Here is a 57,284-nt window from a genome sequence, read left to right on the forward strand (position 1 = left end):
CGGTGGTCCCACCTGACCCCATGCCGAACTCAGAAGTGAAACGCCGTAGCGCCGATGGTAGTGTGGGGTCTCCCCATGTGAGAGTAGGGAACTGCCAGGCATCAAATAAGTAGAAAGGCCATCCGCAAGGATGGCCTTTTTGCGTTTAAGCATCACAGAGATTTGTAGGCCGGATAAGGCAAAGCTGCCACCCGGCAAGTCAGATCGCACTCCACTCCACAATAAACTCCGCAATCCCATCCACATCATTTAAATCCAGCATCGGAACTTCAAGCGGCAATACAACATCACTGGCCACCGCAATCACATGCTCATCCAGCGTTAATTCGCTGAAATCATGCCCGGCATCGCTTCTGAACAGCAGGATCTTAGGCACGGCCTCATGCTTAAATCCCTCGACCAGCACCAGATCCAGCGTGGCGTGATCCATCCGGCTGACCAGATAAGCGAGATCCAGCGGTGCCTCATCCGGCGTTTCTGTCATCAGCGCCCAGCGTTGAGTACTTGCCACCATCGTTTGCGCTGCACCCGCTTTACGCAACGCATAGCTATCTTTGCCCGGTTTATCGACATCCATATTATGGTGGGTATGTTTAATCAATCCTGGACGGATACCTCTGGCACAAAGCGCAGGAATGAGCTTTTTCAGCAGAGTGGTTTTTCCGGTCCCACTCCAGGCAGAAATGGCGACAACAGGTATCATCTTTTCTCCTGCATCATCTGCAAATCGTCAGGCGTATTCACATTCACAAATGCTGATTTTAAATCGCTAAAATCAACGGGATGACCGCCAGACTCGCGCATAAAAGCCATCACCCTGCGCTCTCCCGCAGCCAGATAGTACTGCAGGGCTGGCGCCAGGGATCGGTGCATCAATGCGATAGCAGGATGATCACGCTCGCCGTCATGTACCCAAACCACAGGAGCCGTACCCCGAAGCAGCAACAAACGTTCGACAAGACAGGACGGAATAAACGGGGTATCGCAGGGACAGAAGATGAACCACTCTCCGTGAGACTGTTGCATGACCGAAAGCATGCCGGCCAGCGGTCCCGGGTAATCCTCAAGGATATCCTGATAAACGGCATACCCGCTGAGCTGGTAAGTGTCGATATGCCGGTTAGCACTGATGGCCATTGTCGACACCTGGCCTGCGAGCGTATCAGCGACACATTGCCACAAGGGTTTGCCGTTCAGGCGTTGAAGCCCCTTATCTTTTCCCCCCATTCGCGTCGCTCTGCCACCTGCCAGAACGACCCCAATGATTTCCTGGCTAAGATTCACGAATATCGCCTCTTTTATTGTGGGATTGACCCTGCTAACGTGTCACTCTAAATGAAAGGAGCACCACCATGAAATGTAAACGTCTGAATGAAGTTATTGAACTCCTCCAGCCCGCCTGGCAAAAAGAGCCAGAGCTAAATCTGATGCAATTTTTACAGAAACTGGCGAAAGAGTCAGGTTTTGACGGCGATCTGGCAGACCTTTCTGACGACATCCTGATCTATCACCTTAAAATGCGTGACTCTGCCAAAGATGCTGTTATTCCTGGTATTCAGAAAGATTATGAGGAAGATTTTAAGACCGCATTACTGCGCGCCCGAGGCGTAATTAAAGAGTAAAAGCTTGTAAGCGGCGGCACCGAAATCGCCACAAGATGATATCCTGAATCATTCGTATAATTTCCGGATGATCGGATGAACGACCAGGCTTTTACTTTCCAGACATTACACCCGGACACCATTATGGATGCCCTGTTTGAACAGGGTATTCGGGTGGATTCCGGGCTAACACCGTTAAACAGCTACGAAAACCGCGTCTATCAGTTTCAGGATGAGGATCGTCAGCGCTTCGTCGTAAAATTCTATCGTCCTGAACGCTGGTCCGCAGAACAAATTCAGGAAGAGCATCAGTTTGCTCACGATTTGCTGGATGACGATGTTCCCGTTGCCGCACCGCTAAAATTCAATAACCAAACGCTCCTCACGCACGAAGGGTTTTACTACGCTGTATTCCCGAGCCTGGGTGGCCGCCAGTTTGAAGCGGATAATATTGATCAGATGGAGTGGGTTGCCCGCTATCTTGGGCGCATACACCAGACGGGACGCAAAAAAGCCTTTATTGCCCGCCCGACTATCGGGATTCAGGAATACCTTCTTGAGCCACGCGGAATATTCGAAACGTCTGCCATGATCCCCACTGCGTTAAAGGATGATTTCCTCAACGCCACTGATAAGCTCATTGCTGCTGTTAAAACCTGCTGGCGCGACGATATTTCCGTCCTGCGCCTGCATGGCGATTGTCATGCCGGAAATATCCTCTGGCGTGATGGCCCGCTGTTTGTCGATCTCGATGATGCGCGTATGGGGCCCGCGGTTCAGGACCTGTGGATGTTGCTCAATGGCGACAAAGCCGAGCAACGCATGCAGCTTGAAACCATTATTGAAGCATATGAAGAATTTAGCCCGTTTAATTCAGACGAAATTGCCCTGATTGAGCCTTTACGTGCGATGCGTTTTGTTTATTATCTCGCATGGTTAATCAGGCGTTGGGACGATCCCGCATTTCCCCGGAATTTCCCGTGGCTTACCGGAGAGGATTACTGGCGTAGCCAGATATCTACATTTACTGAGCAGGTCAAGGTTCTTCAGGAACCCCCTCTGCAATTAACGCCGATGTATTAATTGGACACACCCAGGAGAGAGTTAATCATGAAAAAAATTTGGCTGGCGCTGGCAGGTATGATTCTGGCATTTAGCGCTTCTGCTGCGCAGTTTACCGACGGCAAACAGTTCATCACGCTGGACAAACCGGTTGCTGGCGAGCCACAGGTTCTGGAGTTCTTCTCGTTCTATTGCCCACACTGCTATCAGTTCGAGCAGGTTCTGCATGTTTCTGACAACGTGAAGAAAAAGCTGCCAGAAGGCACCAAAATGACCAAGTACCACGTCGAGTTCCTGGGCCCATTGGGTAAAGACCTGACCCAGGCGTGGGCGGTTGCGATGGCACTGGGCGTGGAAGATAAGATCACTGCGCCAATGTTTGAAGCCGTACAGAAAACCCAGACCGTTCAGACCACTGCGGATATCCGTAAAGTGTTCGTTGATGCCGGCGTGAAAGGGGAAGAGTATGACGCAGCATGGAACAGCTTTGTGGTGAAATCTCTGGTTGCTCAGCAGGAAAAAGCGGCTGCTGACCTCCAGCTTCAGGGCGTTCCGGCGATGTTTGTTAACGGCAAATACCAGCTGAACATGCAGGGCATGGACACCAGCAGCATGGATATCTTCGTACAGCAGTATGCTGATACCGTGAAATACCTGGTTGAGAAGAAGTAATTTCGCGGATGTAAAAACGCCGGTCACTGACCGGCGTTTTTGTATGAAGATTTAATATTGTCTATCTGTTCGTCTTTCTCTTTCCAGAGCGTATTAAGCCACTGCTGGAAACGACGCTTGAAATTCTTATCGTTAACGTAATCACCGTGCAGCCCGGCATCTATCGGAACCAGATCGACACGCACAACAATGCGCGTCAGTTTGCCGCTGAGCATATCGTAGAACGGCGTCTTATTGTTTTCCGGATAGCAGAGCGTGACGTTCAGGAGTTTATCGAACTGTGATCCCAGCACGTTAAGCGCCATCGCAATACCCGCAGCCTTTGGCGGCAGCAAGTGCTGGTAAGGGGAGCGAGTTTGTTGATGCTTCTCTTCCGTAAACCGGGAGCCTTCAACAAAGTTCACGATGGTCGTAGGATGCGCGCGAAACTTTTCGCAGGAACGGCGCGTGGTATCCACATCTTTGCCGCGACGCTCGGGATGACGAATCAAATAGCTGCGCGAATAGCGTTTCATAAACGGCATATCAAGTGCCCAGCAGGCCAGCCCGATAAAAGGCACCCAGGCGAGCTGCTGTTTCAGAAAGTATTTGTTCATCGGGATGTGTTTGCGAAAAAGTACGCATAACACCACGATGTCCGCCCAGCTGTGGTGATTGCAGATCAGCAGATACCAGTTCTTCTTGTTAAGACTCTCCAGCCCTTTGATATCCCACTTTAGATGTGGGTTCAGGCACAGCAGGATCGCCAGTCCTTCGCACCAGCAGTACATCATGAAGTTACAAAATGCGGACACGGCTCGCCACACCATGGGAACAGGCAGCAGCAGTTTAACGATCCCGGCGATAATGATCGGCACAGAGCAGGCGACAGTCACAAGGATAGTTAAAATGATGCTTAACAGTAATGTTATTGCTGCGAGCAATCTCGGCATGATGAGCTTTTTCAGGTAGTTAGCTGTAAGTGAGCGGTCGGCTATGCAACGCCGGGCGCTGATTTTACCAGAAAACAGACAAATTAATGGCGCTTTGACGTGATGATTTGGCCGCTTTTACTCTGTCGCAGACGATTTCTCTGTGATTGCGCGCTTAACAAGGCTTATATCCACATAGACTAAATTGCCATCAGTTGACCATATAGATAAGATCTAATGCTATAACAGCATGATAATTAAGATCTAAAAATTAACGCATATGTATTTTTTACGTCTGTTATTCATATGAAGTGAAAATATGCACAAACTTATCCACAGTTTGATTTTTGCGAGCGATCCTCACGATCGCAAAATCTTTTCCTGTATCTGGCGCTAATACCTGATGTTTTCATCCTTCTGTGGCATCCTTTACCCATAAATTGATTAAAGGCACGGACATTATGGTTCAGATCCCAGAAAACCCTCTTATTCTCGTCGATGGCTCTTCTTACCTGTATCGGGCATATCATGCGTTTCCTCCTCTGACCAATAGCGCAGGGGAACCCACCGGCGCAATGTACGGCGTGCTGAACATGCTGCGCAGCCTGATCCTTCAGTATCAGCCGACCCATGCGGCCGTGGTCTTTGATGCGAAAGGTAAAACGTTCCGCGACGAGCTGTTTGAGCATTACAAATCTCACCGTCCGCCAATGCCTGACGATCTGCGCGCGCAGATTGAGCCGCTGCATACCATGGTAAAAGCGATGGGGCTACCGCTGCTGGCCGTCTCAGGCGTTGAAGCCGATGACGTCATCGGCACGCTGGCGCGTGAAGCAGAAAAGATGGGGCGTCCTGTGCTGATCAGCACCGGTGATAAAGATATGGCGCAGCTGGTGACGCCAGGTATCACCCTGATTAACACCATGACCAACACCATTCTGGGGCCTGAAGAAGTTGTCGCAAAGTACGGCGTGCCGCCTGAGCTGATTATCGACTTCCTCGCGTTGATGGGCGACTCCTCGGATAACATCCCGGGTGTCCCTGGCGTCGGTGAAAAAACCGCGCAGGCGCTGCTCCAGGGGCTGGGTGGTCTGGATACGCTCTACGCGGAGCCAGACAAAATCGCCGGGCTCTCCTTCCGTGGCGCAAAAACCATGGCCGGAAAACTGGAAGAGAACAAAGAGGTGGCTTATCTCTCCTATAAGCTGGCCACAATCAAAACCGATGTCGAACTGGAGCTGGGCTGTGAGCAGCTTGAAGTGCAACAGCCTTCCGCTGACGATCTGCTGAGCCTGTTTAAGAAATACGAATTCAAGCGCTGGACGGCTGACGTGGAAGCCGGTAAATGGCTGCAGGCGAAAGGGGCCAAACCTGCTGCAAAGCCGAAGGAGACGATCGTCGTTGACGCAGAAGAGCAGGCGGAAGAAGAAGCCGTGGCGCTTTCCTTCGACAACTACGAAACCATTCTTGAAGAGTCACAGCTAATCGCCTGGATCGAGAAACTGAAAAAGGCGCCCGTCTTTGCCTTTGATACCGAAACCGACAGCCTCGATAACATCTCTGCCAATATGATTGGTCTGTCATTTGCGACAGAGCCTGGTATTGCCGCCTACGTCCCTGTGGCGCACGATTACCTGGATGCGCCGGAGCAGATCTCCCGTGAACGCGTGCTTGAGCTGCTGAAGCCGATCCTGGAAGACGAAAAGGCGCTCAAGGTTGGACAAAACCTCAAGTACGACCGCGGCATTCTGCAAAACTACGGCATTGAACTGCGCGGGATTGCCTTCGACACCATGCTTGAATCCTACATTCTGGACAGCGTCGCGGGCCGCCATGATATGGATTCCTTATCTGACCGCTGGCTCAAGCACAAAACGATCACCTTTGAAGAGATTGCCGGTAAAGGGAAAAATCAGCTCACCTTTAACCAGATTGCTCTGGAAGAAGCGGGGCGCTACGCGGCGGAAGACGCAGATGTCACGCTACAGCTGCACCTGAAGATGTGGCCAAAACTGCAGAAGCATGAAGGTCCGCTGAACGTGTTCCAGCATATCGAGATGCCGCTGGTGCCCGTGCTGTCCCGCATTGAACGCAACGGCGTGAAAATCGACCCAACGGTGCTGCATAACCACTCCGGGGAGCTGGCGCAGCGTCTGACCGAGCTCGAGCAAAAAGCGCATGAGCTTGCAGGCGAGCCGTTTAACCTCTCTTCGCCGAAGCAGCTGCAAACCATTCTGTTTGAAAAGCAGGGCATCAAGCCGCTGAAGAAAACTCCTGGCGGCGCGCCGTCAACCTCTGAAGAGGTGCTGGAAGAGCTGGCGCTGGATTACCCGCTGCCAAAAGTGATTCTGCAGTACCGTGGCCTCGCGAAGCTGAAGTCTACCTACACCGACAAGCTCCCGCTGATGATCAACCCGAAAACGGGCCGCGTGCACACGTCGTACCATCAGGCTGTCGCGGCGACTGGTCGTCTCTCATCAACCGATCCCAACCTGCAGAACATCCCGGTACGTAACGAAGAAGGCCGCCGTATTCGCCAGGCTTTCATCGCACCAGAGGATTATCTGATTGTCTCTGCTGACTACTCGCAAATTGAGCTGCGCATTATGGCGCATCTGTCCCGCGACAAAGGCCTACTGACCGCGTTTGCTGAAGGGAAGGATATCCACCGGGCAACTGCGGCGGAAGTCTTCGGCTTGCCGCTGGACAGCGTGACCAACGAGCAGCGCCGCAGTGCTAAGGCGATCAACTTCGGTCTGATTTACGGCATGAGCGCATTTGGTCTTTCGCGCCAGCTCAATATTCCGCGCAAAGAGTCGCAGAAGTATATGGATCTCTACTTCGAGCGTTATCCGGGCGTGCTGGAATACATGGAACGCACCCGCGCGCAGGCGAAGGAAAAAGGTTACGTCGAAACCCTGGATGGCCGTCGTCTCTACTTACCGGACATCAAATCCAGCAACGCGGCGCGTCGCGCTGGCGCAGAGCGTGCGGCGATCAACGCCCCGATGCAGGGTACCGCGGCGGACATTATTAAGCGTGCAATGATCGCCGTTGATGCCTGGCTGGAAAAAGAGAAGCCTCGCGTGAAAATGATCATGCAGGTACACGATGAACTGGTATTTGAAGTGCACAAAGACGACCTCGACGCCGTGTCGAAGAAGATCCACGAACTGATGGAAAGCAGCATGACGCTTGACGTGCCGTTGCTGGTGGAAGTGGGAAGTGGCGAAAACTGGGATCAGGCTCACTAAGGGTTCTTCGCATAACGCGCTTTTTATGTAAGTTTGCAACATAACAACGCGCGTTTTGTGACAATCATTAGAATTCCCTATGTAAAGAATGAAAAAAAACTACAAAAAGTGCTTTTTCTGCAGCACAAAAAGGGGTAGAGTTGTCGGCGTAGGGTACAGAGGTAAGATGTTCTATCTTTCAGACCTTTTACTTCACGTAATCGGATTTGGCTGAATATTTTAGCCGCCCCAGTCAGTAATGACTGGGGCGTTTTTTATTGCGTCAAAGAAAAATTCAGGCAAAAAAAACGCGGCTATCGCCGCGCTCGGTATTACTCTTCTTCCGCTTCCGTCGCGGGTTCCAGCTCGCTAAACCAGGTATCGAGCTTCTGACGCAGCTTGTCCACGCCCAGCTTTTTCAGCGAGGAGAACGGCTCAACCTGCACATCACCGTTGAACGCCAGCACCGCTTCGCGAACCATATTCACCTGCGCTTTACGCGCGCCGCTCGCCAGCTTATCGGCTTTCGTCAGCAGCACCAGCACGGCGATATCGCTTGCTACAGCCCAGTCGATCATCTGCTGATCCAGATCTTTCAGGGGATGGCGAATATCCATCAGCACCACCAGACCTTTCAGGCACAGGCGTTTTTCCAGGTATTCACCCAGCGCACGCTGCCACTTGATTTTCATCTCTTCCGGTACCTGCGCGTAACCGTAGCCCGGTAAGTCGACCAGGCGTTTGCCCTCTGCGACTTCAAACAGGTTGATCAGCTGGGTACGGCCAGGTGTTTTTGAGGTACGCGCCAGGCTCTTCTGATTGGTCAGCGTATTCAGGGCGCTGGATTTCCCCGCATTGGAGCGGCCAGCAAATGCCACTTCAATACCGGTATCAGAAGGAAGGTGGCGAATATCGGGCGCACTGGTGACAAAATGCGTCTGTTGGTAGTTCCAGGTAGTCACGTGGTCGTCTCCAAAATCGTAATCTGAAGGGGATTATACCCGAATGCAGCCAAAAGGCTTTTCTGATTGCTATGAGCTGTAGGCGAATGCCCCAACCGGTGTGAGAGATCGGCCAGTGATGCTATGGGAGATTTCAGAGAATTCGCAGGCGTCAAAAAAGCCAAACTGTTTTAAATCATAAGCTTATTTCCGGGTAATTGTCTGAAAAATCCTTTTTGTACCGTTTCGTTGCTTGTTAGTTTAACGGAACAAGGTAAAGTGTGCGTCAGGGCGAGGAAGCCAACAGGAAATCGACTTAAGGATTAGGGTCAGGAGCGCCAGGAGGCGAAGACGCAGGATTGTCAGGATGACCAGCGCCTGGAGGCGTTTTAAAAGGAAATGGAACCGTATCACGGACGGTATTAGCCAAGGGATAAACAGGGTTTGTTGTTGGCAAACACGGAAAGTCTGACCCGCTAAGGGTTGTGAGTCAGGAAAAAAGGCGACAGATTGCTCTGTCGCCTTTTTTCTTTGCTTGCTTTCTGCTAGATTTCGCCGCAATTCTATACTGAAGAAAACGACTTAAAGATAAAACATCATGAAAAAACCAACCTCCGCTGCGGGCGCGAAACGCCCTGCAAAAGCACGCCGCAAAACGCGCGAAGAACTGAACCAGGAAGCGCGCGATCGCAAACGCGACAAAAAACATCGCGGTCACGCTGCGGGTAGCCGTGCCAACGGTGGTGGTGCAGCGGGTGCTTCTGCAAAAGGCAAACAGCAGAAAGACCCTCGTATCGGCAGTAAAACTCCCATTCCACTGGGCGTGACAGACACCCCGGTCACTAAGCAGCACAAACCAAAGAGCGAGAAACCTATGCTTTCACCGCAGGCTGAGCTGGATTTGCTGGAGAACGATGAGCGCCTGGACGCGCTGCTGGAACGTCTTGAAGAGGGTGAAACCCTGACCGCTGAAGAGCAGTCATGGGTGGATGCCAAACTGGATCGTATCGATGAACTGATGCAGAAGCTGGGCCTGTCATACGACGATGACGAAGATGAAGAAGAAGACGAGAAGCAGGAAGATATGATGCGTCTTCTGAAGGGTGGAAACTAACATTTGCACCCGGCAGGCACGATAGTCCTGCTTATAACCCTTCCGGTTATATGTTATCTGGTGTGGTTATTCGTTAAACTACGGCGGTTGTCGCGGCGACAGAAGTGGCTGCGCACCCGAATGATGGCCCGCGATGGGGCCAGAACGGGCCGCCGAATACGAACGCGACACCAACGGAAGGAGTGAGCATGTCAGCACCAACTATCGACTGGGATTTGGCCCTAATCCAGAAATATAACTATTCCGGGCCGCGTTATACGTCATACCCCACCGCGCTGGAGTTCTCCGATGCCTTCGGCGAGGCTGATTTCCAGCAGGCTGTCGCGCGCTATCCTGAGCGTCCGCTGTCGCTCTACGTCCATATTCCGTTCTGCCACAAGCTTTGCTACTTCTGCGGCTGCAATAAAATCGTTACCCGTCAGCAGCACAAAGCCGACCAATATCTTGATGCGCTCGAACAAGAAATTGTGCATCGCGCGCCGCTGTTTGCTGGCCGTCAAGTCAGCCAGCTGCACTGGGGCGGCGGTACGCCAACCTATCTGAATAAAGCGCAAATCAGCCGCCTGATGACCCTGCTGCGCGGCAATTTCAGTTTTAACGCCGACGCTGAAATCTCGATCGAAGTCGATCCGCGTGAAATTGAGCTGGATGTACTGGATCACTTACGCGCCGAAGGCTTCAATCGTCTGAGCATGGGCGTGCAGGATTTCAATAAAGAGGTTCAGCGCCTGGTGAACCGCGAGCAGGACGAAGAATTTATCTTTGCCTTACTCAATCACGCGCGTGAGATTGGTTTCACCTCGACCAATATTGACCTGATTTACGGCCTGCCAAAGCAGACGCCGGAAAGCTTCGCCTTCACCCTGAAGCGCGTGGCCGAACTCAACCCGGACCGCCTGAGCGTCTTTAACTATGCGCATCTGCCGACGCTCTTTGCCGCTCAGCGCAAAATCAAAGATGCCGATCTTCCTTCTGCCCAGCAGAAGCTGGATATCCTGCAGGAAACCATTACCTCGCTGACCGAAACCGGCTATCAGTTTATCGGGATGGATCACTTTGCCCGTCCGGATGACGAGCTGGCGATTGCGCAGCGTGAAGGCGTTCTGCACCGTAACTTCCAGGGCTACACAACCCAGGGCGATACCGATTTGCTGGGGATGGGCGTCTCCGCTATCAGCATGATTGGCGACTGTTACGCGCAGAACCAGAAAGAGCTGAAGCTTTACTACCAGCAGGTCGATGAAACGGGCAACGCGCTGTGGCGCGGCATTGCGTTAACGCGCGACGACTGCATCCGACGCGATGTGATTAAGGCGCTAATCTGCAACTTCCGTCTCGATTTCAGCGACGTTGAGTCGCAGTGGGATCTGCACTTCAGCGATTATTTTGCGGAAGACCTGAAGCTGATTGCACCGCTGGCGAAAGACGGGCTGGTGGATGTGTCGGAGAGCGCGATTGAGGTCACGCCGAAAGGGCGTCTGTTGATCCGTAATATTTGCATGTGCTTTGACGCGTATCTACGTCAGAAAGCGCGACTGCAGCAGTTCTCGCGGGTGATTTAAGGCGCATTGCAAAATGCACAAAACGTAGGCCGGGTAAGGCGAAGCCGCCACCCGGCTTTTACGTTCAACTCGCTAGCTAAACAGCCCCACCAACGCCGCACACAACATAGCCGCAACGGCTGTCTGTGGCGTGTGGCTTTCAGCGGCTCCGCTAGAGAGCATATTCACGATTGTTTCCAGCATGATGTTCACCCCCAATTTCCGGGCACGATCATACAAAACTCATCGGAACAGTAAAGCGCAAAATAACGGCAATTTGCGCTCAATGAATAACCTTTACACAGCGGCGTGCGATCACTCCATTCCCAGCTCTTTAAGCTTGCGCGTCAGGGTATTACGTCCCCATCCCAGCAGGCGAGCGGCTTCCTGCTTATGACCCTGCGTATGACGAAGCGCGGTAGTTAACAGCGTACGCTCCATCTCCGGCTGAGCTTCAGACAGCAGGTTTTGATGGCCGGAACGCAGCGCGCGGTCGGCCCACTGCGCCAGCAGCGTCGCCCAGCTGTCCGGCAGCGCGTGCCCGGTACTGCTTTCAGGCGCGGTCGCTTCAAACAGCTCGGCCGGTAAATCCTGAATCAGCACTTCCTGCCCGGCGGCCATCACGGTTAACCAGCGGCAGGTATTTTCCAGCTGACGCACGTTGCCCGGCCACGCCAGACGCGTCAGAGCGGCATCGGTTTCCGGGTGAAGCTGCTTGGCTTCCACGCCCAGCTCGCGGGCGGCTACCTGCAGGAAATGACGCGCCAGGCGGGGAATATCTTCCCGGCGTTCGCGCAGCGGCGGCAGATGAACGCGAATAACGTTCAGACGGTGGAATAAATCCTCACGGAATTTTCCTTCCTGCACGCGTTGCTCCAGGTTCTGGTGGGTCGCGGCGATAATACGCACGTCCACCTTTACCGGCGCATAGCCGCCCACGCGATAAAACTGCCCGTCGGCCAGCACGCGCAGCAGGCGGGTCTGGACATCCAGCGGCATATCGCCGATCTCATCCAGGAACAGCGTGCCGCCGTCAGCCTGTTCAAACCGCCCCTGGCGAATGGTATTGGCACCGGTAAATGCCCCTTTTTCATGGCCGAACAGTTCGGACTCAATCAAATCCTTCGGGATCGCCGCCATATTCAGGGCGATGAACGGCGCTTTTGCCCGCGGGCTGTGGCGGTGCAATGCATGCGCCACAAGCTCTTTACCGGTTCCCGACTCACCGTTAATCAATACGCTGATGGACGAGCGGGACAAACGACCGATAATGCGAAACACGTCCTGCATCGCCGGCGCTTCACCGATGATGTCTGTCGTTGGCCCAAAATCGGGCGCGTGGCGCGGCTGTTGCTGCTCCTGATAGTGGCTAATCGCGCGCTCAACCAGCGCCACCGCTTCGTCGATATCAAAGGGTTTGGGCAGGTAATCAAACGCCCCTTGCTGATAGGCGCTCACTGCGGCATCCAGATCGGAGTGCGCGGTCATTATGATGACCGGAAGCATAGGGTGGCGTTGTTTGATCTGCTTTAACAGCGCCAGCCCGTCCATGCCCGGCATACGGATATCCGAAAGCAAAACATCTGGCGTTTTGGTGGTGAGTGCGTCGAGCACTTCGCTGCCGCTCTCAAACGTCGTGCAGCTTAATCCTGCCCCTGTGAGCGCGCGTTCAAGCACCCAACGGATGGAGCTATCGTCATCGACTACCCAGACTATCCCTCGTTGCATAAACGTCACCTTTATTTTTTAATCGGCAGGAAAACCGAAAACTCGGTATGTCCCGGCCAACTGGTAAATTCAATTTTCCCGGAGTGTTGATCGATCAAACTGCGGGCAATGGATAAGCCCAGGCCGGTACCGCCTTCGCGACCGCTGACCATCGGGTAGAACAGGGTATCCTGCAGATGCGATGGAATGCCGGGCCCGTTATCCTCAACGTCGATTCGGGCCGCCAGCCGGTAGCGCACGCCGTGTAACGTGAGCTGGAAGGCGGTGCGGGTGCGTAAAATAATCTCGCCCCCTTCAGGTCCCAGCGCCTGCAGGGCATTACGCACAATATTCAACAGGACCTGCTCAATCTGGTCCGGGTCATGGGCCAGTTCCGGCAGGCTTGGGTCGTAATCACGTACCAGCGTGACGTTCTCCGGCAGCTCCATTGAGACGAGCTTCACCACCCGCTCAGCCACTTTATGGATGCTTTCAGTGACGTGCATTCCCGGCTGCTGTGGCCCAAGAAGACGGTCTACCAGATTCCGCAGACGGTCCGCCTGCTCAATGATGACGTTGGTGTACTCCGCCAGCGCGGGATCGGGCAGCGCCTTGGTCAGAAGCTGCGCCGCGCCGCGTAATCCACCCAGCGGGTTTTTGATTTCATGCGCCAGACCGCGCACCAGGTCACGGGCGGCAATCTGCTGCGCGTGCTGAAGCTGCTCCTGGCTCAGTCGACGCTGATTATCCATCGGCGCCATTTCCAGCAGGATCAGGCCTTCGGGAAGACGTTGCGCGGTTAGCGACAGAATGTGCGAGCGCCCGTCGATCACCAGCGTCACTTCGTTATCGGTAAACCCCTGGCCGGCCTGCAAACTTTCCTGCATCAGGCCAATATTCAGTGAAAAATAGCTCAGGAGTTCAGGAAGCGGGGTGCCGAACAGTTTACGTGCGCTTTGGGCGAGCAGCTGCTGCGCCGCCGGGTTGGCGTAATGAACGGCCAGCTCGTCATCGACCAGCAATATGCTGTTAATCAAAGAATTGAGGATCTGCCCAGCATCGGGCAGCGTGCCAGTTGCCATTCAGCAGTCTCCTGGAGTCGTTTGCACTAATTTAGTGCAGTATAGCGTTTTCGGCGTAAAAAGCGCGTGAGATCAGGTTGTTGGTGGAGAAAAAAGCCCATCCGGAGATGGGCTAAAAGTTTCCACGGCAACTACCCCCGGCGCTTATCACGCCGGGTAAAACAACTTTAATTAAACGCTGTAGTACAGCTCGAACTCTACCGGGTGTGGCGTCATACGCACGCGGTCGTTCTCTTCCATACGCAGGGCGATGTAAGCATCGATAGCGTCGTCAGTGAATACGCCACCTGCAGTCAGGAACTCGCGGTCTGCGTCCAGCGCCTGCAGGGCTTCTTCCAGAGAGCCAGCAACCTGTGGGATCTCTTTCGCTTCTTCTGGCGGCAGGTCGTACAGGTTTTTGTCCATCGCTTCGCCCGGGTGGATCTTGTTCTTGATACCGTCCAGACCGGCCATCAGCAGTGCAGCGAAGCACAGGTATGGGTTAGCCGCTGGGTCCGGGAAGCGAACTTCGATACGACGTGCTTTAGGAGAAGCCACCACCGGAATACGGATAGAAGCAGAACGGTTACGTGCAGAGTAGGCCAGCATCACTGGCGCTTCGTAGCCCGGGACCAGACGCTTGTAGGAGTTCGTGGTTGGGTTCGCCAGGGCGTTGATCGCTTTAGCGTGTTTGATAACACCACCGATGTAATACAGCGCCTGCTCGGACAGACCGGCATATTTGTCGCCAGAGAACAGGTTGGTACCGTTCTTGGACAGAGACATGTGGCAGTGCATACCGGAACCGTTATCGCCAAACATTGGTTTTGGCATGAAGGTCGCGGTTTTACCGAAACGGTGCGCAACGTTGTGCACAACGTATTTGTAGATCTGAATTTCGTCCGCTTTTTTGGTCATGGTGTTGAAGCGGGTTGCCACTTCGTTCTGACCAGCAGTCGCCACTTCGTGGTGGTGAGCTTCAACAACCAGGCCCATCTCTTCCATCACCAGACACATGGTAGAACGGATGTCCTGTGCAGAGTCGACCGGAGGAACCGGGAAGTAACCGCCCTTCACGCCAGGACGGTGACCTTTGTTACCGCCTTCGTATTTGGTGGAGGAGTTCCATGCACCTTCGATGTCGTCGATAGCCACGTGGGAGCCAGAAATAGAGGCACCGAAACGGATGTCATCGAACAGGAAGAATTCTGGCTCTGGCCCGAACAGAACGGTGTCTGCGATGCCGGTAGAACGCAGGTACTCTTCAGCGCGTTTCGCGATAGAACGTGGGTCGCGGTCGTAGCCCTGCAGCGTGCCTGGCTCGAGGATGTCGCAACGGATGATCAGGGTTGGTTCTTCGAAGAACGGATCAATGACCGCAGTGGTCGCGTCTGGCATCAGAACCATGTCGGATTCGTTAATGCCTTTCCAGCCACCAATGGAGGAGCCGTCAAACATTTTGCCTTCTTCAAAGAATTCGGCGTTCACCTGATGAGCAGGGATTGTGACGTGCTGTTCTTTACCTTTGGTATCGGTGAAGCGCAGATCAACAAACTTCACTTCATGTTCGTTCAGCATCGTCAAAACGTGTTCAGCGGACATACTTAAATCTCCAGATTGGTCATTGTCGTCGTGGTAACGAGGTCTTCAATTTCTGTTTGTACTGGCTGGTGCCATGTATTTTTTATAAAGCGAAATCTGTGCCAACTTTTAAATCACCCCAAAAAGGCGTTATCATGCGCACCATAGTGCAAAAGGGCTGCACCACAATGGATTTGTTGCACCAGTATAGTGCTTCAATGTGAACATTGAGCACCATATTGGTGCAATTTACGTTAAAGTGCCCTTTTACCGCTCCGTGAAAGCGATCACAAAGCATCTCTGCAATACTTGTTTGCGGGGGATGTTTGTGATCCTGTTTTGTAGTGCGATTAATCCGTGTACAATAACGCGCTATTTCTAAATGCCTGAGGCAAAGTTGTGATCGAAAATTTGCGTAACATCGCCATCATCGCGCACGTTGACCATGGTAAAACTACCCTGGTCGACAAGCTGCTGCAGCAATCCGGTACGTTTGATGCGCGTGCCGAAACCCAAGAACGCGTGATGGACTCCAACGATTTGGAGAAAGAGCGTGGGATTACCATCCTCGCGAAAAACACCGCGATTAAATGGAATGACTACCGTATCAACATCGTTGATACCCCAGGGCACGCCGACTTCGGTGGTGAAGTTGAACGTGTAATGTCCATGGTAGACTCCGTTCTGCTGGTCGTTGACGCAATGGATGGCCCAATGCCACAGACGCGCTTCGTGACCAAAAAAGCTTTTGCCCATGGTCTGAAGCCAATCGTTGTTATCAACAAAGTTGACCGCCCTGGCGCGCGTCCTGACTGGGTTGTTGACCAGGTCTTCGACCTGTTCGTTAACCTCGACGCGACCGACGAGCAGCTGGACTTCCCTATCGTTTACGCCTCTGCGCTGAACGGTATCGCAGGTCTGGACCACGAAGACATGGCTGAAGACATGACCCCGCTGTATCAGGCGATTGTTGACCGTGTTCCTGCACCAAACGTCGATCTCGACGGCACCCTGCAGATGCAGATCTCTCAGCTCGACTACAACAACTACGTTGGCGTAATCGGCATTGGTCGTATCAAGCGCGGTAAAGTGAAGCCTAACCAGCAGGTTACTATCATCGATAGCGAAGGCAAAACCCGTAACGGTAAAGTCGGTAAAGTACTGACTCACCTGGGTCTTGAGCGTATCGAGAGTGACGTTGCGGAAGCGGGCGACATCATCGCTATCACCGGTCTGGGTGAACTGAACATCTCCGACACCATCTGCGATCCGCAGAACGTCGAAGCGCTGCCAGCCCTGTCCGTTGATGAACCAACCGTATCCATGTTCTTCAACGTCAACACCTCTCCGTTCTGTGGTAAAGAAGGTAAATTCGTTACCTCTCGTCAGATCCTTGACCGCCTGAACAAAGAGCTGGTGCACAACGTTGCGCTGCGCGTTGAAGAAACCCAGGATGCCGATGCATTCCGCGTTTCTGGTCGTGGTGAGCTGCACCTGTCTGTTCTGATCGAAAACATGCGTCGTGAAGGTTTCGAAATGGCGGTTTCCCGTCCGAAAGTAATCTTCCGCGAAATCGACGGCCGTAAACAAGAGCCGTTCGAAAACGTAACGCTGGACGTTGAAGAGCAGCACCAGGGTTCTGTGATGCAGGCTCTGGGTGAGCGTAAAGGCGACCTGAAAAACATGAATCCAGATGGCAAAGGCCGCGTACGTCTCGACTACGTGATCCCAAGCCGTGGTCTGATCGGCTTCCGTTCAGAGTTCATGACCATGACTTCCGGTACCGGTCTGCTGTACTCCACCTTCAGCCACTACGACGACGTGCGTCCGGGCGAAGTGGGCCAGCGTAATAACGGCGTGCTGATCTCCAACGGTCAGGGTAAAGCGGTTGCGTTTGCGCTGTTCGGTCTGCAGGATCGCGGTAAGCTGTTCCTAGGTCACGGTGCTGAAGTTTACGAAGGCCAGATCATCGGTATTCACAGTCGTTCTAACGACCTGACCGTAAACTGCCTGACCGGTAAGAAACTGACCAACATGCGTGCGTCCGGTACTGACGAAGCAACGGTTCTGGTTCCACCGATCAAGATGACTCTGGAGCAGGCTCTGGAATTCATCGATGATGACGAACTGGTAGAAGTGACTCCACAGTCAATTCGTATCCGTAAACGTCACCTGACCGAGAACGATCGTAAACGTGCTATGCGCGGTGCGAAAGAAGAGTAATACGGTCAATCCGTAGGCCGGGTAAGCGTGAGCGCCACCCGGCAACTAAAAAGCCGCTGATCTCTCAGCGGCTTTTTTATTATTATTTGAAGCTGTATTTCACCCCCAGCATCCCCTGGGTATCGCTGTAGCCTTTGTCGCCTATCTGCTGAGCCACATTGCCCCATACGCTAAGCTGCGGCGTAATCTGCCCCTCTACGCCCGTCTTTAACTCGCTGATATTGCGAGCACCGCGCATTTCATTGCTGACGTCATCCATGCGGATGCGCGTGGTCTGGGTATTGTGGATCCAGTTCGCCTCGATAAACGGCTGGAAGGTACGGGATTTACCGTCGTCAATCGCGTTATGTCCGCTGATATAGGCCTTCACGCCGAGACGTGTCATCAGATTCCCCTGAGTCTCGTCTTTCACCCGCGTGCCGTTGCGTTCGCGATGGTCGTCAGCCTGCACGTCCATCCAAACGGCCTGCGCTTTCGGCTGGATCCAGTAGCTGTTGCGGCCGCTTTCGCCCACCTTAATGCTATAGCCAGCTTCTACAGAGGCGGTTACGCCGCTGGAGTGATAACGCTCAGTCGCCTGATCCTGCCCCATCACCTTATTGTCGAACCAGTTATACAGCATCCAGCTATCAACGTAGGTTCCACTTTTATCCGCGTCGTTTGCGTACCAGGTACCGTACAGACCGACGCTATAGCCATTCACTTCGCCACGCGAGTGGTATCCGGTCAGGCTGGAAGCACTCCGGCTCTGGCTGTTGCCGTAGCCCGCCATCAGGCCAAGATGCCAGCGATCCAGGCCGTCGGTGCTCCACTGGGCGACATCACCACCCAGCTGCAGCACGTAGCGGTTGGCGGTCGTTTTTAACTGGCCGCCGCCGTCTCTGAAACGCGTATGGCCGCCGACGTTACGCATCCACAGGCTCGTTACTTTTTGCTCGCCGGTGAGCAGGTCGGTGTACTGCGTTTCACCCAGACGGTCGTGCAGGCGGGTCATAAACAGCGTATTTGCCGCATAGCTGTTCGCCTGATAGCTACCAAATTCAGGGCGATACTGATGCTCGCTTTTCGGTGGTGCAGCAGGGGGGACCGGTTCCTGCGGCGGAATCACCGGGTCGACGGGCGGGTCCACAGGGTCAACAGGTGGGTCTACCGGGTCGACCGGCGGGTCAACGGGCTCAACCAGGCTGGTCAGAAACCAGTTTTTACCTTTTTGCACAACGTTATAGTCATAACCCCCCGCCACGATACGGCTGGCCTTCTCAAACGTCCCGTCAGAGTTGCCGCCAACGCTGACGATTTCTATCCCTTCAATGGTTTGTGCGCCAGTACCGCCAATGTTGTTCACTTCCACCCCGGTATGACCGGAGGTGTTGCCTTCAACGATCAGTTTGTCCGTTTCCGATGTGTCGTCAAACAGCACGGTATTGAAAACCAGCTTGCCGCCGTTGCCGATAAAATCGTCACTGATGGTCAGGGTTTGCCACGCCGCATCCTCAGCATGCTGGAAATTAATCGTACCGCCCGCATTCAGCGTCAGGCTGGTCAGCGTGGAGCTGTCGCGCATATTCCACACGGCATCATTCATCGTAAGCGCGATAGTCCCGGTACCGTTGGCGTTGCTCTCAATGTAAGACGCCCCGTTCCAGAGAGAGTTGTCCTGCATGGTGAGCGCGATCGCGCTGTTTTGCGCTGCGGCAGTGCTGGTGGCCGCGACGCCGCCAGCGGAGAGGATGTCACCGTTGAGGGTGAATTTTCCGCCCGCGGAGGCATCAATCACGCCACCGTTGCTGGCGTTCAGGGCGTAGCTACCGCTGTCGCGCTGGCCTGCGGTGGTAATGGTTGCGCCACCCCCGAGCGTTATCACGCCGCGTGACCAGGCATACATCCCGTGCGGCGCTTGCGCGGAGCTGCTGGTTTTCTCGCTGCTGTTGACCGCAATGGTGACGTTATCACCAAGATTCACCGCGCCTGTGTACGCATAGACGCCATGCGCGCTGGCACCGTTGGTGGTGATGGTCGCGCCTTCATCAAGGGTGATGGTTGACGAGCCGGTAGAATACACCCCGGAGGCGCTGGCCGCGTCGGTGGTAATCGTCGCGTTTTTTCCCAGCTCAATTTTGGATGCAGAGCCTGCATACAGGCCGTAGGCCGATGTGCCGTACGTTTCGATGGTGGCCTCACTCCCCAGACGAACATAAGATCCGCTCTGGTTGGTACGAATCCCCTCTGCGTAGGTACCACGCGTCACAATATGTGCACGATCGCCGACGATAATGTTATTTTTGGCTTTTGAAGCATCATTCAATGCATAGGCGCTAATGCCGCGACCGGTACTGCCGGTGGTTTCGATATAGAGATCGTCACCCACATAAATATTGGCGGAGCCAAGAGAGCCCTGGCTGAAGGAGCTGTACCCGGCATTGATGCCGTCACCGCTTTGGCCATTAACGTAAATGTGGGTGCGGTCTCCGGTAATAATAAACACCGGGTTGTCCGGCGTGTTCATACCATGGGTACGAATGCCGTCGACGTCTTTACCATTATTGGCAGCCACTTTTGACTGGGTGCGAATAGTCAGATCGTCACCAAATATTACCCCCGGGCTGCCGGACGTGGAGTTCTGAATAACGGTGACTGAATGCTCAAAGGCTTCCGCCCCCGGTCCTTCGAGGGTGATCCCATCTCCGTAGATTGGGATATTACCCGGGCTGTACTGGTAGACATAGTTAGGATCGCTGGTATTTTTGCTAAAGTTCGCGTTTGCCGTTGCAGGAATTAGCGCCTGTATTTCTGCAGGCAAATCCGTTACTGCTCCGGAGGCAGGTAAATTAGCAAAATCTATTACCGCTGCATGCGCGGTAAATAACGCTGACGATAACGCCAGTGAAATCGCAACTGCGACAGGTGAGTGTTTCATTAAATATGGCATGACTGCCCCCTTTCTTTCAGGCGTAGAACATCCTCCACGCGATTAATCGTGGGTATGCTAAGAGGTTGAAATTACAAAATAGAAACGAGAATTTTATGAATGCTGGTACCTAACTTCCTCTCAAGTCGTATTTTATGAACATAAATTTTTTTAACATCAATGCTGTCTGTTTTTATAATCTCCTGGAGGCATGCTCCTGATAAAAACCTGTTAAGCAAAGTAAATTCGACAGCATTCAACTTACTTCCACGTCTGCTATTTACCCGTCTTCCGGAGAAAAGGTGGTTGATTTTATCCTGCAATATAACGTCATTATCGTCTGAATAAATAACTCCCTTTATTTCACTGTGGTGAGTGAGTAAGTAATTAGCCAATGCCTCTAGTTTACGGTCCGAGATTATAACGATGTTCATGTTAGTTATCGCCAGGCGTTCAATCCATTGCGGATCGGCCAGTACGCGCAGGTTGTACATCGAAAAGTCTACAAAAATAAACCCTCGTGACAGGTGATTCTTGTTCCTGCGTAATATTTTATTTACAACTGCAATCTGCAGGAAATGATTACCAACCGGCCAAACTGCGAACGAGGCATTACCACAATATTGTGATCGTACTGCGTTATCTGGAAATAACTGACAGGACAATTCACAGCTTATACAGCGGGCAACTGTTTTCGACGATGTTATCATCCAGTCCACTCCTGTCTTTTTTCATTGTCAATATTTCATTGCCGTTCAAATGTGTCAATCTTGAAACATATCCAGTTATCCTGTCTTGTTTATGAAAAAGAGTATCAGGGAAATAAATTCCTGGGCTTATCTATTCAGTCAGTCCGTCGTCATAGTGAAAAAATATCACCTGGCAGAAGTGCTCCAGGAATATTTGTCACTCCTTTAAGATTATTCGGCAAAAAAAATCCAGGAAGGAGGTACACGAAATAGCACTAATAGCTAAAGATTCGTTTCCTCAGTCTGCCGCAACGTCAGTCTTTTCTCTGGTTGCGGCTCAATATAATTATTTGGGCTGGCGAAGTGTAATGAAATCTCATTATATCGTTTTAGATGAGGTAAACCTAAGAAAAGTGCCTTGTAACTAATTGAAAAATAATATGTTGTTTTTAATCTTAGATGGGGCGGTATCGCGTCCTAATCCATCTGACCTATACTGTTGTTAAATATACGTATATGTTTTTGGTGTATAGAGTTATGTATTGTTATTTCTGAGGAAAGGAAAATTGTATCTCATTAACAAGTTGGTCGAGTATGACCCAGAAAACAAAACCCTGGTAAATCATATTACCGGGCGAACGATACAATTGCAGCTTCCTGCCAATCTCTGTTTTCTTTATCTCATCACCCATCCTGGAAAAATAATTTCGCAAAATAAGTTAATGGTGGTGGGATGGGGGGAGCGCAATGACGTCACAACACCGAATACCTTTTACCAGGCCATTTTGACATTACGCAATGCGCTTGCTGAGGTGGGGTTGCCGCGCGATACGGTAAAAACGATTTCTCGCCGCGGACTTACGCTTTCCGAAGCCACCCAGGTTGAACTATTTACCCCAACCGCTCAGCCCGTGATGGTTAATAACGAGGCGGAAATAGCTGATGATACCGCGATGCAGATGCCGGTCTGGTTGATAATAACCACCGCAGTGTTTTTGCTGATCGCGCTTATGAATGGGGTGATATTATATAAGCATCACCAGAACATGCCGTTTAGCTACTACTTGCCACTTTCAACGGGCAGTACGAACAACGCCTGCCAGCTTTTTTATGCACCTAATGAACCTGTTCAGGATCATTACTTGCGCCTGTTAAAAAATCATCCCGGTCTGTGCGCCGAAAAACGATACGTTTTTCTGATCGGCTATAGTAAAACGGAGCGAATCGCGGCGTTTGTCTGTAATAACGATGCGCGACGGGATGCGGCAGCATTATGTACCACGCATTATTTTTGGGCGCATGCGCAATGAAGACATTCCGGAACCGTATTATTTTTCTGGCGGCGTTTCTGGGGGCCGCTATCACCAGCGGCTGGTTAGCGTATTCGCATTTCTCGAGTTCGCCGATACGCTGTACGGGGGATGTGGAATGGACGATTGGTAAAAACCGATTTGTGGGTACGGTTTCCTGGCGGATGCAGCATCGGGAGGGATCCACCGTCATTAACGGTAAATTATTTGGTCAGACGGTTTCTGAAGTTAACCGGACCATCTATTTTCACTACAGCTATCATCAGAACGCGCGCGTATTAAATAACGATCGTATTGTTAAAACCTTCGCCGATAATGCGGATGAGGCTGATATCAACGCCACGCTGCCGGGTTTTTATCGCACGCCGGGAAGAGAGCTGAGCCTGATGATCGATGAGTATCGGGGGGCCTGGCTTTTTGCCGCGTCAAACGTCCCTTCACTTTACTGTCGTAAAAGCGCGCCGTAGAAATCGATCGCACACCTTAGACAGCACGCATAGTCAAATCTCTTTATTCCCGCTACAGTTACCTCTCCACGGCGAGCAGGAGATAACCATGCTTTATATCTTTGATTTAGGAAACGTAATCGTCGATATCGATTTTAATCGCGTGCTGGGTGCATGGAGCGACTTTAGCCGCGTTCCGCTGGCGACACTGAAGCAGAATTTCGCGATGGGCGAGACCTTCCATCAGCATGAACGCGGCGAGATCGACGATGAAGAATTTGCTGAACGTTTCTGCCAGGAGATGGACCTACCGTTAAGCTACGAGCAGTTTTCTCACGGCTGGCAGGCAGTATTTGTCGCCATCCGGCCTGAAGTGATCGACATCATGCATAAGCTCCGCGAGCAGGGCCATCGGGTCGTTGTGCTGTCAAATACCAACCGTCTGCACACCACGTTCTGGCCTGAGGAATACCCTGAAGTTAAGGCGGCGGCCGATAAGATCTATCTCTCGCAGGAGATGGGCATGCGTAAACCTGAAGCACGCATTTATCAGGCTGTTCTCCAGTCGGAAGGATTCACCGCGGCCGATGCGGTCTTTTTTGACGACAACGCCGATAATATAGAGGGAGCTAACCAGTTGGGTATAACGTCAATTCTGGTGACCGGAAAAGAGACGATACCAAACTACTTTGCGAAGCAGCTATGCTAAAAACCGTTCATCAAAAAGCCACGCATCATACTCGCCCGCTGAGGGCCTGGCTGAAACTGCTCTGGCACCGTATTGATGAGGACAACATGACCACGCTGGCGGGTAACCTCGCCTACGTGTCGTTGCTCTCATTAGTGCCGCTGGTGGCGGTCATCTTTGCCCTGTTTTCCGCCTTTCCGATGTTTGCGGACGTCAGCCTGCAGCTTCGTCATTTTGTCTTCGCGAATTTCATTCCTGCAACCGGGGATGTCATCCAGAACTACATTGAGCAGTTTGTTGCCAATTCCAGCAAGATGACGGCAGTGGGGGCGTGCGGTCTTATCGTTACCGCGCTGCTGTTGATGTACGCCATTGATAATGCGCTGAACACTATCTGGCGGAGTAAAAAAGCGCGGCCAAAGGTCTATTCCTTTGCCGTGTACTGGATGATTCTTACGCTGGGGCCGCTGCTGGCCGGGGCGAGCCTGGCGATCAGTTCGTATCTTCTCTCCTTGCGCTGGGCGAGTGATTTAAACGGCGTAATTGATAATGCGCTTCGAATCTTTCCGCTGATCCTGTCGTGGCTTTCTTTCTGGCTGCTCTATAGCGTCGTGCCGACCACGCGCGTACCTAACCGCGATGCGGTTGTGGGCGCGCTGGTGGCGGCGTTGCTTTTTGAGCTCGGTAAAAAAGGATTTGCCCTCTACATCACCATGTTTCCGTCCTATCAGCTGATTTACGGCGTGCTGGCGGTGATCCCCATTTTGTTTGTCTGGGTCTACTGGACCTGGTGTATCGTCTTGCTTGGTGCCGAAATAACTGTCACTCTCGGTGTGTACCGCGAACTTAAAAAAGCAGCAGAAGCTGAAAAACAATTAGAAGCAGACCAACCATGATTGCATTGATACAGCGCGTAACCCGTGCCAGCGTCACCGTGGAGGGAGAGGTGACGGGTGAAATTGGCCCAGGACTTTTGGTGTTGTTAGGTGTCGAAAAGGATGACGACGAACAAAAAGCCAACCGCTTGTGTGAGCGCGTGCTGGGCTACCGTATTTTCAGCGATGCGGAAGGCAAGATGAACCTGAACGTCCAGCAGGCGGGCGGCAGCGTGCTGGTGGTTTCCCAGTTTACGCTGGCTGCGGATACCGAACGCGGCATGCGTCCGAGCTTCTCCAAAGGCGCCGCGCCGGATCGTGCAGAAGCACTTTACGAGTACTTTGTTGAGCGTTGTCGCCAGCAGGAAATGAATACGCAAACCGGACGATTCGCTGCAGATATGCAGGTTTCGCTGGTGAACGATGGCCCCGTCACATTCTGGCTCCAGGTATGAGCCAACTGGCGGCATGGCCGCGGGTAACAAGAGAGAGTACAGCTATGTATCACCTTCGAGTACCGCAAACGGAAGAAGAGTTAGACGCTTATTACCAGTTCCGCTGGGAAATGCTGCGCAAGCCACTGCATCAGCCAAAAGGATCGGAACGCGACGCCTGGGATGCGATGGCCCACCATCAGATGGTGATGGACGAAGAGGGTAACCTCGTCGCCGTCGGGCGCTTGTATATCAACGCCGATAACGAAGCGTCGATTCGCTTTATGGCGGTTCATCCCTCCGTTCAGGACAAAGGTCTGGGAACGCTAATGGCGATGACCCTTGAGTCCGTCGCCCGTCAGGAAGGCGTTAAGCGCGTTACCTGTAGCGCCCGCGAAGATGCCGTAGATTTTTTCGCCAAGCTCGGCTTTGTGAATCAGGGGGAAATCACGACCCCACAAACCACGCCGATTCGTCATTTTTTGATGATCAAACCCATCGCCACGCTGGATGATATTCTTCATCGCGCCGACTGGTGTGGACAGCTGCAGCAGGCCTGGTATCAGCACATTCCGCTCAGCGAAAAAATGGGCGTGCGCATTCAGCAGTACACCGGACAAAAATTTATTACCACCATGCCGGAAACCGGCAATCAGAATCCGCACCACACTCTGTTTGCCGGAAGTCTGTTTTCCCTCGCGACGCTCACCGGCTGGGGGCTCATCTGGCTGATGCTTCGCGAGCGCCATCTGGGCGGCACCATTATTCTTGCTGATGCTCACATCCGCTATAGCGCACCGATAAGCGGCAAGCCGAGCGCCGTGGCCGATCTGGGGTCACTGGGCGGCGATCTGGACCGCCTGGCGCGCGGCCGCAAAGCCCGCGTACAAATGCAGGTTGAACTGTTTGGCGATAAAACACCGGGTGCGGTGTTTGAAGGCACCTACATTGTTCTTCCAGCGAAGCCCTTCGGCGCGTATGAAGAGGGTGGGAACGAGGAGGAGTAATCTTCTGTTCACTCTCCTCGGGCGTGGTTAATCCGCCCGGCGATATCCCGCATAACGTCTCGCGCTGACTGGCTGACGCCGCCAAGCTGAAAGAAGCCATGGATGACGCCCAGCCAGCGCTGAGCGGTACACTTCACACCCTGCTCAGTCAGATGCTGATACAACATTTCTCCCTCATCGCAAAGCGGATCGTACTCTGCGGTAATGATGTGCACTGGCGGAAGCCCGTAAAAATCATCACGCGACAGCGGGCTGGCTTCCGGATGCTGGCGGTCAGTCTCTGCAAGATACATTTCATACCCGCTGAGCAGGGTATCGCGGGTGATAATATAATCCGTGCCATTGAGGGCATAACTTGCAAAGCTGGCTGTGGCATCGAGCATAGGATAGATAAGAATAAGCTGCACAGGTTGCCACAGCTTTTTAACCTTTAGCCTCAGCGCCGTTACCAGCGCCAGATGCCCTCCTGCGCTGTCTCCACAGAGGGTGAGCCGGTTCTTATCCACGCCTAATTTGTCCGCATACTTCCAGACCAGATCTGCACCTCTTTCAGCATCGTCATGTGCAGCGGGGAAGGTATGCTCCGGCGCCAACCTGTACTGAACCGCGATCACCCGGCAATTGCCGTAGCAGGCTAACTGACGGAGTTGGTTGTCATGGGTATCAAAGCCGCCGCTGATAAAGCATCCGCCGTGATAGTAGATGGCAGCAGGCAATATTTCAGGGGCATTAAGAGGTGAAAATACCCGAATGGTAAGGCCCTCAAGCACTAGCGTCTCTACCTGAACGCGCGTTTCTGTCTTCCCGGCAAGCCCCGTGCTGGCAATATACCCTGCTCGTCGTACCTCAATGGTCTGTCGACGTGACGAAGGCCGGCCTGCAGCGATAAATCCCTGAACCAGCTGCGCAATACCCTGTTCCAGTGCCATTAAAATTCCCTTTAACTGTATGGATATACAGTTTTATAACCTGGTTTGATTCAAAAGAAAATAAGAAAATTGTCGAGGACTAAAATCTGGAAAGCGCTTCGCAAATAGCAGGAAAACTATAGCTACGGGCTTTAACCCTTCAGAATGAAAGCGTATGTTGCCTTGAAAATAGACAATAGTGATATACTAAGGTGATATATGAGTCTTTCCGCGGATCTTGATATGGGCAGAATTCTGATCGATTTGTCTGATGACGTAATTCAACGACTGGATAATCTGAAGCAGCTGCGTAACCGGCCTCGTGCCGAATTGCTTCGGGAAGCCATTGAGCAATATCTTGACCAGCAGAGTTCATCGGTTATCCGCGATGCGCTTGGCTTGTGGGGAAACCAGCAGGAAGATGGGCTTGAGTATGAACGCAAGCTGCGTGAGGAGTGGTAATCATGGAGCACATGGCGGTGTTCGATACCAATATACTCATCGATCTTTTTAATAATCGCGTTGAGGCTGCGGATGCAATTGATCGCACAGCTTCTCATCGAGCCATTAGTCTGATCACATGGATGGAAGTCATGGTGGGGGCCCGCAAACATGGTCACGAAGCGAAAACTGCGACAGTGATGGGCGTATTTGAGATTATTGATATCACCCGAGATATCGCTGAAAGAAGCGTAATTCTGCGCGAGAAGCATGGAATGAAACTGCCTGATGCTATCATTCTGGCCACAGCTCAGAGCAGAAATTGTCCGTTGATTTCTCGAAACACGAAAGACTTTTCGGGCATTACTGGAGTCGTTTCACCTTACCAACTGTAGGCCGGGCAAGCTTACGCCGCCCGGCACTGTCAGAGGGAATTACTCCCCTTCACCCGGGAAAAGGAACGGGTTAATCGAGCTGCGGGCAAAGCCCTCCTGCTCCATCTTCGCATCCAGAATCAGCGAGGCGAGATCGTCGGCCACGGCTTCGACTTTCGGGTCTTTTTCCTGATAAAGAATCTTCAGGTAAGTGCCGCAGTCGCCGCAGCTTTCGGCTTTCACCGCCGCTTCTTCATTTTCCAGCGACCAGTAGTTCAAATCGCGGGTCTGCTCGCAGTTGCTGCACTTGATGCGCACCACGTGCCACTCGGTTTCGCACAGGTTGCAGTGCAGGTAGCGCAGCCCCTGAGTCGTGCCGATTTGCACCATGCTCGATACCGGCATGGAGCCGCAGACCGGGCAGAACTGGCGCGCCTCGCCGTATTCGGCGCGGGCTTTACCGGGGATCAGGCTTGCCATTTGCGCCCAGTAGAGCGACAGCGCAGCCCAGATAAACGGCGCTTTATCGCTGCTCACCAGAGCGAAGTCGGAGGCAAACAGCGCGCTCGCCATCTCTTCCAGCTCCAGGTCAGAGGCTTTTTCCAGATTCTCAATGACCGCCAGCGCGGTGCCGCTCATCTCCGGCTTCAGCTCGGCAATGAGCGAATGCAGCAGCTTTTGCCAGTGCTTGTCGCGCGGCAGGACGTGAATGTCCAGCGGCGGCTTGCCCTGCGCGTTGGCTTCTTTGATGCGCGCGGTCAGATCCATTTGCAGCGGGTGGTCGTACAGCACCACTTCCTGCGCGTGGGCAACTAGCGCGGCAAAGCGCAGAAAATCGCCCAGCGGGTTGTTCTCTGCCAGCTCGCGCAGACGCTCTGCGCGGCGGTTGTAGAGGTTCTTGAGTCTGGGGAATAACAACGGCGGAATATAATCCGCCGTGCGTTTCTCGCTCGACCCCAGCTCATCTTGCGGGATTATGCGAATACTCATTCAGATGACTTTTCCTGTTTCTGGCGGACTTCACGGTACCAGCGCGGGTGATGTTTCTTCGCCCACGTGCTGGTTACCCATCCTTCCACCATCGCGGTAATGGTGCCTTTCACCCAGAGGGCGGCGTAGATATGCACCATGATAACCACAATTAACGCCACTGCGGCAAATGAATGCAGCATCAGCGCGAATCGGATCACCGGGATTGAGAAAGCAGGCGCAAAGTACGGACGCCAGATGATCACGCCGCTCACCAGCAACAGGACCAGGAAGATAATCGCCGCCCAGAATACGCATTTCTGGCCGAAGTTATAACGCCCGGTATCACCCACTTCCTCGTTGACGACGATCTTACGAATATTCTTCGCCCAAAAGATATCATCCCGATTGATTAGGTTATGGTGCCAGTAGCGGAAAAACATGATGATAAACGACGCGAACATGATGACGCCCACAAACGGGTGCAGAATACGCGCCAGCTGTGGTGTCCCCATGATCTGCATCAGCCAGTTGAAGGACGGGAAGAAGAACCCCAGTCCGCTTATCGCCGCCAGCATGAAGCAGAAGGCGGTGACCCAGTGGTTGATGCGTTCCGGCGCGGTGTAGCGCACGATGGTGTCACGTTTTCTCATTTGCGCACCTCGTCTTTCTCTTCATGCAGGTTGTCGTCTTCCTCTTCCGCGCGGTTCGGACCAACGCCGACGTAGTGGAAGATGCTCGCTGCGAAGGTGGCAGCAAAACCGACCGCTGCCAGCGGTTTCCAGATGCCTTTCCAGAACTTCACGGTGGCGCTGATTTCCGGGTTCTCCGGCAGGCCGTGATACAGGTTCGGCTTGTCGGCGTGGTGCAACACGTACATCACGTGCGTACCGCCAACTCCGGCCGGATCGTACAGGCCCGCGTTGTCGTAACCGCGGGTTTTCAACTCGCCCACGCGCTCTGCCGCCAGCGTTTTCATATCCTCTTTGGAGCCAAAGTGGATAGCGCCGGTTGGGCAGGTCTTCACGCACGCAGGCTCCTGGCCGACGGTCACGCGGTCAACGCACAGCGTGCATTTGTAGACGCGATTGTCTTCCGGGTTCAGGCGCGGTACGTCGAACGGGCAGCCCGCGATGCAGTAGCCGCAGCCGATGCACTGTTCGGACTGGAAGTCGACGATACCGTTGGCATACTGAATGATAGCCCCTTCTGACGGACATGCCTTCAGGCAGCCCGGATCCGCACAGTGCATACAGCCGTCTTTGCGGATAAGCCATTCCAGTTTGTCGTTCTGCTCAACTTCCGAGAAACGCATCACCGTCCAGGACTTGGCGGTCAGGTCCGCCGGGTTGTCGTACACCCCGACGTTGTGACCGACTTCGTCACGCAGATCGTTCCACTCCGAGCACGCCACCTGACAGGCTTTACAGCCGATACAGGTGGTCACGTCGATAAGCTTCGCCACTTCCTGCTGGTGGTCCCGCGCCTGAGGCGCGGGCGTGAAACCGTTAGTCGCGGAACGACGGATAATGTCTTGAGATTGATAAGCCATAAGTCGTCTCCGTTACACCTTTTCCACGTTCACGAGGAAGGCCTTAAACTCCGGCGTCTGCGTGTTCGCATCGCCGACGAACGGCGTCAGGGTATTCGCAATGAACCCTTTCTTCGCCACGCCCTCATAGCCCCAGTGGATCGGAATACCGATGGTATCCACCTGCTGACCGTGAACGTTCAGCGTGCGAATACGCTTGGTCACCACCGCCTTGGCCTTGATATAGCCGCGGTTAGAGGAGACCTTCACGGTATCGCCATGGGCAATGCCGAGCTTGCCCGCCAGCTTCTCGCCGATCTCCACAAACTGTTCCGGCTGCGCGATGGCGTTAAGCAGCGCGTGCTTGGTCCAGTAGTGGAAGTGCTCGGTCAGACGGTAGGTGGTGCCCACATACGGGAACTTGTCCTTTTTACCCAGCGCTTCGAAATCGCCCTTGAAGATACGGGCTGCCGGGTTAGAGACCACGTTCGGGTGCAGCGGGTTGGTACCCAGCGGCGTCTCAAACGGCTCGTAGTGTTCCGGGAACGGACCTTCCGCCATCTTATCGATAGCAAACAGACGCCCCATCCCTTCAGGCTGCATGATAAACGGCCCAACGTCGCTGCCCGGTGCGGCAGTGCTGTAGTCCGGAATATCCACGCCGCCCCATTTCGCGCCGTCCCACTTCAGAAGCTGACGCTTCGGATCCCACGGGTTGCCCTGCGGGTCAGCGGATGCGCGGTTATAGAGGATACGGCGGTTGAGCGGCCATGCCCATGCCCAGCCCAGCGTATTGCCCAGGCCTGACGGGTCGGCGTTATCGCGGTTGGCCATCTGGTTGCCCTTCGGCGTCCAGCTACCGGCGAAGATCCAGCAGCCGCTTGATGTGGTACCGTCATCGCGCAGGTGCGCGAAGGTGCTGAGCTGATCGCCTTTCTTCGCCAGCACGGTACCGGTGGCCGGGTCGATAACGTCTGCCAGCGCCTTACCGTTGCTCTCCATCGCCACTTCTTCCGGCGCTGGGTTTTCCGGCGTCGAGTAGTTCCAGCTCATATTAAGCACCGGTTCCGGGTTCGCGCCGCCTTCTTCCGCATACATCTTACGCAGGCGTAAGAAGATGCCGGCCAGGATCTCGCCGTCGTTCATGGCGATGCCCGGGGCGTCCGCGCCTTTCCAGTGCCACTGCAGCCAGCGTCCGGAGTTGACGATAGAACCGTTCTCTTCCGCGAAGCAGGTCGACGGCAGACGGAACACTTCAGTCTGGATCTTCGACGGATCGACGTCGTTCGATTCACCGTGGTTCTGCCAGAAGGTTGAGGTCTCGGTATTGAGCGGGTCAATCGTCACCAGGAACTTCAGCTTCGACAGAGACTCAACAACCTTGTTCTTGTTCGGGAACGAGGCAACCGGGTTAAAGCCCTGGCACAGATAGCCGTTCACTTTGCCCTGGTGCATCATCTCGAAATACTGCAGAACGTCGTAACCTTTGTCCCACTTCGGCAGCCAGTCAAAGCCCCAGCTGTTTTCAGCCGTCGCTTTGTCGCCGAAGAAGGCTTTCATCATCGAGACGAAGAACTTCGGATAGTTGCCCCAGTAGTTTACCTGGCCTTCGAGCAGCGGTTTAGGCGTGCTGGCCGTCAGGTAGGTTTGCAGGTCGGTCTGTTTCTCGCTTGGCAGGTTCATGTAACCCGGCAGGCTTTGAGACAGCAGGCCGAGGTCGGTCAGACCCTGAATATTGGAGTGACCGCGCAGGGCGTTGACGCCGCCGCCTGCCATTCCCATGTTGCCGAGCAGGAGCTGAACCATCGCCATGGTACGGATGTTCTGCGCGCCGATGGAGTGCTGCGTCCAGCCGAGGGCGTAGAGGAACGACGCGGTTTTATCTTTCGCGCTAGTTTCGGCGATCAGCTCGCACACCTTCAGGAAGTCTGCCTTCGGCGTACCGCAGATATTCTCAACCACCTCCGGCGTGTAGCGGGAAACGTGCTCTTTCAGCAGGTTCCACACGCAGCGCGGGTGTTGCAGGGTGGTGTCGCGCTTCGCAAAGCCTTTTTCATCCAGCTCGTAGTTCCAGCTGGTTTTATCGTATCTGCGTTTTTCGGCGTCGTAACCGCTGAACAGGCCATCTTCGAAGTGGTAATCCTCACGCACGATCAGGCTGGCGTTGGTATAAGCTTCGGTGTATTCGCGGTTATATTTTTCGTTGGTCATCAGGTACAGCAATACGCCTGACAGGAAAGTGATGTCAGTACCTGAACGAATTGGGGTGTAGAAATCCGCCACTGACGCAGTACGCGTAAAGCGGGGATCGATCACAATCAGTTTCGCACCGTTGTGGATTTTGGCTTCCATCGCCCAGCGGAACCCGACAGGGTGCGCTTCAGCGGCGTTACCGCCCATCACCACGATGAGGTTGGCGTTCTTGATGTCGACCCAGTGGTTGGTCATCGCACCGCGACCAAATGTTGGAGCAAGACTTGCTACCGTTGGTCCGTGTCAGACACGCGCCTGGTTGTCGACCGCGAGCATACCGAGTGCGCGCGTAAATTTCTGGGTTAAATAACCGGTTTCGTTGCTGGAAGCAGAGGCACACAGCATCCCGGTGGAGAGCCAGCGGTTGACCGTGACGCCGTCGGCGTTCTTCTCAACAAAGTTGGCATCGCGGTCTTCTTTAATGTGTTTTGCGATGCGGTCAAACGCCTCTTCCCAGCTGATTTGCTGCCATTTATCGGAGCCAGGTGCGCGATATTCAGGGAACTTGAGGCGGCTTTCGGAGTGGATAAAGTCCACCAGACCGGCCCCTTTCGGGCACAATGCGCCGCGGTTGACCGGATGATCCGGGTCGCCTTCGATATGGAAAATAGACGCTTTGGCGTTTTTAGCACCGTCGCCGAGGCTATACATCAACAGCCCGCAACCGACAGAGCAGTACGTGCAGGTATTACGGGTTTCACGGGTGCGCAGCAGTTTATACTGCCGCGTTTCCGCCAGCGCTACGCCGGGCGCAAAGCCCAGTGCCGCTGCCGTGGTGCCTGCCATACCGCCAGCGCAGATCTTAAAGAACTGCCTTCTGCTGACCTGCATGGGTCACTCCTTGTTTCGACATTGCTTACATATGTAGTTTTAACTTCGCGGTTGAGAATTGACCGCAAAGGAGAAAAATTTGCGTTAATCCCTCAATTCCACGAGGGATATCATCAGAATACCACAATGTCGGTACAGCTGTTCTAATGGCGTTAATACAAAGTGAACGTATTATCACCCTGTTGACTATAAAGTGTGATATTGATCACATTATTAACCCCGCATGTTAAAGGGGTGTAGCATGCGTTTTGTTGTACCTCTCACAAGTGAGTAGGTAAACTTGATGCTGAAAAGTTGATCCATACTATGCGTAAGCCCTGTTGTTTGTGATGCAATAGCAGGCTCACCTCCGTGGTTGTTCAGGAATACCGCTGTGTCTAAACAAAACCGTGCTCCCCACTCGTCACCCCTGCCTGCGGGCATTGTGGAACTGTCGGTACACAGACCGCCCCACATTACCCATGCCACGCCGGATTTTCTGGCGGAAGAGGTGCCCGTTGCGCTCGTTTACAACGGTATCTCCCATGTGGTGATGATGGCTTCGCCGAAAGATCTCGAGCTGTTCGCCATCGGTTTTTCCCTCTCGGAAGGCATCATTGACCATCCGCAGGAGATCTACGGCATGGACGTGGTGCAGGCTTGCAACGGCCTTGAAGTGCAAATCGAACTCTCCAGCCGCCGCTTTATGGGGCTGAAAGAGCGCCGCCGCGCGCTGGCCGGGCGTACCGGCTGCGGCGTGTGTGGCGTTGAGCAACTTAATGATATTGGCAAACCCGTTGCGCCACTGCCGTTTACTCAGACCTTTAATCTGGCTCACCTCGACCATGCGCTCGAGCACCTGAACGATGTACAGCCCATTGGCCAGCTGAGCGGCTGCACGCACGCGGCGGCATGGGTGTTGCCGTCGGGCGATATTGCCGGGGGCCACGAGGACGTGGGCCGCCACGTGGCGCTGGACAAGCTGCTCGGTCGCCGTGCGCGTGAAAGTGATGTCTGGAGGCAGGGGGCGGCACTCGTTTCCAGCCGCGCCAGCTATGAGATGGTGCAAAAATCGGCGATGTGCGGTGTGGAAATTCTCTTCGCGGTGTCGGCGGCGACCACGCTGGCGGTGGAGGTGGCGGAGCGCTGCAACCTGACGCTGGTGGGCTTCTGCAAGCCGGGAAGGGCGACCGTTTATACCCATCCGCAGCGATTAATAGTTAATCAATAATTTTGAATGATAATAGCAAATCCTTCCGCTTTTAGTTGTTCGAGATGAGGTCTAGTATTTATCTCATCAAGGCACGGTGCCTTACCTAAACAACTTAATGAAAGGGTTTATATAATGAAAAGCATCAAAACTTTTGTCGCTGTAATCGCTCTGGCTACTTCTTTCGGTTCTTTCGCTGCACAGACCGTGACTGCAACCGCCTCTACCATTGATGGCGCAGAAGCTAAAATCGCGGCTCAGGCTCAGGATGCTGGCGCATCATCTTACAAAATTACCCAGGCGTTCTCAGGTAACCGCGTACACATGACTGCTGAACTGACTAAATAAGCTGTCACACCGTCGAAAGAGCGCCCCCGGGGCGCTTTTTTAGTTTATGCCCGCCACGCGCAGCAGCGCGGTTACCACTGCCGCCGCCACGATCACCACAATTAACGGCATTTTCCGCCAGGCCAGAAATACCGCAAACGCCACGCCCAGCACGCGCGCCATTCCGGCAAAGTGGTCACCTTCATAAAACGTGGTCGCCAGCGCCACGGAAAACAGCAATACCGTTGCCGCATCTGACAGCAGCGCCTGTGAACGCTCTGACAATGCCAGCCTGCTGCCCAGTTTCGCCCCGCCAAGACGCATCAGATACGTTCCCGCAGACAAAATGGCGATACCGAGAATAAAAAACGTCATATTTCCCATTATTTTTTCCTCGCAGCGAGACCCAGTAAGGAGAGCAGCACCGGTAATCCCACCGGGGCAAACGGCACGGCGGCCAGTGACAGCGCGGCGCCACTGCAGGCGCGGATCAGCGTGGTACGGTTTTTAAACGCGGGAACCACCAGCGCCAGCAATATGGCCGGGAATACCGCATCCAGGCCAATGGTTTCCGGGTCCGGTAGCAGCTTGCCGACCATGGCACCCAGCAGGGCCCCCAGCGGCCAGACAATCGCCACGCCTAAACCACATAGCCAGTACGCCGCTTTGCGCTGTTCGGGCGTTTTTTGCGACAGGCCAAACACCACGCTTTCGTCATTCATGATGTGGCAGCCCAACAGGCTCAGGCCGCGTTTGCCGACCAGCTCACGCACCGTCACGCCAAACGGCACGTGCCGCGCGTTGACCAGTAACCCCGCGGCTGCGGCCGCCAGCGGGTTACCGCCGCTTGCCACGATGCCAATAAACATAAACTCTGACGCGCCCGCGAGTACGGTGATGGAGAGTACAAACGGTACCCAGACCGGAAAACCGTAGGCCATCGCCAGGGAGCCGTATGACATCCCGACCACGCCGACCGCGAGGCAGACCAGGATGATTGCTTTTATGGTGTCGCCTTTCAGGCAAGAGAGATGATGCTTCATACATTTTTAGCCATATCGAACGGGTATCCATTATAATGAACGCAACAGAAGTGTTTTTCAAGATGAACGATTCGTTCGATTTAAAGAACAAAGAGGTCGTTTTATGACGCAGCCAATCAGCGTAATCGCCAAAAGCCTGGTGCGAGAACGCCTGCGAACCGGGCTTTCACTGGCGGAAATCGCTCGCCGTGCCGGGATCGCAAAATCCACGCTTTCTCAGCTAGAGTCAGGCAACGGTAACCCGAGCCTCGAAACGCTGTGGTCGCTTTGCGTGGCGCTGGATATTCCTTTTGCCCGCCTGCTTGAACCACAGCAGCCTACCACTCAGGTGATCCGTCGTGGTGAAGGTACGAAGGTCGTTGCCGGACAGGCCAACTACGAGGCGATACTGCTGGCGGCATGTCCGCCTGGCGCGCGACGCGACGTATACCTCCTGCTTACCCAGCCGGGCGCAGACCGCATTTCCCAGCCGCATCCGCCGGGGTCCGTTGAACACATTATTGTGACGCAGGGGCGCGCGTTAGTGGGCCTGATCGACGCGGCCGAAGAACTCGGCCCGGGAGATTACATCTGTTATCCCGCCGATCTGCCACATATCTTTAAGGCGCTGGAGCCGGATACGCACGCGCTGCTGGTGGCGGAACAAAACTAACAGAGATACGGAAACTCATGTCGCTTAAAGCCATTGCTAAAGAACTGGGGCTGTCAGTCACCACCGTCAGCCGCGCCCTCAACGGATATGACGACGTCTCCGCCGAGACGCGCGCACGCGTGGAAGCGGAGGCTCAGCGCCGTGGTTACCGACCAAACACCTTTGCCCGCCGCCTGAAGATGGGCAAAATTGACGCCGTCGGGCTGGTGTTTCCCGTACATCCTGTTCCGCTCAATAACAGCGTATTTATGGACATGGTCGGCGAAATTAGCCATGAACTGGCGCGACATGAGATCGACTTATTGCTCATCGCCGACGACGATCTGGCGGATAAGCACAGCTATATGCGCATGGTGCAAAGCCGACGCGTCGACGCGCTGATCGTGGCGCACACGCTGGATCACGATCCCCGTCTTGAGCAGCTGCAGGCCGCCGGTTTTCCTTTCCTGGCGCTCGGGCGCAGCCACCTTCCGCAGCCGTACGCGTGGTTTGACTTCGACAACTACGCCGGTACGCATCAGGCTACCCGCTGGCTGATCGAGAAAGGCCATCAGCGTATCGCGCTACTTGGCGAAAGCAACAATCAGGCATTTATCACCCAGCGCCGTCAGGGTTATCTCGACGCCCTGCGGGAAGCCGGGCTTTCCAGCGAATGGCTGCGCGCCATGCCGCCTTCGCGCCGCGTCGGGTATGCCACCACCAAAGAACTGCTTGCCCTGCCGCAGCCGCCAACGGCCATCATCACCGACTGCAACACCCACGGCGACGGCGCGGCGATGGCGCTGGCGCAGCTGGGGCGTTTATCCGGCGACAACGCCGTCTCGCTGGTGGTCTATGATGGCCTGCCGCAGGACAGCATCGTTGATATTGAGGTGGCGTCGGTGATCCAGTCCACCCGCCAGGGCGTCGGGAAACAGATTGCCAATATGGTGCGTCAGCTGATTAACGGCGACGATATTGAACAGCTTCAGGTGCTCTGGCAGCCTGAATTCTCTCCGGGCCAGACGGCCTAAACCACTAAAATTCCAAACCCGATCACAGAACCGAAACGTTTTGGTTTGTATCCGAAACGTTTCGGATCAACACTCAGATCATCCCGATGACAGGAGATGTCTGATGCAAGATCCCGTTTTACGACTCGAAACCACGACGGTAGACGTGGTGATCAAAACCCATCCGTTCGCCGAAATTATCTACTGGGGGCCTCACCTTCAGCACTTTTCGCCGCAGGATGTTGCTACGCTCGAACGTCCCGTTGCCAACGGCAGGCTTGACGTCGACTCCCCGGTCACGCTGATGGCCGAGCTGGGGCATGGTCTGTTTGGTTCGCCTGGCATTGAGGGTCATCGCCAGGGGCTGGACGGTTCCCCGGTGTTCAAAACCACGCAGGTGCAGCAGGACGTAAACACCCTGACGATTACCGCCGAAGATGAGCATGCGGGCCTGCGCCTGACCAGCGAGCTGGTGCTGGATGCCAGCGGCGTGCTGGTGGTTCGTCACGGTTTAACGAACCTGAAAGCGATCCCCTGGCAGGTTGACCGTTTCGCCGTCACGCTGCCGGTGGCCGAGCGCGCGCAGGAGGTGATGGCCTTCCACGGACGCTGGATCAGAGAGTTTCAGCCGCACCGCGTAAAGCTTGAACACGACAGCTTCGTGATTGAAAACCGTCGGGGTAAAACCTCCCACGAGCACTTCCCGGCGCTGATTGCCGGTACGCCGTCGTTCAGCGAAATGCAGGGCGACGTCTGGGGCGTGCATCTGGGCTGGAGCGGTAATCACCGCCTGCGCGCGGAAGCGAAAACCGACGGTCGTCGCTATCTTCAGGCCGAAGCGCTCTACCTGCCGGGTGAAATGGCGGTTGAGGAGGGCGATACGCTCTGGACGCCGCGCCTGTATGCCAGCTACTCCACGCAGGGCCTGAACGGCATGAGCCAGCCGTTCCATCGCTACCTGCGCAACAACGTCATCCGCTTCCCGGAAAACAAACCGCGCCCGGTGCACCTCAATACCTGGGAAGGGATCTACTTCAACCACGATCCGGACTACATCAAGCGCATGGCCGACGAGGCTGCCGCGCTGGGCGTGGAGCGTTTCATCATCGATGACGGCTGGTTCAAAGGCCGCAATGACGACCATGCCGCGCTGGGCGACTGGTATCTGGACGAGAAAAAATACCCGAACGGCCTGACGCCGGTGATCGACCACGTCAAACGGCTCGGCATGGAGTTTGGCATCTGGGTTGAGCCGGAGATGATCAACCCGGATTCAGATTTGTACCGCGCGCATCCTGACTGGGTACTGGCGCTGCCGGGCTATCCCCGTGCGACCGGACGACACCAGCTGGTGCTCAATCTCAGCATCCCGGAGGCCTTTGATTACCTGGTGGAGCGCATGAGCTGGCTGCTGGGCGAGCATGCGGTCGACTACGTGAAGTGGGACATGAACCGCGAGCTGGTGCAGCCTGGACACAACGGTAAAGCCGCCGCCGACGCCCAGACCCGTCAGTTTTACCGCCTGCTGGACGTGCTGGGCGAGCGCTTCCCGCATATTGAGTTTGAATCCTGCTCCTCCGGCGGCGGGCGCATTGATTATGAGGTACTGACCCGCAGCCACCGCTTCTGGGCGTCCGACAACAACGACGCGCTGGAGCGCAGCACCATCCAGCGCGGCATGAGCTACTTCTTCCCGCCGGAGGTGATGGGTGCGCATATCGGTCATCATCAATGCCACGCCACCTTCCGCCAGCATAGCATCCAGTTTCGCGGGCTGACGGCTCTGTTTGGCCATATGGGGCTGGAGCTGGATCCGCTCACCGTGGACGCACAGGAGCGCGAAGGCTATCGCCATTACGCCGCGCTGCACAAGCAGTGGCGGGAGGTCATTCATCGCGGCACCCAGTGGCGAATTGATATGCCGGACGCCACCACGCTGGCGCAGGGTATTGTTAGCGAAGATAAGGCGCAGGGGCTGTTTATGGTCAGCCAGCTCGCGATGCCGGACTACAGCCTGATGATGCCGCTGCGCATGGCGGGGCTGGAGGCCAGCGCGCGGTACCGCGTCACGCTGCTCGATCACCCGAATATTCAGATTACGGGCGAGGGAGGGCACACCATGCGCAAGCTGCCGGCGTGGATGGAAACGCCGCAAACGGTGAGCGGCGAGTGGCTGATGCAGGCGGGCATTGCGCTGCCGATTCTGGATCCGGAAACCGCCATTCTGATTGGCGTTGAACGCGTGTAAGGGTGACGGGCCGGGCAGTCGGCCCTCCGTTGAGGATAAAAATAATGAACACAACAACCTGTACCTACAAAGACAACCCTAACTTCTGGATCTTTGGGCTGTTCTTCTTTCTCTACTTCTTCATCATGGCCACCTGCTTTCCGTTCCTGCCGATTTGGCTGTCGGACATCATCGGCCTGAATAAAACCCACACCGGGATTGTCTTCTCCTGCATCTCGCTGTCGGCTATCGCCTTCCAGCCAGTGCTGGGCGTAATTTCGGACAAGCTGGGGCTAAAAAAACACCTTCTGTGGATCATCGCGGTGCTGCTGTTTCTGTTCGCGCCGTTCTTCCTGTACGTCTTCGCGCCGCTGCTGAAAGCCAATATCTGGCTGGGCGCGCTGAGCGGCGGGCTGTATATCGGTTTTGTCTTCTCGGCCGGATCGGGGGCGATTGAAGCCTACATTGAGCGAGTGAGCCGCAACAGCTTCTTTGAGTACGGCAAGGCGCGGATGTTTGGCTGCCTCGGCTGGGGCTTGTGCGCCTCAACGGGCGGCATCCTGTTCGGCATCGATCCATCGTACGTTTTCTGGATGGGATCGGGAGCGGCATTGCTGCTGATGCTGCTGCTGGTGGTGGCGAAGCCAAAGCCCAACCAGACGGCGCAGGTCATGGATGCCCTGGGCGCGAACCAGCCGCAAATCACCGCCAAAACCGTGTTCAACCTGTTCCGCCAGCGCAGAATGTGGATGTTTATCCTCTATGTGATTGGCGTGGCCTGCGTGTATGACGTTTTCGACCAGCAGTTTGCCACCTTCTTTAAAACCTTCTTCGCCACGCCGCAGGAAGGAACCCGCGCCTTTGGTTTCGCAACGACTGCGGGGGAAATCTGTAACGCCATCATTATGTTCTGTTCGCCGTGGATCATTAACCGCATCGGCGCGAAGAACACGCTGCTGATCGCCGGGGTGATTATGGCGACGCGCATTATCGGCTCCTCGTTCGCCACCACCGCCGTGGAGGTGATTGCCCTCAAGATGCTGCACGCGCTGGAAGTCCCGTTCCTGCTGGTGGGCGCATTCAAGTACATCACCGGGGTATTTGATACCCGACTGTCAGCGACTATCTATCTGATCGGCTTCCAGTTCGCCAAGCAGTCGGCGGCCATTTTCCTCTCCGCTTTTGCCGGGAATATGTATGACCGGATCGGCTTCCAGGAGACGTATCTGATGCTGGGCTGTTTCGTGCTGGCGATTACGGTGGTGTCGGCGTTTACGCTGAGCAGCAGGCAGGAGATCGCCGCCGCCGCGGGGGCAGCAGCGTTAACACATCAGTCCAGGTAAAAGACCTCTTTCAGCTCGGTACTCACCGGGCTGTTATCCGGGTTCGACGGCATGACGTCGCCCATATGTTTCCACCAGCGCTGGCAGACGTCGGTATTCGCTACCGCGCTCCAGCGCTCCTCCGATTCAATCTCTACGGTCGCAAACAGCAGGCTGCGGGCCCTATCGAGATAAATGGCGTAGTGGTGTGCGCCGTGGTCTTTCAACACCTTTTCCAGCTCCGGCCAAATTGGATTGTGGCGGCGCGCGTACTCCTCGTGCGCGTCCGGGTTGACCTGCATCACAAAGGCTTTGCGGATCATAGTGCCTCCAGGTAAAGCTCGCGGACCTCATCACGGCTGGCGGCGCGCGGATTGCATGGCGCACACGGATCGGCGAGCGCTTTATCCAGCCAGCCTTCAATATCGGCTTTGGTCACGCCGAGCTGGCTAAAGCCCGCAGGGATGCCGACGCGAGCGCTCAGGTTGCGAATCGCCTGAATGGCGGACATGCTGGCGGCTTCATCGCTCATGCCGCGGGTATCGACGCCCATCGCCTGCGCCACGCGGGCAAAACGCGCGACCGCGTTCGGGCGGTTAAAGCTTTCGACGATCGGCAGCAGGATGGCGTTGCATACGCCGTGCGGCAGGTTGTGCGTCGCGCCCGGTTGGTGCGCCAGGGCATGCACAAGGCCGAGACCCGCACTGTTAAACGCCATGCCCGCCAGATACTGACCAAATGCCATCTGCTCGCGCGCCTTAAGGTTATGACCGTCTTCGACCGCTTCCGGCAGCCACAGGTTGATCAGGCGAATTGCTTCCAGCGCGTTGGCGTCGGTGAGCGGGTGCGCGCCAACGGATACGTAGGCTTCAATGGCATGGGTCAGGGCATCCATACCGGTTGCGGCGGTCACGGAGGCGGGAATATCGAGCATCACGCTGGCATCGTCTACGGCGATGTCCGGGATGATGTTCGGGTCGATAATCACCTCTTTCACCTGCCGCGCGGAGTCGATGATCACCGCATTGCTGGTCATCTCCGCCGCCGTGCCTGCGGTGGTGTTAATTGCCACCAGCGGCACGCCCGCATTTTTCACCTTGCCGACGCCGGAATAATCGGTTGACGGGCCGGGGTTGGCGGTGAGGATTTTAATCGCCTTGGCGGTGTCAATCGGGCTGCCGCCGCCAAAGGCAATCACGTAATCACACTCCGCGTCCCGGTAAGCCGAAATTCCTTTTTGCACAAGCGCTTCCGTCGGGTTCGGGAACACCTCATCGAACAGGTGATACGACATCTGATGGGCGTCCAGCGCGGTAAACAGGCTGTCGAGCAGGCCCAGCTTTACCAGCTGGCCGTCGGTGACAATCAGCGCTTTTCCCCACTGCTTGTTCGCAACCAGGTTGACCATATCGCCGATTGCGCCCGCGCCGTGAAGGCTGATTTTTGGAAGTGCCAACATAAAGCTCATGATAATTCTCCTTAACAATCAACGTTTTTCCTGCGAAGGCGTTATGCGTACAAATCCAGCGCGGATTGCAGGGGGCTCACGCCAAAGCGCTTGCCGAGGGCGATGAGTTCTTCCCGGGAAATGGTCTGCTTCATGCCGCCCATGGAGTACACCTTCACCAGCACTTCCGCTGATTTCTCGGCGGTGTCGATCAGGCCAAAGGTTTCATCCAGCGTTGGGCCGCTGCCGAACACGCCGTGGAACGGCCACAGCACCAGAGCATGTTTTTGCATATCGACGGCGGTTGCCTGGCCGATTTCGTCGGTACCCGGCACCATCCACGGCAGAATGCCCACGCCGTCCGGGAACACCACCAGACACTCGGTACTGCCTTCCCACAGCTTGCGGGTGATGAAGTCGGCGCTGTTTTCCAGCACGTAGGTCAGGGCGATCAGGTTGGTGGCGTGGCAGTGCATGATCACGCGGTCTTTGCCGTTCGTCGCCCTGATGCGCTCGCAGTGGGAGAGGAAGTGCGCCGGCAGTTCGGAGGTGGGCACCGCCTCGTCGGTCAGGCCCCACAGAATGTGGTAGCCCGCGCCGTCGCTGTCCACTTTCACCACGCCGAGGTTGGCCTCCGGGTCGAGCTGGACGTTACGGAAGAACTTGCCGGAACCGGTGACGATAAACGGCGTGTTGGCGAGCAGCGGCATCGGCTGGCTCAGCGCGATATAGCGCGGCTTCTGGTGGAAATCGGCCGCGAACGGTTCGATATCCGCGTCGTCCAGGCGCAGCGTCAGGTTGCCGCCGTTGCGCTCGTCCCAGCCTTTCAGCCAGGCGTCGGAGGTGGCTTTGATCATGCCCTGGACGAACCAGGAAGTGGTGATGGTCTGCATAGTCTTCATTTTCCAGTTATCGCGGTGAGGTTGAACCCTCACCCCCGGCCCTCTCCCACAGGGAGAGGGGGTAAAAGTTCCCTCTCCCTGTGGGAGAGGGTTAGGGTGAGGGCAAAATTACCCGCGCTGACTCAACACGTCTTTCTCGTATGCCCGCACGTTGTCCAGCCACTGGCTGCCCGCCGGGGCGTCGTTACGCTGGCAGTACATCTCCCACACCGCCTGCCACGGCAGGGATTTCTGCTCTTCCAGCAGCGCCAGACGCGCGGTGTAGTCGCCGTTAGCCTCCAGCTGTTTCAGCGCGGCGACAGGCTCCAGCAGCGCGCGCAGCAGGGCTTTCTTCATGTTGCGGGTGCCGATAACCCACGCTGCGATGCGGTTGATGGAAGCATCGAAGAAGTCGAGGCCGATGTGTACGCGGTCAAAGAGGTCGTGACGGATGATTTCGCTGGCAATCGCCTGGGTTTCGTCATCCAGCAGCACCACGTGATCGCTGTCCCAGCGCACCGGACGGCTGACGTGCAGCAGCAGGCGCGGCACGTAGAGCATGGCGGCGGAGATTTTGTCGGAGATCACCTCGGTTGGGTGGAAGTGGCCGGCATCCAGACACAGCGCGGTCTGGCGGCTGGTGGCGTAACCCATGTAGAACTCGTTCGAGCCCACGGTGTAGCTCTCGGCGCCAATGCCGAACAGCTTGCTCTCTACGGCGTCGATGTGGTGCGCCGGGTCCAGCTTCTCGCTGATGGCCTCATCCAGCGCGGCCAGCAGGCGCTGGCGCGGGGCCAGACGGTCGACGGTGATATCCTTCATGCCGTCCGGGATCCAGATGTTCATCACCGACGGCGTGCCGAGCTGCTCGCCGAAATAGGCCGAAACGCGGCGGCTGGCCTTCACGTGGTCGATCCAGAACTGGCGGATGTCGTCGTCCGCGTGGGCGAGGGTAAAACCGTCCGCGCTCAGCGGATGTGAGAAACAGGACGGATTAAAGTCCAGGCCCAGCCGGTTGGCTTTGGCCCACTCCACCCAGTTCTTAAAGTGTTCCGGTTTGATTTCATTGCGCGCCACCGGCTCGTCGGATTCGAGATAAATCGCATGCAGGTTCAGGCGTTTTGGCCCCGGGATCAGGCTCAGCGCCAGCTCCAGGTCGGCGCGCAGTTCGGTCGCGTTACGCGCTTTGCCCGGGTAGTTACCGGTGGCCTGAATACCACCCGTCAGGGAACCGCCTGGGTTCTCGAAACCGGCGACGTCATCGCCCTGCCAGCAGTGCATGGAGACGGGCAGACGGTCGAGCTGGCGCAGCGCCTCTTCGACATCCACGCCGACGGCGGCGAAACGCTGTTTAGCCAGGCCCCAGGCTTGTTCTAATTGAGTTGTCATGCGCAAAGCTCCTTAGTCAGTCGGTTTTGCTGAAACTGCGCCCGAAAGCGAGCAATTTCACGGCAGGGATTGGGGGTGAAGGTGGTCAGGCTGGCGTTAGCCGCCACCACAGAACGGAAGTCATCAACGCTGGAAAGTTCGTCCAGGGTCATCAGCTGAATGCCGATATTCCCGAGCGTGGAGGCCTCCACGGGACCCGCCACCACGGTGATGCCGCAGGCATCGGCGCAGAGCTGGTTCAGCAGCTGGTTCTGGCAGCCGCCGCCCACGATATGCAGCTGGCTGAACGGTTTTCCGCGAAGGCTCGCCAGCTCGCTGAGGATGTCGGCATACAGCAGGGCGAGGCTGTCAAAAATGCAGCGCGCCAGTTCGGAAGGGCTCGACGGCACCGGTTGCCCGCCCTCGACGCAGGCGGTCTGAATTTCGGCGCTCATGTGCGCCGGGTTGATAAAGCGGTCATCGTTCGGGTTGATCAGGAACGTGCAGGCCTTCAGCTTCTCCGTTTCGGCGATAAGCGCGGGCAGGTCGGTAATGTTCTGCTCTTTCAGCACCCGCTGGAGCAGCCACAGCCCCATGATGTTTTTCAGTACTCGGTAGCGCCCTTCGGCACCGCCTTCGTTGGTAATGTTTGCCGCCATCGCGGCATCGCTGGCGTACGGGGTTTTGCTCTCAAAGCCCATCAGCGACCAGGTGCCGGACGAGAGGTAAGCCGCGTCTTTGCTTGCAAGTGGGGACGCTATTACCGCGCTGGCGGTATCGTGGCTGGCGACGGCAACGACGGGGATTGCGTTCCCCTGGGGGCAAATCCAGTGACCGATCACGTTACCCGGGTGGGTGGGTGTGCCGAACCAGGAAGGCGACGCCCCCGTCCAGGCCAGCAGATGTTCATCCCAGCTATCCGAGTTGATATTGACCAGCTGCGTGGTGGTGGCGTTGGTATATTCCCAGTTCATGTTGCCGGTCAGGCGATAGCTCAGGTAGTCCGGGATCAGCAGCGCATGGGCCACGTCCGCGACCAGCTCCGGCTGTTGCTCGACCAAAGCACGCAGCTGATAAAGCGTGTTAAACGGCAGAAACTGAATGCCGCTGCGCCCGTAGATGTTGTCCTTGCCAAGCTGGGCGATAGCGTTCGCCATCAGGCCGTCGGTGCGGCTGTCGCGATAAGAAACCGGCAAGCCGACGCGCTCGCCATGGCTATCAAGCAGCACGTAGTCCACGCCCCAGGTATCAATGCCGATGCTGTCGATGCGAATGCCGTCGTTGCAGACGTTGTTCAGTCCGGTACGGATCTCCGCCTCCAGGGCATCGATATCCCAGGTATCAAAACCGTCCTGCTTTTGCAGGCAGTTGGCGAAACGGTGCATTTCGCGAAGCGAAAGCGCGTGCTGCTCACGGTCCCAGCTCGCGAGCATTACGCGGCCGCTGGATGCGCCTAAATCGACAGCCACACAATGGCGAAAAGTCATGGTCGGGTCCTTTCTTAAGTCATTAGCGGTGAGTGTAAAAAAGGGAAGAAAAAGTCACCTTCTCACCACTGACAGGCCAAATCTCGCGCTGGCAAGAAAGCAAAGGTGAATGTGAGGGCGTTCACAGTTTCCAGCAGTGACGGGATGCTCAGGCAGTGTGACGCTGGGCGCATTTCCCGATCTTTCCCCCTGTTTCTTGAAAAATGGACAGCTTTTGCGAGGTTTACTGCCAAAAATTGAAGGTGAGTGTGGGAGGCCTTAATTACTATTTTGAGAACATTTTTCATTGGTGGGGGCCGTTATGACCGTACTGCACTGCGTGGATTTTTTTCCTTCAGGAGGTTCGCCTGTCGCGATTGAGCCACGGCTTCCTCAGGCTGCGTTCCCGGAGCATCATCATGATTTTCACGAAATTGTGATTGTTGAGCGCGGGACGGGTATTCATGTTTTCAATGGCCAGCCTTATACCATCAGCGGCGGTACGGTGTGCTTCGTGCGCGACCACGACCGGCACCTGTATGAACATACCGACAACCTGTGTCTGACGAATGTGCTTTACCGTTCCCCGGACGCGTTCCAGTTTCTTTCGGGGCTGAGCCAGCTGTTGCCCCAGGAGCAAGACGGACACTATCCGTCGCACTGGCGGGTGAATCAGTCCATCCTGCAGCAGGTGCGTCAGCTGGTGAGCCAGATGGAGAAGAGCGAGGACGGGCAGGAGACGCGCGCCATTGCCACGCGCGAATTGCTGTTTATGCAGCTTCTGGTGCTGCTGCGCCGCAGCAGCCTGGTGGAAGGGCTGGAAGATAACAACGCGCGCCTGAACCATCTGATGGCCTGGCTGGAAGAACATTTTGCCGAGGATGTCTGCTGGGAAACGCTTGCGGATGATTTTTCCCTGTCGTTGCGTACCCTGCATCGCCAGCTTAAACAGCACACCGGACTGACGCCGCAACGCTACCTTAACCGTCTGCGCCTGATCAAAGCGCGTCATCTTTTACGTCATACCGACGATAGCGTCACTGATATTGCCTATTGCTGCGGTTTTGGCGACAGCAATCACTTTTCAACGCTATTTCGCCGGGAATTTAACTGGTCTCCGCGCGATATTCGCCAGGGAAAAGACGCGATGCTTCAGTAACGCGAGGGCAGTCACCGTTTTATTTCCGCAAAAAAGCTAATAGTGTCAGGTTATTCGGCGTAGAGGTCGTGGTGTGGCTGCTCAGTTAATTCTTCGCAAAGATGATTTTTTTGCCTCCGCGAGTCAGGCTGTCACGGTGGCCGATCGCTACCCGCAGGACGTCTTTGCCGAACATACCCACGAGTTTTGCGAGCTGGTGCTGGTTTGGCGCGGTAACGGCCTGCACATCCTCAACGACCGTCCCTACCGCATCACGCGCGGAGACCTGTTCTACATTCGCGCGGATGATAAACACTCCTACGCCTCGGTTAACGACCTGGTGCTGCAAAACGTTATTTACTGTCCGGACAGGCTCAAGCTTAACGTGGACTGGGCCGCGAGCATTCCGGGCTTTCTTGATGCTAAGGGTTCTCCGCACTGGCGCTTAAGCAGTAGCGGTATGGCTCAGGTACGGCAGGTTATTTCTCAACTGGAGCAGGAGAGCCAGAAGAACGACCCCGTTGCTAACCAGCTGGCGGAGTTGCTTTTCGCCCAGCTGGTGATGACGTTGAAGCGCCATCGTTACGCCACTGATAACCCCTCCGCCACAACGCAGGAAGCGCTGCTGGATAAGCTCATCACCCGGCTTGCGGGCAGCCTGAATAAAAACTTTGTACTGGAGAAATTCTGCGAGCAGGAACAGTGCAGCGAGCGCGCGTTGCGCCAGCATTTCCGCACCCTGACCGGGATGACGGTGAACCACTATCTGCGCCAGCTGCGCATCTGCCATGCACAATATCTCCTCCAGCATACGGAGTGGATGGTCAGTGATGTGGCGATGCGCTGCGGCTTTGAGGACAGTAACTACTTTTCAGTGGTGTTTAACCGCGAGGTGGGGATGACGCCGGTACAGTGGCGTCATCGCAGTCGAAAGGGGGCGTAATCAGTTTGCCATGCCGAGGCCGACGATATTGGCAGCGATAATAATCACCACGCAGCCGAGGCTCAGTACGCCAACCGGACGACGTCCGGCGTTCGTCCACTCTTTCAGCACCAGCCCAACCAGCCCGCCGCAAAGTACGTAGAAACTCATGTGCAGCATCCAGCTTATATAGTCGTATTGCGCCGGAATACTGGCGTGGCCCCAGGCGTAGAAGAAGAACTGCAAATACCACATCAGGCCGCCCAGAGCGGAGAGCAGCACGTTGGTGATGATGAGCGATGTTGCCAGCGAGAAATCGGTTTTTACCGACAGGTTTTTTACTTTTGCCAGACGAATGAAGCAGAAGCCCAGGTTAACCATCGCGCCGCCACCCATAATCACGACATAGCTTGGTAGCGCAACGTACAGCGGATCGACGCCCAGCGCGGCAGCCGCTTCGTGCATCGGTTTGGCGGCGTTCATGGCGAACGACATGCCGGCCGAGAAAATGCCGCACATCACCGCCAGCAGCAGACCTTTCTTCAGGTTAAAATCTTCAGCTTTAATGCCCATCTTGCGTTCTTTCAACTGCCCCGCACGCGTCACAATCCCTACGCCAATGACCGCCACCAGCACGCCCAGGAGCGTCATCCGCCCACCCTGAGTATTAATAAGCACGTCGAAGTTGCCGTTGAGAATTGGCGTCATCAGGGTACCGACGATCAGCGTGATGCCAATCGCGATACCAATCCCCATCGACATGCCGAGATAACGCATGGTGAGGCCATAGTTGATGTTGCCGACGCCCCACATCGCGCCGAACAGGAACACCGGCAGCAGGGTGGCGGCGCTGAAGGAGGAGAAGTAGCCCCAGAAATCGGGCAGCAGCATGGCGCTAATGGTCCAGGGCAAAATCAGCCAGGACACGATACCGCCAACGGACCACATGGTTTCCCATGACCAGCCTCTCACTTTTTTAAACGGAGCATAGAAACAGGCTGCACTGGCAGCGCCTATCAAATGCCAGAAGATACCCATCGTAATCGCATGATTCATTTTTACACCCTCATCGTTTTTATCGTCAGTGGCTTCCCACCGACTTGAGGAGTGTAAAAATTAGGCGGTTTGGGTACCTTCAGAAGGTTGCCGCAGATGTGTTCTGGATGGCAATCAGCACGTTAACCGCGTGAGCAGACTCACAATTTCTCGATTAATCGAAAAACGAATAACCTTATAAAAACTACGGCATTGATAATCATTTTCAATATCATTTAATTAACTATAATGAACCAACTGCTTACGCGGCATTAACAGCTGTGCCGCCCGACAATAATGGAGAGGATTATGAGTTATACACTGCCATCCCTGCCGTATGCCTACGACGCACTGGAACCGCATTTCGACAAGCAGACGATGGAAATCCATCACACTAAACACCACCAGACCTATGTGAACAACGCGAACGCCGCGCTGGAAAGCCTGCCAGAGTTCGCTAACCTGTCTGCTGAAGAGCTGATCACCAAGCTGGACCAGCTGCCAGCGGACAAGAAAACCGTTCTGCGTAACAACGCTGGCGGCCACGCTAACCACAGCCTGTTCTGGAAAGGCCTGAAAACCGGTACCACCCTGCAGGGCGACCTGAAAGCGGCTATCGAGCGCGACTTCGGTTCCGTTGACAACTTCAAAGCGGAATTCGAAAAAGCCGCTGCAACCCGTTTCGGCTCTGGCTGGGCGTGGCTGGTTCTGAAAGGCGACAAGCTGGCGGTGGTTTCTACTGCTAACCAGGACTCCCCGCTGATGGGTGAAGCGATTTCTGGCGCATCCGGCTTCCCAATCCTGGGTCTGGACGTGTGGGAACACGCTTACTACCTGAAATTCCAGAACCGTCGTCCGGACTACATCAAAGCCTTCTGGGACGTGGTGAACTGGGACGAAGCAGCAGCGCGTTTCGCCGCTAAAAAATAAGGTTGCATTGACGCCTGTGAGAAGCGAGTCTTATGACTCGCTTTTTTTGTATCTGCGTAATGGAGGCAGCAATGCATTACCCGGTGAACGTGTTTACAGGCAAGGTAAGGGAGTACGACGGCAGCCGCCCAAGTGCCATCGCCAAAATTCAGGTCGACGGTGAGTTGACGTTAACCGACCTCGGGCTTGCGGGTGACGAGCAGGCCGAAAAGAAAATCCACGGCGGGCCCGATCGCGCGCTGTGCCACTACCCGCGCGAACACTATCAGCACTGGAAAACCGAGTTTCCCGAGCAGGCGGACCTCTTTGTTGCTCCCGCGTTTGGCGAGAATCTCTCCACCGAAGGGCTCACCGAAAAGAACGTGTTTATCGGTGATATCTACCGCTGGGGCGATGCCCTGATTCAGGTGACGCAGCCACGCTCGCCGTGCTTCAAGCTCAACTACCACTTCGGTATTCAGGATATGTCGGCCCAGCTGCAAAAAGCGGGTAAAACCGGCTGGCTGTATCGCGTGGTGCTGGCTGGGCAGGTTTCAGCGGACGCGCCGCTTGAGCTGGCGTCGCGCCTGAGCGATGTGTCTGTTTATGACGCCTGCGCCATTGCCTGGCATATGCCGTTTGACGACGAACAGTATCACCGCCTGCTGTCGGCGGCGGGATTATCCATCAGCTGGACAAGAACGATGCAGAAGCGGCGTTTAAGCAGCAAGATCGAGGATAATTCGCGGAGATTGTGGGGGAAATAGTCCTCCGCAGAAAGTAGGCCGGGTAAGGCGAAGCCGCCACCCGGCACTAACAGCTACGAACGCTTATACAACGGCAGCCACAGCGTTAAACGTAGTCCACCCAGCGGGCTGTCGTCGGCTTTCACCCAGCCACGGTGCTGCTGCATGGCCGTTTCAACAATCGCCAGACCCAGTCCCGTGCCGCCCGATTCCCGGTCGCGCGCCTCATCGGTACGATAGAACGGACGGAAAATCTGCTCGCGGTCTTCCGGGCTCACGCCTGGGCCGTCATCATCGACAATGACGGTGATCCCGTCTTTATCCACCGAGAACGCCACCTCAATCTTCGTATGCGAGTAGCGCAGGGCGTTACGCACGATGTTCTCCAGCGCGCTTTCCAGCGTGTTGGGGTTACCGTACAGCGGCCACGGGCCCGGCGGGAAGTTGACGGTGAAAGATTTACCCATCTGTTCCGCTTCGAACGCCGCGTTGTCCAGCACCTCGTGCCAGAGGTGATTGGCTTTCACCGTTTCGCTAACCAGCGCGTTTTTCTGCTGATTGCGCGACATCACCAGCAGGTCGTTGATCATGCTGTCCAGGCGGTGCGCTTCCGTTTCAATACGCTCCAGCTCTTTGCTCTCACCGCTGCGGCGGCGCAGCAGCGCGGTGCCAAGCTGCAAGCGCGTAAGCGGGGTACGCAGCTCGTGCGAGATATCCGACAGCAGACGTTGCTGCGCGGTCATCATGCGGTCGAGCGCGCTCACCATCTGGTTAAAACTGGTTCCGGCGGCAAGGAACTCCTGCGGACCTGCTTCCAGTTCAGGGTGCTGTCGCAGGTTACCCTGCGCCACTTCATCGGCGGCATTCTTCAGCTTACGCGCCGGTTTTGCCAGGCTCCACGCCAGCCATAACAGCAGCGGCGAGCTGACCAGCATGGTGACAATCAGCAGCAGGAGAGGGCGGTCAAACAGCAGGTTGATAAAATCAGACTGGGAGTTACTCGCCGGACGGATCAGATAGAGCTGATAATTATCCTCTCCGTCCCTGACGGAGAAAGGCCCCACCATCTCTACGCGGCCATATTTCTTCTTCTGGGGATGATCGGCGTTATCCGCCTGGCCAATGAAGTTGCGGATAATCTGCATTTCATTGCGGTCGGCCCCAATGACGCGGCCTTCGCTGGTCACCAGCAGCAGGCGTTGTCCGGGCGGCGCCCACTTGTCGATAGCGCGAAACAGCCTGCGCCACCACATTAAATCGTTTGGCGGATCGTTTGCCAGCTCGGCTTCCACGTGCTGCTCGATCATCACGCCCTGACGTTGCTCGCTGTCGAGAAGCTCCGTCATCTGGCGTGAGTCGAGTTTTGGCAACATCAAAACGAGCATTAAAACCAGTGCCAGCGTCAGCCAGAAGATGGCGAAGATGCGGGCGGTTAAGCTTCCTATCATGAAGCGGAAACCATCAGATAACCGCGACCACGCAGGGTTTTAAACCATGGGTGACCGTCTTTACGCTCCGGCAGCTTACGGCGCAGGTTAGAGATGTGCATGTCGATGGCGCGGTCAAACGGGGTGAGGCGTTTGCCCAGCACTTCCTGGCTTAGATGTTCACGCGAAACCACCTGGCCGAGGTGCTGCGCCAGCAGATACAGCAGGGTGAACTCCGTGCCGGTCAGTTCCAGCGTCTGGCCATCAAAGCTTGCTTCCTGACGGCCCGGGTTGAGGCTCAGGGAGTCGACTTCAAGAGTAGGTGAGCTGTTGTCGGTATTTTGCTGCTGCTCGCTCCAGTGGGAACGACGCAGGATAGCGCGAATACGGGCAACCAGTTCACGGTCGTTAAACGGCTTCGGTAAATAGTCATCCGCGCCCAGCTCAAGGCCGAGTACGCGGTCAAGTTCGCTGCCGCGCGCGGTCAGCATAATAACGGGAGTCTGGTGTGTCTGGCGAAGCTCTTTCAACGTATCAATACCGTTTTTCTTCGGCATCATCACGTCGAGCAAAAGTAAATCGATGCTGTCGTCAAGGAGACTCAGCGCCTGCTCGCCATCATGGGCAACCAGGACGTTGAAACCTTCCATGTCGAGCAACTCCTTTAAAAGGGATGTGAGCTCTCGGTCATCATCAACTAACAGGATTTTATTCATTGTTTAAATACCTCCGAGGCAGAAATTACGACATCAAGGCTGTCTAATCCATGACTTTACGTTGTTTTACACCCCCTGACGCATGTTTGCAGCCTGAATCGTAGACTGTCTCTCGTTGAATCGCGACACGAAAGATTTTGGGAGCAAGTGATGCGCAAAGTTACCGCTGCCGTCATGGCCTCAACGCTGGCGTTCAGTGCGTTTAGCCAGGCTGCTGAAGCTATCATCAGCGATAACAGTCCCTTACAAGAGGGCGCAACGCAGAACAGCAGCCAAAGCCATATGTTTGACGGCATAAGTTTAACCGAACATCAGCGTCAACAGATGCGAGATCTGATGCAGAGGGCACGACACGACCAGCCCCCTGTTAATGTTAGCGAAATGGAGACAATGCATCGCCTTGTCACCGCAGAAAATTTTGACGAAAGCGCTGTACGCGCTCAGGCCGAAAAAATGGCACAGGAACAGGTTGCCCGCCAGGTAGAGATGGCGAAGGTCCGCAACCAGATGTTCCATCTGCTAACGCCCGAGCAGCAAGCGGTTTTGAATGCCAGACATCAGCAGCGAATGGACCAGCTGCGCGAGGTTGCACGGATGCAGCGAAGCTCAGAAACGACGTTTTTCAGTAGCAATAGCAGTACCCGTAGTAACCAGTAAACCCTGTTTTCCTTGCCATAGACACCATCCCTGTCTTCCCCCACATGATGTGGGGGTTTTTTTTGCCCCGCATCCGTGTTGTTAACCGTTTATTCATCCTTAGACTCCCCATGCTTCCGTTATACTAGCGGCATGACATGACAGGAGCGTTTATGAATCAATCCTATGGAAGACTGGTAAGCCGGGCCGCCATTGCGGCGACCGTCATGGCCTCCAGCCTGTTACTGATTAAAATCTTTGCCTGGTGGTATACCGGCTCGGTCAGTATTCTGGCGGCGCTCGTGGACTCGCTGATGGACATTGCCGCCTCGTTGACCAACCTGCTGGTGGTGCGTTACTCGCTGCAGCCAGCGGATGAAGAGCACACATTTGGGCACGGTAAAGCGGAGTCGCTGGCCGCGCTGGCGCAAAGTATGTTCATTTCCGGCTCTGCGCTGTTCCTGTTTTTAACCGGCATTCAGCATCTCGTTTCGCCGACACCGATGAACGATCCCGGCGTGGGCGTAGTTGTGACGATCGTTGCGCTTATATGCACACTTGTTCTGGTAACGTTCCAGCGCTGGGTTGTTCGCAAAACGCAAAGTCAGGCTGTACGGGCGGATATGCTTCATTATCAATCTGATGTTATGATGAATGGGGCTATTCTTATTGCGCTCGGTCTGGCCTGGTATGGCTGGCATCGCGCCGATGCGTTATTTGCGTTAGGGATTGGTATCTATATTTTATATAGCGCCCTGCGGATGGGGTATGAAGCGGTGCAATCACTGCTTGACCGCGCCCTCCCGGACTCAGAACGTAATGAAATTTTTTCTATCGTGACCTCCTGGCCCGGCGTCAGCGGTGCACACGATCTTCGAACGCGGCAGTCAGGGCCGACCCGCTTTATTCAGATTCATATTGAAATGGAAGACAACCTGCCACTGGTTCAGGCTCACGTTATTGCTGAGCAGGTCGAGCAGGCGATTTTGCAGCGTTTTCCTGGTTCAGACGTCATCATTCACCAGGATCCCTGCTCGGTTGTACCCGGTCATGTTGGGCTTTCGTAATTCGTTGTAAAAAAGTGAGCCAGGCCAGCATTTTGTGTATAAATTACCGCCGTTTGGTCTGACCTGAATCAATTCAGCTGGAAGGGATTGATATACTATTTGCAGTATTCGTTGGTCGATAAGTTTCTTCCGGCAACAGATTTCAATTTTGCATTCCTAAGTTCAGAGGTAGTCATGATTAAGAAAATCGGTGTGTTGACAAGCGGCGGTGATGCGCCGGGCATGAACGCGGCAATTCGTGGTGTTGTCCGTGCAGCGCTGACGGAAGGCCTGGAAGTTTTTGGCGTTTATGACGGTTATCTGGGCCTGTATGAAGATCGTATGGTTCAGCTCGACCGTTACAGCGTGTCTGACATGATCAACCGTGGCGGTACTTTCCTCGGTTCCGCGCGCTTCCCGGAATTCCGTGATGAACACGTTCGTGAAGTGGCTATCGAAAACATGAAGAAACGCGGCCTGGACGCCCTGGTGGTTATCGGTGGTGACGGCTCCTACATGGGTGCAAAACGTCTGACCGAAATGGGCTTCCCGTGCATCGGTCTGCCGGGCACCATCGACAACGACATCAAAGGTACTGACTACACTATCGGCTTCTTTACTGCACTGGGTACCGTTGTTGAAGCGATTGACCGTCTGCGTGACACCTCTTCTTCTCACCAGCGTATCTCTATCGTTGAAGTGATGGGCCGTTACTGCGGCGACCTGACGCTGGCGGCAGCCATTGCGGGCGGTTGCGAATTTATCGTCGTGCCGGAAGTCGAATTTAGCCGTGAAGATCTGGTGGCTGAAATCAAAGCGGGCATCGCGAAAGGTAAAAAACACGCGATCGTGGCTATCACCGAGCACATCTGTGACGTTGACGAGCTGGCGAAGTACATCGAAGCCGAAACCAAACGCGAAACCCGCGCGACCGTACTGGGTCACATCCAGCGCGGCGGTTCCCCAGGCCCTTACGACCGTATTCTGGCGTCCCGTATGGGCGCGTACGCTATCGATCTGCTGCTGCAGGGTCACGGCGGCCGCTGCGTCGGTATTCAGAACGAAAAACTGGTTCACCACGACATCATCGACGCGATTGAAAACATGAAGCGTCCGTTCAAAGGTGACTGGCTGGACTGCGCGAAAAAACTGTACTGATCGGTTCTGTTGCCCGGTGGCGCTGCGCTTACCGGGCCTACAAAAGCACGACTCGTAGGCCGGGTAAGGCGTAGCCGCCACCCGGCTTTTTTATGCGCGCACGCTTTTTTTATTCCACTACGTTATAGCCAATCTTTTTTTATTCTTTAATCCTCGATTCGCTTTCTGGCACGCTGCATTCATCAAAACACTACACAAGAGAGCTGGGCGATGAATAAATGGGGCGTGGGTTTAACATTATTGCTGGCATCGACCAGCGTTCTGGCTAAGGATATCCAGTTACTGAACGTGTCATACGACCCGACGCGTGAACTGTACGAGCAATACAACAAAGCGTTTGCGGCACACTGGAAACAGGAAACCGGCGACAACGTGGTGGTTCGTCAGTCGCATGGCGGCTCCGGCAAGCAGGCGACGTCCGTGATAAACGGTATTGAAGCCGACGTGGTGACCCTGGCGCTGGCCTACGATGTCGACGCGATCGCCGAGCGCGGCCGCATCGACAAAAACTGGATCAAACGCCTGCCGGATAACTCCGCACCCTACACCTCGACCATCGTCTTCCTGGTGCGTAAAGGAAACCCGAAACAAATTAAAGACTGGAACGACCTGATCAAACCGGGCGTTTCTGTGATTACCCCGAACCCGAAAAGCTCCGGCGGCGCTCGCTGGAACTACCTGGGCGCGTGGGGCTATGCACTGCATCACAACAATGGCGACCAGGCCAAAGCGCAGGAATTCGTGAAGGCGCTGTATAAAAACGTTGAGGTGCTGGACTCCGGCGCGCGTGGCGCCACCAACACCTTCGTCGAGCGCGGGATTGGCGACGTGCTGATCGCATGGGAAAACGAAGCCCTGCTGGCCACCCACGAGCTGGGCAAAGACAAATTTGAGATCGTGACCCCGAGCGAATCGATTCTGGCTGAACCTACCGTCTCTGTAGTCGATAAAGTGGTTGAGAAAAAAGATACCAAAGCGGTGGCGGAAGCCTACCTGAAGTATCTGTACTCGCCAGAAGGCCAGGAAATTGCGGCGAAAAACTTCTATCGTCCACGCGATGCGGCGGTCGCCAAGAAATACGAAGGGGAGTTCCCAAAACTGAAGCTATTCACTATTGACGATGTGTTCGGCGGCTGGACCAAAGCGCAGAAAGAGCACTTCTCTAATGGCGGTACCTTCGATCAAATAAGCCAGCGCTAACCATAGCCTGTGACACGGTGACCCGGCGTGAGAAATCCGCCGGGTTTTTTATTTGGTCATCATTTTGCGTTACTCTTTTGCCTCTACTGAAAACAGGGAACGCGTTGTGAAAAAAATTATCTTATT

The 57,284-nt window shown here is 55.1% G+C and carries 55 protein-coding genes and 1 rRNA gene (1 of these 56 running past the window's edge); 31 read left to right on the forward strand and 25 right to left on the reverse strand.

Going from position 1 to position 57,284, the window contains the following annotated elements; translation table 11 throughout:
- Positions 1-100: ribosomal RNA gene (gene rrf / locus UR289_RS19465) — 5S ribosomal RNA — on the forward strand; the annotation flags it as partial.
- A gap of 99 nt (positions 101-199) precedes the next feature.
- Here the strand turns inward: rrf and mobB are convergent.
- Both mobB and mobA read right to left on the reverse strand, forming a co-directional pair.
- The gene (gene mobB, locus UR289_RS19470) at positions 200-703 is read right to left on the reverse strand and encodes a molybdopterin-guanine dinucleotide biosynthesis protein MobB (RefSeq protein ID WP_033146978.1); all 504 of its coding nucleotides are present in this window, start codon (positions 701-703) and stop codon (positions 200-202) included.
- A complete protein-coding gene (gene mobA / locus UR289_RS19475; protein ID WP_094935267.1) occupies positions 700-1,284 on the reverse strand; it encodes a molybdenum cofactor guanylyltransferase MobA in 585 nt (194 codons plus the stop codon). The genes mobB and mobA overlap by 4 nt, the downstream gene beginning before the upstream one ends.
- A gap of 68 nt (positions 1,285-1,352) precedes the next feature.
- Between mobA and UR289_RS19480 the strand changes: the two genes are divergently transcribed.
- From UR289_RS19480 to dsbA, 3 genes are all read left to right on the forward strand, one after another.
- Positions 1,353-1,622 carry a YihD family protein gene (locus UR289_RS19480; RefSeq protein ID WP_008501866.1) on the forward strand — a complete coding sequence of 90 codons (270 nt, stop codon included), beginning with the start codon at positions 1,353-1,355 and terminating at the stop codon, positions 1,620-1,622.
- 75 nt (positions 1,623-1,697) lie between these two features.
- Entirely contained in the window at positions 1,698-2,684 is a 987-nt protein-coding gene (locus UR289_RS19485) for a serine/threonine protein kinase (protein WP_039264179.1), read from the forward strand.
- Positions 2,685-2,711: 27 nt separating this feature from the next.
- The gene (gene dsbA, locus UR289_RS19490; protein WP_033146975.1) at positions 2,712-3,335 is read left to right on the forward strand and encodes a thiol:disulfide interchange protein DsbA; all 624 of its coding nucleotides are present in this window, start codon (positions 2,712-2,714) and stop codon (positions 3,333-3,335) included.
- Between the two features lie 23 nt (positions 3,336-3,358).
- Here dsbA and UR289_RS19495 read toward each other — a convergent pair whose 3' ends face one another.
- Positions 3,359-4,267, reverse strand: a complete 909-nt coding sequence (locus UR289_RS19495; protein ID WP_182931347.1) for an acyltransferase — start codon at positions 4,265-4,267, stop codon at positions 3,359-3,361.
- A 440-nt stretch (positions 4,268-4,707) separates the two neighbouring features.
- Here UR289_RS19495 and polA point away from each other — a divergent pair, with 440 nt between their 5' ends.
- A complete protein-coding gene (gene polA, locus UR289_RS19500) occupies positions 4,708-7,500 on the forward strand; it encodes a DNA polymerase I (RefSeq protein WP_167819602.1) in 2,793 nt (930 codons plus the stop codon).
- 311 nt (positions 7,501-7,811) lie between these two features.
- Here the strand turns inward: polA and yihA are convergent, their stop codons facing one another.
- A complete protein-coding gene (gene yihA / locus UR289_RS19505; protein WP_029741470.1) occupies positions 7,812-8,441 on the reverse strand; it encodes a ribosome biogenesis GTP-binding protein YihA/YsxC in 630 nt (209 codons plus the stop codon).
- A 577-nt stretch (positions 8,442-9,018) separates the two neighbouring features.
- Between yihA and yihI the strand changes: the two genes are divergently transcribed.
- Positions 9,019-9,534, forward strand: a complete 516-nt coding sequence (gene yihI, locus UR289_RS19510) for a Der GTPase-activating protein YihI (RefSeq protein WP_032644299.1) — start codon at positions 9,019-9,021, stop codon at positions 9,532-9,534.
- A gap of 188 nt (positions 9,535-9,722) precedes the next feature.
- Complete coding sequence (gene hemN / locus UR289_RS19515; protein WP_320711355.1) at positions 9,723-11,096, forward strand: oxygen-independent coproporphyrinogen III oxidase; 1,374 nt, start codon at positions 9,723-9,725, stop codon at positions 11,094-11,096.
- Positions 11,097-11,168: 72 nt separating this feature from the next.
- On the opposite strand, the gene UR289_RS19520 is transcribed toward hemN, so the two are convergent.
- From UR289_RS19520 to glnA, 4 genes are all read right to left on the reverse strand, one after another.
- Positions 11,169-11,279, reverse strand: coding sequence for a YshB family small membrane protein (locus UR289_RS19520; protein WP_023333898.1), 111 nt, complete (start codon positions 11,277-11,279; stop codon positions 11,169-11,171).
- A gap of 111 nt (positions 11,280-11,390) precedes the next feature.
- On the reverse strand, positions 11,391-12,803 hold the full coding sequence (glnG, locus tag UR289_RS19525; protein ID WP_023309765.1) for a nitrogen regulation protein NR(I): 1,413 nt from the start codon (positions 12,801-12,803) through the stop codon (positions 11,391-11,393).
- An 11-nt stretch (positions 12,804-12,814) separates the two neighbouring features.
- Positions 12,815-13,864, reverse strand: a complete 1,050-nt coding sequence (gene glnL / locus UR289_RS19530) for a nitrogen regulation protein NR(II) (RefSeq protein WP_008501857.1) — start codon at positions 13,862-13,864, stop codon at positions 12,815-12,817.
- 171 nt (positions 13,865-14,035) lie between these two features.
- Entirely contained in the window at positions 14,036-15,445 is a 1,410-nt protein-coding gene (glnA, locus tag UR289_RS19535) for a glutamate--ammonia ligase (protein ID WP_023309763.1), read from the reverse strand.
- Between the two features lie 378 nt (positions 15,446-15,823).
- Here glnA and typA point away from each other — a divergent pair, with 378 nt between their 5' ends.
- Positions 15,824-17,647, forward strand: a complete 1,824-nt coding sequence (typA, locus tag UR289_RS19540) for a ribosome-dependent GTPase TypA (protein WP_023333895.1) — start codon at positions 15,824-15,826, stop codon at positions 17,645-17,647.
- 82 nt (positions 17,648-17,729) lie between these two features.
- On the opposite strand, the gene UR289_RS19545 is transcribed toward typA, so the two are convergent.
- Both UR289_RS19545 and UR289_RS19550 read right to left on the reverse strand, forming a co-directional pair.
- Complete coding sequence (locus tag UR289_RS19545; RefSeq protein ID WP_320711356.1) at positions 17,730-20,576, reverse strand: autotransporter outer membrane beta-barrel domain-containing protein; 2,847 nt, start codon at positions 20,574-20,576, stop codon at positions 17,730-17,732.
- Positions 20,577-20,647: 71 nt separating this feature from the next.
- Positions 20,648-21,265: a transcriptional regulator gene (locus tag UR289_RS19550; RefSeq protein ID WP_033146969.1), complete on the reverse strand. Its 618-nt coding sequence runs from the start codon at positions 21,263-21,265 to the stop codon at positions 20,648-20,650.
- Between the two features lie 545 nt (positions 21,266-21,810).
- Between UR289_RS19550 and UR289_RS19555 the strand changes: the two genes are divergently transcribed.
- The 6 genes from UR289_RS19555 to fabY all read left to right on the forward strand — a co-directional run bounded on the left by UR289_RS19555 (position 21,811) and on the right by fabY (position 26,004).
- A complete protein-coding gene (locus UR289_RS19555; RefSeq protein ID WP_320711358.1) occupies positions 21,811-22,554 on the forward strand; it encodes a transcriptional regulator in 744 nt (247 codons plus the stop codon).
- The gene (locus UR289_RS19560) at positions 22,551-23,021 is read left to right on the forward strand and encodes a hypothetical protein (protein ID WP_033146967.1); all 471 of its coding nucleotides are present in this window, start codon (positions 22,551-22,553) and stop codon (positions 23,019-23,021) included. The genes UR289_RS19555 and UR289_RS19560 overlap by 4 nt, the downstream gene beginning before the upstream one ends.
- 88 nt (positions 23,022-23,109) lie before the next feature.
- Positions 23,110-23,709, forward strand: a complete 600-nt coding sequence (gene yihX / locus UR289_RS19565) for a glucose-1-phosphatase (RefSeq protein WP_143347721.1) — start codon at positions 23,110-23,112, stop codon at positions 23,707-23,709.
- Complete coding sequence (locus UR289_RS19570) at positions 23,703-24,584, forward strand: virulence factor BrkB family protein (protein ID WP_033146965.1); 882 nt, start codon at positions 23,703-23,705, stop codon at positions 24,582-24,584. Before yihX ends, UR289_RS19570 begins: the two co-directional genes overlap by 7 nt.
- Complete coding sequence (gene dtd / locus UR289_RS19575) at positions 24,581-25,018, forward strand: D-aminoacyl-tRNA deacylase (RefSeq protein ID WP_008501836.1); 438 nt, start codon at positions 24,581-24,583, stop codon at positions 25,016-25,018. The genes UR289_RS19570 and dtd overlap by 4 nt, the downstream gene beginning before the upstream one ends.
- Before the next feature lie 44 nt (positions 25,019-25,062).
- Positions 25,063-26,004 carry a fatty acid biosynthesis protein FabY gene (fabY, locus tag UR289_RS19580; RefSeq protein ID WP_039264191.1) on the forward strand — a complete coding sequence of 314 codons (942 nt, stop codon included), beginning with the start codon at positions 25,063-25,065 and terminating at the stop codon, positions 26,002-26,004.
- Between the two features lie 8 nt (positions 26,005-26,012).
- On the opposite strand, the gene UR289_RS19585 is transcribed toward fabY, so the two are convergent.
- A complete protein-coding gene (locus UR289_RS19585) occupies positions 26,013-26,933 on the reverse strand; it encodes an alpha/beta hydrolase (RefSeq protein WP_320711362.1) in 921 nt (306 codons plus the stop codon).
- Positions 26,934-27,131: 198 nt separating this feature from the next.
- On the opposite strand from UR289_RS19585, the gene UR289_RS19590 reads away from it, so the two are divergent.
- Together UR289_RS19590 and UR289_RS19595 are read left to right on the forward strand one after the other, a co-directional pair.
- On the forward strand, positions 27,132-27,374 hold the full coding sequence (locus UR289_RS19590) for a ribbon-helix-helix protein, CopG family (RefSeq protein WP_023309753.1): 243 nt from the start codon (positions 27,132-27,134) through the stop codon (positions 27,372-27,374).
- 2 nt (positions 27,375-27,376) lie between these two features.
- Positions 27,377-27,748 (forward strand): type II toxin-antitoxin system VapC family toxin, encoded by a 372-nt coding sequence (locus UR289_RS19595; RefSeq protein ID WP_080298642.1) that lies wholly within the window; start codon positions 27,377-27,379, stop codon positions 27,746-27,748.
- A 39-nt stretch (positions 27,749-27,787) separates the two neighbouring features.
- On the opposite strand, the gene fdhE is transcribed toward UR289_RS19595, so the two are convergent.
- Genes fdhE through fdnG form a run of 4 tightly spaced genes read right to left on the reverse strand, consistent with a single transcriptional unit; the run spans position 27,788 to position 33,311 of the window.
- The gene (gene fdhE, locus UR289_RS19600; protein WP_023309751.1) at positions 27,788-28,717 is read right to left on the reverse strand and encodes a formate dehydrogenase accessory protein FdhE; all 930 of its coding nucleotides are present in this window, start codon (positions 28,715-28,717) and stop codon (positions 27,788-27,790) included.
- Complete coding sequence (gene fdoI, locus UR289_RS19605) at positions 28,714-29,349, reverse strand: formate dehydrogenase cytochrome b556 subunit (protein ID WP_008501832.1); 636 nt, start codon at positions 29,347-29,349, stop codon at positions 28,714-28,716. Before fdoI ends, fdhE begins: the two co-directional genes overlap by 4 nt.
- Positions 29,346-30,248, reverse strand: a complete 903-nt coding sequence (fdxH, locus tag UR289_RS19610; RefSeq protein ID WP_008501831.1) for a formate dehydrogenase subunit beta — start codon at positions 30,246-30,248, stop codon at positions 29,346-29,348. The genes fdoI and fdxH overlap by 4 nt, the downstream gene beginning before the upstream one ends.
- 12 nt (positions 30,249-30,260) lie before the next feature.
- Positions 30,261-33,311, reverse strand: a complete 3,051-nt coding sequence (gene fdnG, locus UR289_RS19615; protein WP_320711364.1) for a formate dehydrogenase-N subunit alpha — start codon at positions 33,309-33,311, stop codon at positions 30,261-30,263.
- 373 nt (positions 33,312-33,684) lie between these two features.
- Here fdnG and fdhD point away from each other — a divergent pair, with 373 nt between their 5' ends.
- Positions 33,685-34,521 (forward strand): formate dehydrogenase accessory sulfurtransferase FdhD, encoded by an 837-nt coding sequence (fdhD, locus tag UR289_RS19620; RefSeq protein ID WP_320711365.1) that lies wholly within the window; start codon positions 33,685-33,687, stop codon positions 34,519-34,521.
- Positions 34,522-34,635: 114 nt separating this feature from the next.
- Positions 34,636-34,848 (forward strand): DUF1471 domain-containing protein, encoded by a 213-nt coding sequence (locus tag UR289_RS19625; protein ID WP_033146958.1) that lies wholly within the window; start codon positions 34,636-34,638, stop codon positions 34,846-34,848.
- Positions 34,849-34,887: 39 nt separating this feature from the next.
- Here the strand turns inward: UR289_RS19625 and UR289_RS19630 are convergent, their stop codons facing one another.
- Positions 34,888-35,211, reverse strand: a complete 324-nt coding sequence (locus UR289_RS19630; protein ID WP_033146957.1) for an AzlD domain-containing protein — start codon at positions 35,209-35,211, stop codon at positions 34,888-34,890.
- Complete coding sequence (locus UR289_RS19635) at positions 35,211-35,870, reverse strand: AzlC family ABC transporter permease (protein WP_023309745.1); 660 nt, start codon at positions 35,868-35,870, stop codon at positions 35,211-35,213. The genes UR289_RS19630 and UR289_RS19635 overlap by 1 nt, the downstream gene beginning before the upstream one ends.
- A gap of 103 nt (positions 35,871-35,973) precedes the next feature.
- Between UR289_RS19635 and UR289_RS19640 the strand changes: the two genes are divergently transcribed.
- From UR289_RS19640 to UR289_RS19655, 4 genes are all read left to right on the forward strand, one after another.
- A complete protein-coding gene (locus UR289_RS19640; RefSeq protein ID WP_033146956.1) occupies positions 35,974-36,522 on the forward strand; it encodes a helix-turn-helix domain-containing protein in 549 nt (182 codons plus the stop codon).
- A 17-nt stretch (positions 36,523-36,539) separates the two neighbouring features.
- Positions 36,540-37,535, forward strand: a complete 996-nt coding sequence (locus UR289_RS19645; RefSeq protein WP_033146955.1) for a LacI family DNA-binding transcriptional regulator — start codon at positions 36,540-36,542, stop codon at positions 37,533-37,535.
- Between the two features lie 103 nt (positions 37,536-37,638).
- Positions 37,639-39,762 (forward strand): alpha-galactosidase, encoded by a 2,124-nt coding sequence (locus tag UR289_RS19650; protein ID WP_320711368.1) that lies wholly within the window; start codon positions 37,639-37,641, stop codon positions 39,760-39,762.
- Between the two features lie 44 nt (positions 39,763-39,806).
- Complete coding sequence (locus UR289_RS19655; RefSeq protein WP_236902874.1) at positions 39,807-41,084, forward strand: MFS transporter; 1,278 nt, start codon at positions 39,807-39,809, stop codon at positions 41,082-41,084.
- Here UR289_RS19655 and rhaM read toward each other — a convergent pair.
- The 5 genes from rhaM to rhaB all read right to left on the reverse strand — a co-directional run bounded on the left by rhaM (position 41,072) and on the right by rhaB (position 46,246).
- On the reverse strand, positions 41,072-41,386 hold the full coding sequence (gene rhaM / locus UR289_RS19660) for an L-rhamnose mutarotase (RefSeq protein WP_045888508.1): 315 nt from the start codon (positions 41,384-41,386) through the stop codon (positions 41,072-41,074). The genes UR289_RS19655 and rhaM overlap by 13 nt on opposite strands.
- On the reverse strand, positions 41,383-42,531 hold the full coding sequence (fucO, locus tag UR289_RS19665; RefSeq protein WP_320711370.1) for a lactaldehyde reductase: 1,149 nt from the start codon (positions 42,529-42,531) through the stop codon (positions 41,383-41,385). The genes rhaM and fucO overlap by 4 nt, the downstream gene beginning before the upstream one ends.
- A 41-nt stretch (positions 42,532-42,572) precedes the next feature.
- Complete coding sequence (rhaD, locus tag UR289_RS19670) at positions 42,573-43,403, reverse strand: rhamnulose-1-phosphate aldolase (protein WP_047059155.1); 831 nt, start codon at positions 43,401-43,403, stop codon at positions 42,573-42,575.
- A gap of 117 nt (positions 43,404-43,520) precedes the next feature.
- Positions 43,521-44,780 carry an L-rhamnose isomerase gene (rhaA, locus tag UR289_RS19675; protein ID WP_045888511.1) on the reverse strand — a complete coding sequence of 420 codons (1,260 nt, stop codon included), beginning with the start codon at positions 44,778-44,780 and terminating at the stop codon, positions 43,521-43,523.
- On the reverse strand, positions 44,777-46,246 hold the full coding sequence (gene rhaB, locus UR289_RS19680) for a rhamnulokinase (protein WP_320711372.1): 1,470 nt from the start codon (positions 46,244-46,246) through the stop codon (positions 44,777-44,779). The genes rhaA and rhaB overlap by 4 nt, the downstream gene beginning before the upstream one ends.
- 301 nt (positions 46,247-46,547) lie before the next feature.
- On the opposite strand from rhaB, the gene rhaS reads away from it, so the two are divergent.
- Positions 46,548-47,384 carry an HTH-type transcriptional activator RhaS gene (rhaS, locus tag UR289_RS19685; protein ID WP_320711373.1) on the forward strand — a complete coding sequence of 279 codons (837 nt, stop codon included), beginning with the start codon at positions 46,548-46,550 and terminating at the stop codon, positions 47,382-47,384.
- Between the two features lie 73 nt (positions 47,385-47,457).
- Positions 47,458-48,306 carry an HTH-type transcriptional activator RhaR gene (rhaR, locus tag UR289_RS19690; protein WP_033146946.1) on the forward strand — a complete coding sequence of 283 codons (849 nt, stop codon included), beginning with the start codon at positions 47,458-47,460 and terminating at the stop codon, positions 48,304-48,306.
- Here rhaR and rhaT read toward each other — a convergent pair whose 3' ends face one another.
- The gene (rhaT, locus tag UR289_RS19695; RefSeq protein ID WP_039264206.1) at positions 48,307-49,341 is read right to left on the reverse strand and encodes an L-rhamnose/proton symporter RhaT; all 1,035 of its coding nucleotides are present in this window, start codon (positions 49,339-49,341) and stop codon (positions 48,307-48,309) included.
- 288 nt (positions 49,342-49,629) lie between these two features.
- On the opposite strand from rhaT, the gene sodA reads away from it, so the two are divergent.
- Positions 49,630-50,250, forward strand: a complete 621-nt coding sequence (gene sodA / locus UR289_RS19700; RefSeq protein ID WP_004203668.1) for a superoxide dismutase [Mn] — start codon at positions 49,630-49,632, stop codon at positions 50,248-50,250.
- Between the two features lie 71 nt (positions 50,251-50,321).
- Positions 50,322-50,996, forward strand: a complete 675-nt coding sequence (gene yiiM / locus UR289_RS19705; RefSeq protein ID WP_047059165.1) for a 6-hydroxyaminopurine reductase — start codon at positions 50,322-50,324, stop codon at positions 50,994-50,996.
- 53 nt (positions 50,997-51,049) lie between these two features.
- On the opposite strand, the gene cpxA is transcribed toward yiiM, so the two are convergent.
- Both cpxA and cpxR read right to left on the reverse strand, forming a co-directional pair.
- A complete protein-coding gene (cpxA, locus tag UR289_RS19710; RefSeq protein WP_023309731.1) occupies positions 51,050-52,423 on the reverse strand; it encodes an envelope stress sensor histidine kinase CpxA in 1,374 nt (457 codons plus the stop codon).
- On the reverse strand, positions 52,420-53,118 hold the full coding sequence (gene cpxR / locus UR289_RS19715) for an envelope stress response regulator transcription factor CpxR (RefSeq protein ID WP_006179159.1): 699 nt from the start codon (positions 53,116-53,118) through the stop codon (positions 52,420-52,422). The genes cpxA and cpxR overlap by 4 nt, the downstream gene beginning before the upstream one ends.
- A 150-nt stretch (positions 53,119-53,268) precedes the next feature.
- Between cpxR and cpxP the strand changes: the two genes are divergently transcribed.
- From cpxP to UR289_RS19740, 5 genes are all read left to right on the forward strand, one after another.
- Entirely contained in the window at positions 53,269-53,775 is a 507-nt protein-coding gene (cpxP, locus tag UR289_RS19720; protein WP_032662714.1) for a cell-envelope stress modulator CpxP, read from the forward strand.
- A 152-nt stretch (positions 53,776-53,927) separates the two neighbouring features.
- Entirely contained in the window at positions 53,928-54,821 is an 894-nt protein-coding gene (gene fieF / locus UR289_RS19725) for a CDF family cation-efflux transporter FieF (protein ID WP_023309697.1), read from the forward strand.
- Between the two features lie 174 nt (positions 54,822-54,995).
- On the forward strand, positions 54,996-55,958 hold the full coding sequence (pfkA, locus tag UR289_RS19730; RefSeq protein ID WP_023309696.1) for a 6-phosphofructokinase: 963 nt from the start codon (positions 54,996-54,998) through the stop codon (positions 55,956-55,958).
- Positions 55,959-56,168: 210 nt separating this feature from the next.
- Complete coding sequence (locus UR289_RS19735) at positions 56,169-57,158, forward strand: sulfate ABC transporter substrate-binding protein (protein ID WP_023309695.1); 990 nt, start codon at positions 56,169-56,171, stop codon at positions 57,156-57,158.
- Positions 57,159-57,264: 106 nt separating this feature from the next.
- Positions 57,265-57,284 carry the 5' end (the start) of a CDP-diacylglycerol diphosphatase gene (locus UR289_RS19740; RefSeq protein WP_069303926.1) on the forward strand. The gene runs 724 nt beyond the window's last position, so the window shows 20 of its 744 coding nt (coding positions 1-20); it begins with the start codon at positions 57,265-57,267; its stop codon lies beyond the right edge, outside the window.

It is taken from the genome of Enterobacter sp. 302C9 (genome assembly GCF_034106085.1).
Taxonomy (GTDB): domain Bacteria; phylum Pseudomonadota; class Gammaproteobacteria; order Enterobacterales; family Enterobacteriaceae; genus Enterobacter; species Enterobacter asburiae_B.

Excerpts from the sequence above, each read along its gene's own strand:
- yiiM (WP_047059165.1), top strand. The coding sequence starts at position 50,322 with ATGCATTACCCGGTGAACGTGTTTACAGGCAAGGTAAGGGAGTACGAC.
- UR289_RS19640 (WP_033146956.1), top strand. The coding sequence starts at position 35,974 with ATGACGCAGCCAATCAGCGTAATCGCCAAAAGCCTGGTGCGAGAACGC.
- glnA (WP_023309763.1), bottom strand. The coding sequence starts at position 15,445 with ATGTCCGCTGAACACGTTTTGACGATGCTGAACGAACATGAAGTGAAG.
- cpxR (WP_006179159.1), bottom strand. The coding sequence starts at position 53,118 with ATGAATAAAATCCTGTTAGTTGATGATGACCGAGAGCTCACATCCCTT.
- rhaS (WP_320711373.1), top strand. The coding sequence starts at position 46,548 with ATGACCGTACTGCACTGCGTGGATTTTTTTCCTTCAGGAGGTTCGCCT.
- glnG (WP_023309765.1), bottom strand. The coding sequence starts at position 12,803 with ATGCAACGAGGGATAGTCTGGGTAGTCGATGACGATAGCTCCATCCGT.
- UR289_RS19655 (WP_236902874.1), top strand. The coding sequence starts at position 39,807 with ATGAACACAACAACCTGTACCTACAAAGACAACCCTAACTTCTGGATC.
- fdxH (WP_008501831.1), bottom strand. The coding sequence starts at position 30,248 with ATGGCTTATCAATCTCAAGACATTATCCGTCGTTCCGCGACTAACGGT.
- rhaB (WP_320711372.1), bottom strand. The coding sequence starts at position 46,246 with ATGACTTTTCGCCATTGTGTGGCTGTCGATTTAGGCGCATCCAGCGGC.
- UR289_RS19735 (WP_023309695.1), top strand. The coding sequence starts at position 56,169 with ATGAATAAATGGGGCGTGGGTTTAACATTATTGCTGGCATCGACCAGC.
- UR289_RS19570 (WP_033146965.1), top strand. The coding sequence starts at position 23,703 with ATGCTAAAAACCGTTCATCAAAAAGCCACGCATCATACTCGCCCGCTG.
- glnL (WP_008501857.1), bottom strand. The coding sequence starts at position 13,864 with ATGGCAACTGGCACGCTGCCCGATGCTGGGCAGATCCTCAATTCTTTG.
- cpxP (WP_032662714.1), top strand. The coding sequence starts at position 53,269 with ATGCGCAAAGTTACCGCTGCCGTCATGGCCTCAACGCTGGCGTTCAGT.
- fabY (WP_039264191.1), top strand. The coding sequence starts at position 25,063 with ATGTATCACCTTCGAGTACCGCAAACGGAAGAAGAGTTAGACGCTTAT.
- UR289_RS19645 (WP_033146955.1), top strand. The coding sequence starts at position 36,540 with ATGTCGCTTAAAGCCATTGCTAAAGAACTGGGGCTGTCAGTCACCACC.
- yihX (WP_143347721.1), top strand. The coding sequence starts at position 23,110 with ATGCTTTATATCTTTGATTTAGGAAACGTAATCGTCGATATCGATTTT.
- UR289_RS19630 (WP_033146957.1), bottom strand. The coding sequence starts at position 35,211 with ATGGGAAATATGACGTTTTTTATTCTCGGTATCGCCATTTTGTCTGCG.
- UR289_RS19495 (WP_182931347.1), bottom strand. The coding sequence starts at position 4,267 with ATGCCGAGATTGCTCGCAGCAATAACATTACTGTTAAGCATCATTTTA.
- fucO (WP_320711370.1), bottom strand. The coding sequence starts at position 42,531 with ATGAGCTTTATGTTGGCACTTCCAAAAATCAGCCTTCACGGCGCGGGC.
- rhaD (WP_047059155.1), bottom strand. The coding sequence starts at position 43,403 with ATGCAGACCATCACCACTTCCTGGTTCGTCCAGGGCATGATCAAAGCC.
- UR289_RS19485 (WP_039264179.1), top strand. The coding sequence starts at position 1,698 with ATGAACGACCAGGCTTTTACTTTCCAGACATTACACCCGGACACCATT.
- mobB (WP_033146978.1), bottom strand. The coding sequence starts at position 703 with ATGATACCTGTTGTCGCCATTTCTGCCTGGAGTGGGACCGGAAAAACC.
- fdoI (WP_008501832.1), bottom strand. The coding sequence starts at position 29,349 with ATGAGAAAACGTGACACCATCGTGCGCTACACCGCGCCGGAACGCATC.
- UR289_RS19585 (WP_320711362.1), bottom strand. The coding sequence starts at position 26,933 with ATGGCACTGGAACAGGGTATTGCGCAGCTGGTTCAGGGATTTATCGCT.
- UR289_RS19595 (WP_080298642.1), top strand. The coding sequence starts at position 27,377 with ATGGAGCACATGGCGGTGTTCGATACCAATATACTCATCGATCTTTTT.
- yihI (WP_032644299.1), top strand. The coding sequence starts at position 9,019 with ATGAAAAAACCAACCTCCGCTGCGGGCGCGAAACGCCCTGCAAAAGCA.
- UR289_RS19545 (WP_320711356.1), bottom strand. The coding sequence starts at position 20,576 with ATGCCATATTTAATGAAACACTCACCTGTCGCAGTTGCGATTTCACTG.
- dtd (WP_008501836.1), top strand. The coding sequence starts at position 24,581 with ATGATTGCATTGATACAGCGCGTAACCCGTGCCAGCGTCACCGTGGAG.
- fdhE (WP_023309751.1), bottom strand. The coding sequence starts at position 28,717 with ATGAGTATTCGCATAATCCCGCAAGATGAGCTGGGGTCGAGCGAGAAA.
- rhaM (WP_045888508.1), bottom strand. The coding sequence starts at position 41,386 with ATGATCCGCAAAGCCTTTGTGATGCAGGTCAACCCGGACGCGCACGAG.
- fieF (WP_023309697.1), top strand. The coding sequence starts at position 53,928 with ATGAATCAATCCTATGGAAGACTGGTAAGCCGGGCCGCCATTGCGGCG.
- cpxA (WP_023309731.1), bottom strand. The coding sequence starts at position 52,423 with ATGATAGGAAGCTTAACCGCCCGCATCTTCGCCATCTTCTGGCTGACG.
- rhaT (WP_039264206.1), bottom strand. The coding sequence starts at position 49,341 with ATGAATCATGCGATTACGATGGGTATCTTCTGGCATTTGATAGGCGCT.
- sodA (WP_004203668.1), top strand. The coding sequence starts at position 49,630 with ATGAGTTATACACTGCCATCCCTGCCGTATGCCTACGACGCACTGGAA.
- hemN (WP_320711355.1), top strand. The coding sequence starts at position 9,723 with ATGTCAGCACCAACTATCGACTGGGATTTGGCCCTAATCCAGAAATAT.
- UR289_RS19590 (WP_023309753.1), top strand. The coding sequence starts at position 27,132 with ATGAGTCTTTCCGCGGATCTTGATATGGGCAGAATTCTGATCGATTTG.
- dsbA (WP_033146975.1), top strand. The coding sequence starts at position 2,712 with ATGAAAAAAATTTGGCTGGCGCTGGCAGGTATGATTCTGGCATTTAGC.
- rhaA (WP_045888511.1), bottom strand. The coding sequence starts at position 44,780 with ATGACAACTCAATTAGAACAAGCCTGGGGCCTGGCTAAACAGCGTTTC.
- UR289_RS19650 (WP_320711368.1), top strand. The coding sequence starts at position 37,639 with ATGCAAGATCCCGTTTTACGACTCGAAACCACGACGGTAGACGTGGTG.
- UR289_RS19560 (WP_033146967.1), top strand. The coding sequence starts at position 22,551 with ATGAAGACATTCCGGAACCGTATTATTTTTCTGGCGGCGTTTCTGGGG.
- UR289_RS19520 (WP_023333898.1), bottom strand. The coding sequence starts at position 11,279 with ATGCTGGAAACAATCGTGAATATGCTCTCTAGCGGAGCCGCTGAAAGC.
- pfkA (WP_023309696.1), top strand. The coding sequence starts at position 54,996 with ATGATTAAGAAAATCGGTGTGTTGACAAGCGGCGGTGATGCGCCGGGC.
- UR289_RS19550 (WP_033146969.1), bottom strand. The coding sequence starts at position 21,265 with ATGATAACATCGTCGAAAACAGTTGCCCGCTGTATAAGCTGTGAATTG.
- polA (WP_167819602.1), top strand. The coding sequence starts at position 4,708 with ATGGTTCAGATCCCAGAAAACCCTCTTATTCTCGTCGATGGCTCTTCT.
- UR289_RS19635 (WP_023309745.1), bottom strand. The coding sequence starts at position 35,870 with ATGAAGCATCATCTCTCTTGCCTGAAAGGCGACACCATAAAAGCAATC.
- UR289_RS19480 (WP_008501866.1), top strand. The coding sequence starts at position 1,353 with ATGAAATGTAAACGTCTGAATGAAGTTATTGAACTCCTCCAGCCCGCC.
- UR289_RS19625 (WP_033146958.1), top strand. The coding sequence starts at position 34,636 with ATGAAAAGCATCAAAACTTTTGTCGCTGTAATCGCTCTGGCTACTTCT.